This is a genomic window from Streptomyces sp. NPDC001220 (assembly GCF_053597895.1).
The window spans coordinates 172,241-229,911 of record NZ_JBSFJE010000014.1 but is presented as its reverse complement, the minus strand read 5'-3'; the positions used below and the strand labels follow the sequence as shown (position 1 = coordinate 229,911).

Genomic DNA, 57,671 nt, shown 5'->3' with positions numbered 1-57,671 from the left:
CGATCTGGAGGATCTGGTCCGCGGGCTGTGGCGGGAGCGCGGGATCACGATCCTGTTCGTCACCCACGACATCGACGAGGCGGTCTATCTGGGCGAGCGGGTGATCGTCCTGTCTGCCTCCCCGACCGTCGTCCAGGAGCAGCTGAAGGTCGATCTGCCGGAGCGGCGAGACCAGTTGCACACCCGGGTCGCCCCGCGCTTCGCCGAACTGCGCACCCATGTCTACGAGCAGATCCAGGCGGCGAAGCGCGGGGCTCCCGACGCGGCCGGGGTCACGACGTCAGATACGCCTCCACCTCGCTGAACTGCGCGGCCGGCCAGCCGTTGTTGGCGGTGACGGTCAGCCGCAGATAACGCAGGTTGGTGCTGCCGGGCAGGGCGACGGTGACGGTGTTGCCGGTGGCCGGGTCGAACCGGTAGCCGGTGGACCCCACGACGGTCGAGTAGTTCGAGCCGTCGGTGCTGCCCAGCACGGTGACGGTCTGGGTGCGCGCGCCCCAGGCCGAGGACGGCGGCAGCTTCAGCACCAGCCGGCGGGCCGCGTAGGAGGAGCCCAGGTCGACGGTCAGCGACTGCGGGAAGGCGTTGTTGGCGGACTCCCAGTAGCTGTTGGCGTCGCCGTCGACCGCCTTGCCGGGCGTGTACACGTCCTGCGAGCCGGTGGCGGTCGCCGGGCGGCCCTTGGCGAGGTTGCGGCCGGGGTCGGGGTCGGGGTTGCCGGTGCCGGGCTGCGGCCAGCTGGAGCAGTCCGACCAGGTGCTGGACCAGCCGGAGTTGCCCCCGCCGTCGGTCAGCGCGAAGGAGCCGGAGCCCGCCGGGTAGGGGCAGTTGTAGATGCCGGCCGCGCCGACCCCGGTGGCGGTGACGTTGCGGAAGGTGGCGGCGCCCTGCGCCTCGGCCTGGACGACGACCGTCCCGGTGTTGCGCACGGTCGCGCCGGTCACGTTGACGTTCCGGACCGGGTATCCCTGGCCGCCACCGGAGACGAACTCGAAGGCGCTGTACGGGCTGTCGGTGATCGTGGTGTTGGTGATGTCGACCGTGGCGTTGATGGCGCTGTCGTAGGAGTCGACGCGCAGGGCGCCCATCGGGTGGTTCCAGTTGGGGTTGATCGCGCCGGTGCGGACCAGTGTGTTGCCGTCGACGGTGATCGTCCCGGACAGCGGTGAGAACGGATCGGCGAACTTCTGGTTGGAGATCGCGATACCGCTGCCCAGCGCGTTGGTGTCGGAGATCAGGTTGTTCCGTACGGCGATGTCGGTGCCGCCGTAGATGGCGATGCCGTTGGCCAGGTTCGGCTGGGAGATGGTGTTGCCGGTGAAGCTGGAGTTGGTGTCCGGCGAGTACAGCGACCACATGGCCAGGGAGTCGTCGCCCTGGTTGCGCAGGAAGTTGTTGCGCACCTGGACGCCGTGGGCGGTGCCGTTGAGGTTGAGGCCGTCGGCGGTGGTGTCGAGGATGCGGTTGTTCTCGACGACCAGGTTGTCGTTGTTGCCCGTCAGCCAGAAGCCGCACTTGAGGTGCTGGATCCACATACCGGAGACCGAACTGTTCGGCCCCAGCGACCCGTTGACGAAGTTGTCCGGGTTGGAGTCGACGCGTTCGGTGACCTCGCCGAGCACCGCGAAGTTGTTGATGTGGACGTTCCCGGCGGAGCTGGACTGGTCGATGAAGCGCGAGGTGTGCACCACCGAGTACCAGCTGCCGGCGCCCTGGAGGGTGACGTTCTGCACGCCGCTCAGGGAGGACGTGAGCTTGTAGTCGCCCGGCGGGATCCACACCGTCCCGCCCTGGGCGGCGGCGATGGCGTCCCGGAAGGCCTGGGTGGAGTCGCCGTTGCCGCTGGGGTCGGCGCCCTTGGAGGTGACCGAGACCGACCCGGCGGGCTGGGCGGCGGCGCCGGCCACCTGCTCGAAGTCGGCCACGTCGACGGTGACCTGGGTGCCGGTGGACTCGAAGGCGACCTTGTCACCCGCCTGGATGTTCTGGCCGAGCAGCAACCGGGCGTTGTCGAAGAAGTGGTGCTGCTTGGCGCCGGCGATCCAGCCGGTGTCGACGTAGGAGTACTTGGAGGTGACGGTCAGGGTCTTCGCCAGTCTGACCCCGTTGACGTACACGTTCAGGGTGCCGGACTGACCGTCGGGGACGCTGGAGGAGACGTTCACGGCGTTGGACGCCTGGGGTGCGGTGAACTCGATCCGCTGTCCGGAGGTGAGGCGCACGGCCTGGCGTCCCGAGGCCTCGGAGGCGAGGGTGCCCTGGGTGTAGTCCGGGCCGATCCTGGTGCCGGTGGTGGTCGCCGCCTCCGCCTCGACCGAGGTGAACGGCAGGCTCGCGCCGGCCGCCGCGTGGGCGGCGGGCGCGACGGCGACGAGCATGCCGGCGGCGAGCGCGACAGCGGCCGCCACTGTTGGCATGCTCCTGACAGACCGGGCTGTGGTGCTGTGCATCTGCTGATCCCTTCGGGGTGGGGGGAGGGGGATAGCGCGAGTGGTACCGGCGGCTCAGGTCGTCAGCCAGGCCGCCGTGTCCTGCGGCAGACGGCCCGCGCCGTCCAACGGGCCGCTGGTGAGCAGAAGCTGGGTGTGGGCGGGGAGTTCGGCGGGCTCGGGGGCGAGGTTGACCACGCAGACCACTCCCTCGGCGCGGGTGAAGGCGAGGACCCCCTCGGGAGCGGGCAGCCAGGTCAGCGGGCCGGACCCGAAGAGCGGGCGGGCGGCGATGGCGCGGCGGTAGAGGCTGAGCATGGAGTCGCCGTCGTCCTGCTGGCGGTCGGCCGCGTATGCCGCCCAGCCGGCCGGCTGCGGCAGCCACGGCTCCTCGCGCGAACCGAATCCCGCGTACGGCAGGTCGGCGGCCCAGGGCATCGGTACCCGGCAGCCGTCCCGGCCGGGATCGGTGCCGCCCGACCGGAAGTACATCGGATCCTCGATGCGGTCCACCGGGATCTCGGCCTCGGGCAGCCCCAGCTCCTCCCCCTGGTACACGTACACCGCGCCGGGCAGCGCCAGGGACAGCAGCGCGGCCGCGCGGGCCCTGCGGGTGCCCAGCTCCAGGTCCGTGGGGGTGCCGAAGGCCTTGGTCGCGAAGTCGAAGGCGGTGTCCTCGCGGCCGTAGCGGGTGACCGTGCGGGTCACGTCGTGGTTGCACAGCACCCAGGTGGCGGGCGCGCCGACCGGGGCGTGCTCGGCGAGGGTGGTGTCGATCGACGTCCGCAGCCGGCCGGCGTCCCAGGGGCAGGACAGGAAGGAGAAGTTGAAGGCGGTGTGCAGCTCGTCGGGGCGGAGGTAGCGGGCGAAGCGCTCGGCGTCGGGGAGCCAGACCTCGCCGACGAAGACCCCGTCGTAGGCGTCGGCGACGGCGCGCCACGCGCGGTAGACGTCGTGCAGGTCGTCACGGTCGACGAAGGGGTGCGGCTGCGGGTCCGTGGCCAGGTCGGGCAGGTCCGGGTCCTTGGCGAGCAGGGCGGCGGAGTCGATGCGGACGCCGGCGACGCCCCGCTCGAACCAGAACCGCAGGATGTCCTCGTGCTCCTGGCGGACGGCGGGGTGGGCCCAGTTGAGGTCGGGCTGTTCGGGGGTGAACAGGTGCAGGTACCAGTCGCCGTCGGGCAGCCGGGTCCACACCGGTTCGGTGGAGCCGAGGAACTGCGACGGCCAGTCGTTGGGCGGGAGTTCGCCGTGCTCGCCACGGCCCGGGCGGAAGTGGAACAGCTCGCGCTCGGGGCTGCCCGGGCCGGCCGCCAACGCCGCCCGGAACCAGGGGTGCTGGTCGGAGACGTGGTTGGGGACGATGTCCACGATCGTCCGGATGCCCAGCTCGCCCGCCTCCGCGATGAGCTTCTCGGCCTCGGCGAGGGTGCCGAACGCCGGGTCGATGGCCCGGTAGTCGGCGACGTCGTAGCCGCCGTCCTTCAGCGGTGACAGGTACCAGGGGTTGAACCAGAGGGCGTTCACGCCCAGTTCGGCGAGGTACGGCAGCTTGGCGCGGACGCCCGCGAGGTCGCCGGTGCCGTCGCCGTCGCCGTCCGCGAAGCTGCGGACGTACACCTGGTAGATGACGGCGGAACGCCACCAGTCGAGGTCCTTCGGGGCATGGCTGGGCTGTCCCACTGTGCGTGCCTTTCTGTCGGAGGAAGGGCGTCAGCCCTTGGTGCTGCCCGCGCTGATCCCGGCGATGATGTGCCGCTGGAAGACGAGGAACAGCGCGACCATCGGGATGCTGGCGATCACCATCGCGGCGATGAGCACGGTGAGCTGGATGTTCTGCGACAGCTGGACCAGGGCCACACTGATGGGCTGCTTGTCGGTGTCCGAGAAGACCATCAGCGGCCACAGGAAGTCCTGCCACACCGCGACCAGGGCGAAGATCGACACCACCCCGAGCACCGGGCGGGACATGGGCAGCACCACCGACCACAGGATGCGCAGCTTTCCGGCGCCGTCGATCTCGGCGGCCTCCAGCACGTCACGCGGCAGCTGGTCGAAGAACCGCTTGAGGAGGTAGAGGTTGAAGGCGTTGGCGACGGCCGGGAGCCAGATGCCGAGCGGGTCGTTGAGCAGGCTGGTGTGGATGAACGGCAGGTCGGCGGCGGTCAGGTACTTGGGGACGACCAGGGCCTGGGCCGGGACCATCAACGTGGCCAGGATCCCGCCGAGGACCACGTTGCCGAAGGCCGGCTTCAGTTTCGACAGGGCGTAGGCGGCGGCCGTGCAGAACACCAGCTGGAAGGCCCAGGCGCCGGCCGCCTGCACCACCGTGTTCCACAGGTGCTGGGGCAGCTGCATCAGGTCCCAGGCGTCGGTGTACCCGGTCAGGTGCAAGTGCTTGGGGATGAGGGTGGGCGGGGTCCGGGCGACCTCGTCCGGGGACTTCATCGCGCTGGTCACCATCCAGTACACGGGGAAGAGGAAGGCGAGCGCGAAGAGCAGGACGACACCGGTGAAGACGCTCCAGTAGATCGCCTTCCCGCGTGGACGGGCCAGGGTCGCCGGCGAGATCAGGGTTCGGGTGGCGCTGCTCATCCGTCCTCCCCGGAGCGGGTCAGCCGCAGATAGCCGGCGGAGAAGACACCGAGCAGCACCAGGAGCATGACGCTGAGGGCGCAGGCGCCGCCGAAGTCGTTGTAGAGGAAGGCGTACTTGTAGATGAGGTAGAGCACGGTGACCGTGGCGCTCTCCGGGCCGCCGCCCGTGATCACGAACGGCTCGGTGAACACCTGCATGGTGGCGATGATCTGGAGGAGCATCAGCATCAGGATGACGAACCTGGTCTGCGGGATCGTCACGTGGCGGATGCGCTGCAGGAGGTTCGCGCCGTCGAGTTCGGCGGCCTCGTACAGCTCGCCGGGGATGGACTGCAGGGCGGCCAGGTAGATCAGGACGGTGCCGCCCATGTTGGCCCAGGTGGCCACGATGACCAGGGAGACGAGCGCGGTGTCGGCGCCGTTGGACCAGTTCGAGGTGGGCAGGTGCAGGAAGCGCAGCGTCTCGTTGGCGAGGCCGGCCCCGGGGTCGTAGAACCACTTCCACAGCAGGGCGCTGACCACCGGCGGGATCATCACCGGGAGGTAGACCACGACCCGGAAGAACGCCTTCGCGTGCCGCAGCTCGTTGAGGACCAGCGCGAGAACGAACGGGACCGCGAAGCCGACCAGCAGGGCCAGCAGTGTGAAGGTGAGGGTGTTGCGCCAGGCCGCCGAGAACTCGGGGTCGTGCAGGACCCGGGTGAAGTTGGCGGTGCCGACCCATTCCGGGGACGAGCCGGGGGTGTACTTCTGGAAGGCGATCACGACCGCGCGGATCGCCGGGTACCAGGAGAACAGGGCGAAACAGATCAGTCCGCCGAGCAGGAACCCGTAGGCACGGGCCTGGTCGAGGAACCGGCGCCGCCTCCGGTCCCCTGCCGGGGACGGCGCCGGGGCCTGACGGGCGCCGACCGCCGCGGGGGCAGGTCGGCGCTCGGCCGTCTTGGTCATCGCGGTCAGCCCCGGGCCAGGATGCCGGCGATCTTCTCGTTGGCGTCCTTGAGGAGCTGGTCGATGTCGGCGTCCTTCTTGGTGAGGACGGCGGAGACGGCGCCGTCGAGGACGGAGTAGATCTGCTGGGCGTCGGGCGGCTCGATCTTCATCTGGAGGGACTGGTTGCCGTCCAGGAAGGCCTGGTAGTTCTCCACCGGGACGTTGGCGTTGGCCTTCTTGACCTGCTGGTCCTTGGCGTCGGCGGCGCCGGTGAACAGCCGCGGCTCGGGCAGGCCGACGGGTGCGTTGTTCTTCTTGGCGCGGGCGTAGTCGCCGAGGAAGCCGTCACCGGGGGTGAGGAACATGGAGTCGAGCCACTTGAGGCCGGCCTTGATCTGCGCCGGGCTGTCCTTCTTGTTGAACATGTAGCCGTCGCCGCCGATGAGGGTGCCCTGGCCGCCGGGCATCGGGGCGAGGGCGAGGTCCTTGTAGTTGCCGCCCTTCTCCTTGACCAGGATCGGGATGTTGTCCGGGGCGGAGAGGTACATGCCGAGCTTGCCCGAACCCATCATCTGCTGGACGTCGTTGAGGATCAGCAACTGCTTGCTGCCCATGGTGTTGTCGGTCCAGCGCATGTCGTGCAGGTTCTGCAGGACCGCGTGGCCCTGGGGGGTGTCGACGGTCGCCGTCTTGCCGTCGGCGGAGACGACGTCACCGCCCTGGGAGTACAGCTCGGCGGTGAAGTGCCAGCCACCCTGGTTCTGCGCGCTGTAGTCGGCGTATCCGACGGTGCCGTTGCCGAGGGCGGCGATCTTCTTGGCGTCGGCGCGGACCTCTTCCCAGGTCGCCGGCGGCTTGTCGGGGTCGAGACCGGCCTTCTGGAAGAGCGCGCGGTTGTAGATCAGACCCATGCTGTATCCGGTGCGCGGGATGCCGTAGACCTTGCCGTCCACGGTGTAGATGTCCCGCAGCTGCTTCTGGATGGTGTCGTAGCTCTTGAGGTCCTTGAGGTACGGCGTGAGGTCGGCCGCCTGGTTGATGTCCACGACGTGCTTGGCGTCGGTGAAGTACGTGTAGAACACGTCCTCCATCTGGCCGCCGGCGAGCTTGGCGTCGAAGGTCTTCGGGTCCTGGCAGGGGAACGCGTCGTGCATGACGACGTCGATGTCCGGGTTCTTCTTCTCGAAGTCGGCGGTGTCCTGATCGAAGAACGAACGGTCGACCTTGGCGCTCTTCGGCGGCTCGCAGTTGACGGTGATGCGCGTCTTGCCGCTTCCCGCGTCGTCGCCGCCCGACCCGCAGGCCGAGGCCGAGAGCGCAAGGGACGAACAGACACCTATCGCGACGAGAGCACGGCGGAACCCGGTGCTGGACATCGGTGGACCCCCCAGAACAGGAGCAGTGGGCGCCGCACCGGGACCGGTGGGCGCCGCACACTCAAGCACCGGCGACAGGTGTGCGCAAGATGTCGCGCAGAATCTGTAATTATTCGACAGCAGATTGGATCTGCTGACACTCAGACCTTGGGCACTTGCGCTGTCGAGCCGCGGACCACCAGCTCCGGCTCGAACAGCAGCTCCTCCGGCGGTACGGCGGTACCGCCGATCTGCACGTTCAGCAGCTCCACGGCCGCGCGGCCCATGGCCTCGATGGGCTGGCGGACGGTGGTGAGCGGGGGTTCGGTGCAGTTCATGAAGGCCGAGTCGTCGTAGCCGACGACGGAGATGCGGGAGGGCACCTCGTACCCCTTGCGACGGGCCGCGCGGATCGCGCCGAGCGCGAGCGGGTCGCTGGCGCAGATGATGCCGGTGACACCTCGGTCGATCAGCCGGGACGCGGCGGCGTGGCCGCCCTCGATGGAGAAGATCGCGCGGGCCACGTACTCGTCGGGGACCTCACCGATGGCCCGCGCGGCGGCGAGTTTCCGGGCCGAGGGGACATGGTCGCCGGGGCCCAGGACCAGGCCGATGCGTTCGTGGCCGAGGGAGGCGAGGTGGCGCCAGGCCTGCTCCACCGCCACCGCGTCGTCGCAGGACACGGCCGGGAAGCCGAGGTGCTCGATGGCGGCGTTGACCAGCACCACCGGGATGTTGCGGTCGGCGAGCAGCCGGTAGTGGTCGTGGGGCGCGTCGGCCTGGGCGTACAGACCGCCCGCGAACACCACGCCCGAGACCTGCTGTTGCAGCAGCAGCTCGACGTAGTCCGCCTCGGAGACCCCGCCCTTGGTCTGGGTGCACAGCACCGGGGTCAGCCCGAGCTGGGCGAGCGCGCCGCCGATGACCTCGGCGAAGGCCGGGAAGATGGGGTTCTGCAGCTCGGGCAGGACCAGACCGACGAGTCGGGCGCGCTCGCCGCGCAACTGGGTGGGGCGCTCGTAGCCGAGGACGTCCAGGGCCGAGAGCACCGCCTGCCGGGTGGCCTCGGAGACCCCGGGCTTGCCGTTGAGTACCCGGCTGACCGTGGCCTCGCTGACCCCGACCTTCTTGGCCACTTCCGCAAGTCGTCGTGTCATGAGCGCAAGGGTAGCGCAATTTACGCAAGCAGCTTGCGTAGGCTCCGGAGCCGGGGTCAGACGCGGCTGCCGGTCGCCGTGTCCGCCGACAGCCGCTGGGCGAGGTAGATCGGGACCACCGACAGCAGCACGAGCACCGCCGCCACCACGTTCACCACCGGTGCCTGCTGGGGGCGGGTCATGTTGTCGTAGATCCACAGCGGCAGGGTCTGGACGCCCGGTCCCGCGGTGAAGGTGGTGACCACGATCTCGTCGAAGGAGAGCGCGAAGGCGAGCAGTCCGCCCGCGAGCAGCGCCGAGCGCACCAGCGGGAAGGTGACGTCGGCGAAGGTGCGGAAGGTGTCGGCGCCGAGGTCGGCCGCCGCCTCCTCGTAGGTGCCGGAGGTGCGGCGCAGCCGGGCGACCACGTTGTTGAAGACGATCACCACACAGAAGGTGGCGTGTCCGACGACCACGGTGAACAGGCCGAGTCCGACGCCAAGCGGCGCAAGCACCGTGCCGAAGGCCGAGTTGAGGGCGATACCGGTGACGATGCCGGGCAGCGCGATCGGCAGGACGACCACGAAGGAGAGGGCGTCCCGGCCGAAGAAGCGGTACCGGGCGACCGCGAAGGCGATCAGCGTGCCGAGCACCAGGGCGATGGCGGTGGCGCCCAGCCCGGCCTTCACCGAGGTCCACAGGGCCTCGCGGGCACCGGAGCTGTGCCAGGCGGCCGACCACCAGCGGGTGGTCACACCGGGCGGCGGCCAGCTCGCGCTGCGGTCCGGATTCAGGGAGTTGACGAGGACCAGCAGCAACGGGACGTAGATCACCGCGAAGCCGAGGCCGGCGGCGACACGCACCGCGATCCGCGCGGAACGGGAGAGTTGCACGGCGGGCTCCTCTACAGGCTGCTCAGCGCGCCCGTGCGGCGCATCGCGAGCAGGTACAGCACGATGACGACGACCGGGACGGTGGCGAGCGCGGCGGCCATGGGCAGGTTGAGTTCGATGTTGGCGTAGACGAGGTTGCCGATGAGCTGGGTCTTGCCGCCGACGATCTGCACGGTGATGTAGTCGCCGAGGCTGAGCGAGAAGGTGAACACCGACCCGGCGGCGACCGACGGCAGCACCATCGGCAGCACCACGGACCGGAAGGTCCGCCCGGCGCGGGCGCCCAGGTCCGCGGAGGCGTCCAGCAGGTTGTCGGGCAGCTGTTCCAGCGCGGTGTGGATCGGCAGGATCATGTACGGCAGCCACAGATAGGTCAGGGCGAGCACGGTGGCCGGCAACCCGAAGCCGGGCCCGCTCAGCCCGAAGGGCTTCAGCAGCCAGTCGGCGAGCCCGCCCTCGGACAGGATCAGCCGCCAGGCGTACACCTTGACCAGGTAACTCGCCCACAGGGGGGTGAGGATGGCGACCACCAGGAGCGGGCGCAGGCTGGGCCTGGCCACCCGGGCGGTGTAGAAGGCGACCGGGAAGGCGAGCACCGCGCACAGGGCGGTCACCGCGAGGGCGACGCCCACGCTGCGCAGGATCACCTGCCGGAACACCGGGGTGGTGAACAGCTCGTGGAAGTTGTCGGTCGACCAGACCTTCACCACCTCGGAGGTGAAGGAGTCCGTCGTCCAGAACGCGGAGACGAACAGCACCGCCAGGGAGCCCAGGTAGAGCACGGCCAGCCAGAGCAGCGGGGCGGTCAGCAGCAGGGCGAGGCGGAGCCGGGGGCGCCGGTACAGCGCCCCCGCGGTCCGGGTGAGCACGGTCATGGCTCAGCCCTTGATCTCGGTCCAGGCCTGCACCCACTTGGCGTACGGCACGCACTTGACGTCGGTGCGGCCGTCCAGGCACTGCTCGATGGGCGTGTTCCAGAAGGCGATGTTCTTCCAGTAGCTCTCGTCGGCCGCGTGGTAGGTCGCGCAGAAGTTCTTGTCGCTGGTCAGCTCACAGGCCTTGGCGTTGGACGGGGCCTCGCCGAAGTACTCGGCGACCTCGGCGTTGACCTTCGGGGAGACGATCCAGTCGAGCCATTTGTAGGCGCAGTCGGGGTGCTTGGCCTTGGCGGAGACCATCCAGGTGTCGGACCAGCCGGTGGAACCCTCCTTGGGCACGAAGGCCCTGACCTTCGCGCCGTCGTCGGCGGCCAGGTTGGCGATGACCTGCCAACTGGTGCCGATCACGGAGTCGCCGCTCTTGAAGGCGGAGATCTCCTTGAGGTAGTCGCTCCAGTACTCGCCGATGTCCGCGTTCTGCTTCTTCAGCAGGGCCACGGCCGCGTCGAACTGCTTCTGGTCGAGCGCGTAGGGGTCCTTGATCTTCAACTCGGGCTTGGTGGCCTTGAGATACAGGGCCGCGTCGGCGATGTAGATCGGCGAGTCGTAGGCGGTGACATGACCCTGGTACTTCGCCGCGTCGTCGAAGACGGCCGCCCAGGAGGTGGGGGCGGGGCTGACCTTCTGGGTGTTGTACATCAGCAGGTTGGCGCCGCGGCCGTGCGGGATGCCGTACATCTGGCCCTTGACCGAGTTCCAGGCGCCGTTCTTCAGGCCGCTGAAGATGTCCTTGTAGTTCGGTACGAGCTTGGTGTTGACGGGGGCCGCGTCGCCGGAGGCGATCAGGCGCAGGGAGGCGTCGCCGGAGGCGGAGACGGCGTCGTACTCGCCGGTCTTCATCAGTTTGACCATCTCGTCGGAGCTGGCGGCGACCTTGGAGTGGACCTGGCAGCCGGTCTGCTTCTCGAAGTCGGTGACCCAGTCCACCTTGGGGTCGTCGGAGCCGTCCTCGACGTAGCCGGCCCAGGCGATCAGGTTGACCGAGCCCTCGCTCTTGCCGAGCTTGGCCAGGGGCTTGAGGTCGGGCGGGTTGAGTCCGGTGGAGGAACCGGAGCCGGAGGAACCGCAGGCGGTGGCGGCCAGCAGCAGCGCGACGGCGGCGGTCGCGGTGAGAGGTCGGGTGAGGCGCACGACGTACTCCAGAGGTGAGGGACGGCGGATCCGGCCGGGACGGGCGGCGGGTCAGCCGGGGACGTGGACGGTGTGCCGGCGCTGCCAGCGCAGCCGGACGCGGGTGCCGCGGTAGGCGGCGACGTCCTCGGCGGAGGTGTCGAGGTTCTGCTGGAGCGCGGTGAGCCGGCCGCCGCCGTCCAGGTCGACCAGGAAGCGGGTGGCGTCGCCGAGGTAGACCACCTCGGCGACGGTGCCGACGGCGTCGGCGTGGTCGGGTTCGCCGGGGCCCGCGGTCTCCTCGAGGACCCGGATCTTCTCGGGCCGGATGCTGTGGGTGCCGCTCTCGCCGAGCAGCCGCTGGGCGGTGTCCCCGGTGAGCAGGTTGGAGGTGCCGACGAAGGAGGCGACGAAGGCGGTGGCCGGGCGTTCGTAGATCTCCGCCGGGGTACCGACCTGTTCGATGCGGCCCTGGTGGAAGACGGCGACCCGGTCGCTCATCGTCAGGGCCTCCTCCTGGTCGTGGGTGACGAAGACGAAGGTGATGCCCACCTCCCGTTGCAGGGCCTTGAGTTCGAGCTGCATCTGCTCGCGCAGCTTGAGGTCGAGGGCGCCGAGGGGCTCGTCGAGCAGCAGGACGCGGGGCCGCCCGACGAGGGCGCGGGCGAGGGCGACGCGCTGGCGCTGGCCGCCGGAGAGCTGGGCGGGGCGGCGGGCGCCGAAGCCGTCGAGGCGGACCTCGGCGAGGGCCTTGCGGGCGCGGACCAGGCGTTCGGCCCGGGGGACCTTGCGGACCTTGAGGGAGTAGGCGACGTTCTGTTCGACGTTCATGTGCGGGAACAGGGCGTAGTCCTGGAAGACGGTGTGCACGTCCCGCTCGAAGGGGGCGCGGCGGGTGACGTCCTGCCCGGCGAGCTCGACCACGCCCGAGGTGGGACTCTCGAAGCCGGCGATCAGGCGCAGCACGGTGGTCTTGCCGGAGCCGGAGGGGCCGAGCATCGAGAAGAACTCGCCGTCGCGGATCTCCAGGTCGACTCCTGCCACGGCGCTGGTGTCGCCGAACGACTTCCGCAGATCCCGCAACCGGATCGCGCTGGCCTCCATGGGCGGGAACCTTTCTGGCGCTCTCTTGCGTTGCATGTGGTGACCGGAAAGATATGAAGTCATAGTTCAAAGCTCAAGACCCTTCTGAGGTAAAGCTTGGGTCAACGCATAGGGTGGTGGGCCGTGAAGCAGCAGCAGACGGACGGCGGCGCCCGAAAGGCCGTCTTCGCCCCGGTGGACAGCGGGGCCCGGGTGGCCGCCGTCGTACGCCGGATCGGCGACGCCATCGAGCTCGGACTGCTCGCCGACGGGGAGCAACTGCCCGGCGAGACGGAGCTGGCCGGACAGCTCGGGGTGTCCACGGTGACCCTGCGGGAGGCGCTGATGGCCCTGCGCCAGCAGGGCCTGGTCGTCACCCGCCGGGGCCGCGGCGGCGGCAGCTTCGTCTCCCTGCCGGACCCGCCCGGCCGGGAGCGGCTCCTGGAGCGGCTGCGCGGCTGGAGCCCCGAGGAACTGCGCGACCTCGGCGACCACTGGGCGGCCCTGTCCGGCACCGCCGCCCACCTCGCCGCACAGCGCACCGAGGACCACGACCTGGACCAGCTCCGCCGGACCACCGGGGAGCTGCGCAAGGCCCGGGGCACCTCGGCGCGTTGCCGGCTGTACGGCCGCTTCCACGTGGAACTGGCCGCCGCCGCCCAGTCGGCCCGGCTCACCCGGGAACAGGTCGCCCTCCAGACGGAGGTCGGCGCGCTGCTGTGCCTTGTGCTCGGCGACGACGAATATCGTGAAGAGGTGGCGGACCGTCACCGGTCCGTAATCTCGGCCGTGCAGGATGGGGCGGACGCATCGGCCAGGGAGCTGGCCGAGCGGTGCGTGCGGGACTCGACGGCGCGGCTCATCGCCCTGCGGCTGACCCTGTAGCCGCGCCGCGCCCGCTCCCCCGTCCACCGGAGGGCAGCATGAGCCGCGGCACCGTCCCCTCCACATCCGTGACCAGGGCGCCGGCCGCCACCGAGGAGTACGTGGCCGAGCGGGTCGGCCGCGCCCTGGAGGCGGTGTTCGACGCCGTCGCGCAGACCCGCGCCGACACCGCCGCACTGCTGGCCCGGGTGGCCGCCACGGGCCGCCGGCCGGTCACCGCGGACCTGGCCGCGCTGCGCCCCGGACTCCATCTGCGCCTGGCCCGGCAGGAGTTGGTCTCCGGTGTCGGTTTCGTGGCCGCGCCCGGACTGCTCGCCGACGTGCCGGCCTGGCTGGAGTGGTGGCAGACCGACGCCGGCGGGGACGTACGGCCACTGCTCCTCGACCTCGACCCGCGCACCTCGGCCTACTCCGACTACACGCACTGGGACTGGTTCACGCTGCCCCGGGACACCGGGCACCGCGCGGTGGCCGGACCGTACGTCGACTACCTCTGCTCCGACGAGTACAGCCTCACCCTGTCCGCGCCGGTGGAACGGGCGGGCCGCTTCCTGGGCGTGGCCGCCGCCGACGTGTACCTACGGCACTTCGAGGCGGCCGCGCTGCCCCTGCTGCGCGCGCTGCCCGGCCCCGCCCGGCTGGTCAACGCCCGTGGCCGGGTGGCGGCGTCGGCGGACCCGGCGCACCTGGCCGGTTCACTGACCAAGGGGCCGGACTTCGCGGCCGTGCTGGAGAGCGGACGGCCGGGCACGTTCGGCGCGCTGCGCCTGGTGCCCTGCCGGGGCGTACCGCTGGTCCTGGCGGTGGCCGCGACCTGAGCGGGGACCCGCGTGCGGGCACCGCGACATGAGCGGGGCCGGCCCCGCGTGCGGGCACCGCGGCACGAGCGGGGCCCGGGTCCGGACGGGTGGTGGCGAGGAGCGCGGGCACCGCGGCACGAGCGGGGCCCCGGGTCCGGACGGGTGGTGGCGAGGAGTCCGGGCCGGTGCCGGGGTGGGCGTCCGGCCCGGCGCCGTCGGCGACCTGAACGCCGACGGTGCCGGGTCAGGCGTCAGGGGTGGGAACGACGGTCAGATGGGCGCCCAGGCCGCCGGGCCGGCGGGCGCGGCGCGGGGCCGCGGGGCGGGGAGCGGCGCGCAGCACCAGGGTGTAACGCGCGTAGCCCATGTCGTGAAGGGTCCTGGCGGTCTCGCCGACCACCCGGCACTCGGTGGCCCCCAGCAGCGGGTCCGGGTGCAGTACCGGCCGGACGGCACCGTCGAGCCGGGCGCCCTCCTCGCCGACCGCGCGCAGCCAGTGCGGCAGCCCGTGCCGGAACGCCGCCTCCATGATCGGGTCCTGGGCGATCTCCCGGCGGATCGACTGGAGTTCGTGATCGTGGCCGTACCGCTCCAGGGTGGTCTTGAACTGGGCCAGCATCGGCAGGCACCAGCCCGACTCGTGCGCGCCGAGCACCGAGCCGGCGTCCGGGTGGAACAGGACGAACCGGAGGAAGTTGTCCCCGGGCATGGCCGTGGGATGCGGGGCGACCCCCCCGAAAAGTGTCTCGAACGCGCCGTTGGCCAGCACCACGTCCCAGCGGTGGTCCACCACCAGGGACGGAAAGGGAACCGCGTCCAGCAGCAACGCGTAGTCCTGAAGGTATGCCTGGGCCTCAAGACTCTCGGGGACGGGCCGCGGCGCCGGCCGCTGCCCACCTGCCTGATATGCCATCGGGAGGTCACCCCTCTTGCCTATGCGGCCTTCTCGCGGCGATGTGATCCTGCTGCCCCACTCGGATGCATGTCAACTATCGTGGCATTTCATGCCTGTTGACGGCCGAAATTGGCCACAGTTGTGGCGACACCTGGATGTGAGTTCGAACGACCCGCTAATCTCCGGGAAGTTCATGCCGGGCAGTCCACGGCGACCACCTGTGCGAAGCCCCTGATTCCTCTGAGAGACGTAGGAGTTCTGTCGGTGACGGATGGCTACGAGGATCCGGGCGCCACGGCGACCGCCCAGCTGCCGGCCGTCGTCTCCCGCGTCAGCGCGCTCGCCGACCGGCTCGGCGTGGCGTACGCCGAGGTCTACGACATCGGGCGGCTCTCCCATGCCTGCGGTGTCCCCGAGCCCGTGGTCAGGGCCCTGCTCGCCGGCCGGCCCGCGGGCGAACCCGATGTCCAGGAACGCTTCCTGCAACGTCTGGACCTGCTGCGCCGTACCCGCCTCAAGTCCAACGGCCGAAAACACACCCAGCAGGAGATCGCCGACGGCGCGGGCATGTCCCGGCAGCAGGCCGGCGCGCTGCTCAACGGCGACCGGCGGCCGACCATGGAGCACTGCGACGCCCTCCAGCGCTTCTTCCGGGTGCATGCCGGATTCCTCACCGCCGCGGACCCCGAGGCGCTGGCCGGCGCTCTCCAGCGCGTCGAGCAGGAGCTGCTGCAGAAGCTGGCCGACCGGGAGCGGGCGGCGGCCGCGGCCGCGGCGGACCCCCTGGAGCGGCTGCTGCAGGACCACGGGGTGCGCGGGATCGCCTGGCGGGCCGCCCAGCTCCCCACCGACCAGCACCGCGACAAGGTCGCGGAATGGCTGGACATGCTCCTGGAGAGCGTCAAGCGGCCCGAGTCGTGAGCTGAGGGGGAACAGGAGAACATGGCCATCGGCAGGGACATGCGCCGGCTGAGCGGCGAGCTGGTCGGGGAGCTGACCCTGCCCGCGCCCACCCCGCCGCAGGAGCTGTACCGGGCGCTGTGCGACGCGATGAGCCGTCGCCGGGGCCGCCCGGTCCTGTTCCGTACGGCCGTCTTCCCGCCCGGCACGGCCAGCGGGCTGTGGCTCGACCTGACCGACCGCGACCTGGTGGTGGTCGAGGAACGCACCGCGCCCGACCACCAGTTGGTGATCCTCGGTCACGAGCTGTGGCACATGCACGCCGACCACCACGGCCACGACGTCGAGGGGGTCGCGGTCGCGGCACGGCTCGTCGACGAAGGCGCGGGCGGCGGCGCGGTCAGTGACCGGGCCGCGGTCCAGGCTGCCGTCCGGCGGATGGCCGCCCGCACCCGCTTCGACCAGGCCGAGGAACAGGACGCGGAGACCTTCGGGCTGCTGCTGGCCAGCAAGTGCCGGACCTGGCTCGCGGGTTCGGCCCTGCGCGGCCCGGTACGGCGGCACGACGTGGCGGGGCGCATCGAGGCCTCGCTGGGCTACCCGGGGAAGTGAGCCCGCCCCGACCGGGCACCGGGGCAGACCGCGCACCGGGGCCGACCGGGCACCGGGGCAGACCGGATGCCGTTGCGGGCCGGATCCCGTTGCGGACCGGATGCCGTTGCGGGCCGGATGCCGTTGCGGGCCGGATGCCGACGTGGACCGGATGCCGATCGGGCGGATCGTGTTGCGGGGTCGGATGCCGATCGGGCGGATCGTCTTGCGGGCCGGATTTCGTCGCGGCCGGGCGAAGAGACGTTCCCTCAGGAACCGGGCGAAGAGACGTTCCCTCAGGAAGGGGCCCCGGGGCGGTCCGGGGTCGGCTGAGCGGGCGAACCGAGGCGTAGCGGGCAGGCGTTGTCAGTGGCGGACGGCAAGCTGGTGGGTGCGCACCGCACACGCGGTGCGGCCGCGCCGTCCGGGCGCGTGACCGTGACGACCGACGGGGAGAGCCGAGCCATGCCCACCGCCGTACTGACCGACCGTGAGCGCACCGCCGTCCAGGCCTATCTGCGGCTGCTGCACACCGTCCGCGCGGCCTTCGACGGACCTCCGGACGGCGCCCCGCGCCCCTTCCTGGTCCCACCCGCCGTGCTCGCCGAGGCCGAGGAGGCCCTGGCCCGGGCCGGACTCGCCGGCAACGAGGAGGCGTTCTTCCGCCTCCTGCACGACTGGTGCCCACCCATCTGAGCCGACGGAGCACGACCAGGGGCGCTGTCAGGGGTGCGGCACGATCACGGCCGAGGTCAGCATGCCGTGCCCCACGCTCCAGCGGCCCTCGAAGGCCTGCAGCCGCTGCCCGCCGACCTGGGGGCCGGGGACCAGGAGGCGGGCGTACAGGGTGCCGTGCGGCCGCTCGCCGGGCTCCGGGACGAGCTCGATGTCGGCCTCCATGAAGTCCAACCACTTCCCGGTGAGGGGGAACCACGCCTTGTAGACGGATTCCTTGACGCTGAACAGCAGGCGGTCCCAGTGCACACCGGGCCGCTCCGCCACGAGCCGGCGCAGCCGCTCCTGCTCCGAGGGCAGCAGGACGGACTCCGCGACGCCCTGGGGCAGCGGGGCGTGCGGTTCGGCGTCGATGCCCAGGGAGGCCAGGTCGGTGGCGCGGACCAGGGCGGCGGCGCAGTAGCCCTCGCAGTGGGTCATGCTGCCGACCAGCCCGTCCGGCCAGCGCGGTGCGCCGCGCTCGCCGCTCACGACGGGCTGCGGCGGGACCCCGAGCTTCTCCATGGCGCCCCGGGCGCAGGCGCGCACGGCGGAGAACTCGCGGCGGCGCTTGGGCACGGCACGCGCGACGAGCGCCGCCTCCTCGGGGTAGAGGGGGGCTTCGCGGATCGCCTCGTCACCGAGCATCTCCACGGCCACCACCGAGTCCGGGAGCAGCTCCTCGATCACCGGTTCCGACCTCCATCGGCAGAATGCGGCGCAGCTTGCCCGGGGGCTGGGAGCGCTTGCGCCACTCGCGGGGGTATCCCACGGAGACCTCTTCGAAGCGGACCCCGTCGTGCCAGGTGGTCCGGGGGATGTGCAGATGACCGTAGACCATGGTGTCGACGCGGAACCGGCGGTGCCAGTCGGCGGTGCGGGTGGTGCCGCACCACATGGCGAACTCGGGGTACCACAGGACGTCCATGGGGTGCCGGTCCAGCGGATAGTGGGCCGCCAGCACGGTCGGCAGTTCCTCGGGCAGCTCGGCGAGCCGGCGCTCGGTCGCCTCGACCCGAGCCCGGCACCAGTCCTCGCGGGTCGGGTAGGGGTCGGGGTGGAGCAGGTACTCGTCGTTGCACACGATGCCGGTGCCGTGCGCGTACGCGAGGCCCTCTTCCTTGGTGGTACAGCCGGCCGGCAGGAAGGAGTAGTCGTACAGCAGGAAGAGCGGCGCGACCACGACCGGGCCGCCCGGGCCCTCCCAGACCGGATAGGGGTCCTCGGGGCTGACCACGCCGAGTTCCCGGCAGAGGCCGACGAGGTGCTCGTAGCGGGCGACGCCGCGCAGGGTGACCGGATCCTTGGGGTGGGTCCACAGGTCGTGGTTGCCGGGGGCCCACAGCACCTTGCCGAAGCGGCCGGCGAGGGTCTCCAGGACCCAGCGGATGTCGGCGACGGTCTCCGCGACGTCACCGGCCACGATCAGCCAGTCGTCATCCGTCTCGGGGCGCATCTTCTCGACGAGCTCGCGGTTCTCCGGATACGAGATGTGCAGGTCGCTGATGGCCAGCAGCTGCCCGGCACCGGCCGTGGACTCCACCTCGTACCCCTTCCGATCATGTCGTCACCACCCACCTCAACACATGACGGGTCGACGGAACAAGGGGACTTGTCGGCCTGTCGGCGGGCATTCGCCCGGCCGAGCGCCGGCGGTCCGCCGGGCCGGTGCCCGTCGGTCAAGGAAACCGACGTGGACGGTGCAGGAAAACGCGCGTGGACAGTCCCGCGAAATCCGTAACACTGGCGTTGCACGCGGGGCCCCATGAAAGCCGTATGATCCCCCCAACACCACCGCCACGAACTTCCCTTCGTCCAGGGCGGTTTGGTGACCCTCCAACCACCCTGCCCGGGCACGGGCCCGCTGAGCCCTGCCCGAAAACCCCGGAAGGCGGCATTAATGCGCTCTCGCGTACGCGTCTGGCTCAACCGCACGTACGCGGAGAACGTGTTCTTCATGGATCAGCTGCGGAAAAATCCCAGCGACCGGGCGGTCGAGATCCATGCGACGCACGGTGACGCCGACTCCCCCGTGCTGGCCGCCGCCGACACCGCCGAGCTGGAGCCGGAGGGCCTGTCCCCGGCCGGCTACGTCGAGTACGCGCTCGACCAGTGCCAGCGCCGTGGCATCGATGTCTTCGTGCCCCGGCTGCACCAGTCGGCGATCGTCGCCCACCGGGCCGACTTCGAGGCGGTGGGAACGGCGCTGCTGGCGCCGACGCCGGAGGGCACCGCGGTCTTCGAGGACAAGGCGACCGCGTACGAGGCCGTCGCCTCGGTCGGTGTCCCGGTGCCGCCGTGGTGGCGGGTCCGCACGGCGGACGAACTGGTCGCCGCGGTCGAGAAGCTGGAGACCGACGGGCACAAGGCCTGCTTCAAGCCGGCCGCCGGTGCGGGTGGCGTGGGCTTCCGGGTGATCACGCGCGCCCCCTTCTCGCTCTTCCACCTCAACGGGTTCCCGGGGCCGTACGTCCAGCTCGACCTGGTCGTCGACGCGTTGCGGCGGGCCGACCAGCCGGTGGACTGGCTGGTGATGCCGCGGCTGGAGGAGCCGGAGGTGTCCGTGGACTGCCTCACCGGGCCCGACAACCGGGTCCGGCTGGCGGTGGGCCGTACGAAGAAGGGCCGCCGTCGTGGTTTCACGCTGGACGAGCGGTGGCTGGAGCCGGCCCGGCTGATCGCCGGGGGCTTCGGGCTGCACTACCTGTCCAACATCCAGTTCCGGATGTACGGCGACGAGCCGGTGCTGCTCGACGTCAACACGCGTCCCGCCGGGGGGTTGCACCAGCTGTCGCTCTGCGGGGTCAACGCTCCTTGGGCGGCCGTGCAGTTGGCGCTGGGCGAGGACCCCGGGGTGATCGAGCCGCCGTTCCTCGGGCAGGACTACGCGGTGGTGTCGGGGCCGAGGCATGTGTTGCCGTCGCTTCCGGTGCAGCGGGAGGAGGCCGAGGAGATGGTGCTGCCCGCGCCGATGCCTGCGGCGGTGGAGGCCGTGAACGAAGCGGCTGAGGCGTTGCCGCTCTAGGTTGTCGGCCGACTGCGGGTCGCGTGTGGGTGCTCGCGCCCACGCGGCGGAGCCGCATATGAAACACAACCCCGCACCCCTGCGTAAGTCATCTCACCGGTATGGACCAATTCGCGCTCGTCTCCTTGACAGCTCGATTGGTCCATACCATTTTTGTTGCGCACCCCCTTTCGCACCTTCGTGCAACTCCCGAACACCCCCATTCCTCCAGGGAGATCGCGTGCGCAACTCGCTCAGACGTTCCAGACGTCGGATACTCGCACTGCTCGGGTCCGCCGCCCTCGCGCTCGCCGGGGCCATCGCGCTCCCCGGCACCGCACAGGCGGCCAACGTCCTCTCCAACCCCGGCTTCGAGTCGGGGAGTCTCTCGCCCTGGTCCTGCACCGGGAACCTGGGCTCGGTCGTCTCCTCCCCCGTGCACGGCGGGTCCAAGGCCCTCGCCGGGGCCGTGAGTTCCAGTGACACCGCCCAGTGCACGCAGACGGTCGCCGTGCAGCCCAACACCACGTACTCGCTGAGCGGCTGGGTCCGCGGCTCGTACGTCTATCTCGGGGTCACCGGTGGCACCTCCACCTGGACCAGCTCGCCGTCCCAGTACAGCCAGCTGAGCGTCTCCTTCACCACCGGGGCCTCGCAGACCAGCGCCCAGATCTACGTCCACGGCTGGTACGCGCAGGGCACCTACTACGCGGACGACATCAGCCTCGACGGGCCCGGCGGCGGCAGCTCCGACACCCAGGCGCCCACCGCGCCCACGAACCTCACCTCCACCGGGAAGACCTCGTCGAGCGTGTCCCTGTCGTGGTCGGCCTCGACGGACAACGTCGGGGTGACGGGCTACGACGTCTACAGCGGGTCGAGCCAGGTCGCGAGCGTCTCCGGGACCTCCGCCACGGTGAGCGGACTGTCGGCCAGTACGGCGTACACGTTCACCGTGAAGGCGCGGGACGCGGCCGGGAACGTGTCGGCGGCCTCCAACGCCGTGTCCGTGACGACGAGCGCGGGCAGCGGCGGCGGGACCGGCTTCAAGCAGGCCGCGCCCTATCTCTTCGAGGGCTGGGGCGATCCCCCGAGCCCGGCCACGGTGATGAGCGCCACCGGCATCAAGAACTTCACCATGGCCTTCGTGCTGGACTCGGGCGGCTGCACCCCGGCCTGGGACGGCAGCCGGGCGCTGACCGGCGGCGCCGACCAGACCGCGATCAACCAGATCCGGGCGGCCGGCGGTGACATCACCCCGTCGTTCGGCGGCTGGCAGGGCAGCAAGCTCGGCGCCAACTGCTCCTCCGCGAGCGCGCTGGCCGGAGCGATCCAGAAGGTGATCGACGCCTACGGTCTCAAGTCCGTCGACATGGACATCGAGAACACGGACGAGTTCGAGAACGAGGCCGTGCAGGCGAAGATCCTGACCGCCCTGAAGACGGTCAAGGCCAACAACGCCGGCCTGAAGACGATCGTCACCTTCGGCACCTCCACCACCGGGCCGACGTACTACGGCAACCGGCTCATCGAGCAGGCGCAGTCGCTCGGCGCGAACATCGACGTCTTCACGATCATGCCGTTCGACTTCGGCGGCGGTGCCGACATGTACGGCAACACCGTGGCGGCGGCCGAGGGGCTGAAGACCAAGCTGAAGTCCACCTTCGGGTGGGACGACGCGACGGCCTACGCGCACATCGGGATCTCCGGCATGAACGGTCTGTCGGACCAGCAGGAGACCACGACCCCGGCGATCTGGACGCAGATCCGTGACTGGGGGAACTCGCACCACATCGCCCGGCTCGCGTTCTGGGCCGTGAACCGGGACCGCGGCTGCGCGGGCGGTGGCGTGGTGAGCAACTGCTCCGGGATCAGCCAGAGCAACTGGCAGTTCACCTCGATCACGGCCGGCTTCACCGGCTAGCGGCGGCAGCGGTGGCGTGGGGGTGCCTAGACCGGGTACCCCCACGCCTTCGCTATCTCGGCCAGCCGGGGAGGGAGTTCGGCGGAGGGGTCGGCCTGGCGGGCGGCCTGGATACGGCCGGACTTGATCTCGCTGCTCCAGTCGCCGAGCTTCGGCCTGAAGGTGCCGTGGTCCTGCTTGCCGTAGTCGAGCATGCCGCTCTCCCAGGGGACGCCGAGGTACCCGCACAGTTCGCGGGTGACCCGCTCCGGTGCGGCGGTGAGGTCCTCGTACGTGATCACATGGGCGCCGGGGAGCCTCAGACGCGCCTCTTCGAGCTTCTCCGCGTAGCTCAGGACCTCGGCGCGGATCGCCTCGTGGTCGGGATCGGCGCGGCGGCTGGTCAGGGACTGGATGACGGCGCCGGGGTGGCGCAGCAGCAGGACGAACCGGGCGTCGGGCCAACATCGGTGCAGCCGGGGCCAGATGAGGGTGTTCGGCGGGGTCTTGTCGACGATGACGTCCTTGCCGCTGCGGCTGAGCTCCAGGTGCAGCACCCGGTCCCACAGGACGTGCTCCAGCTCCTCGCGGTCGAGGGCGAGCTCCTTCATGGCGTCGGCGGTGAACTCCCGGGACATCTGGACGTGGACCGTGCGCAGATGCATCTCGTGCGGAGCGCGGATGCGGCTGTGGCTGTTCAGCAGGACGCGCAGCAGCGTGGAGCCGGAGCGCACCGAGGAGAGGACGAAGACCGGCGCCGCCACCAGGCGCGGGGCGCGGGGGGCCACGTAGTCGGCGGAGGACTGCGGCCGCACCGGACGCTGCGTCGGGATCGCGTCCAGGGTCCTGCGCGGAGGGCTCACCGCCTGCGCCATGAGCCGTCCCCGGCGCCTGAGCCCCTTGCCGATCGCTGACATTCGCGGGTCTCGCACGGTGATGCCTTTCTCTCGTCCCTGCCGTTCCGCATCCCAGGGGTGGCAGGCGAACTCAAGATGTCCGGGAGACGAACCGAAGGGGTCACAGTGGCCCGAAAAGCCGCCTTGACCAGGCAACTTACCGTTCTCTTAATTCTTCATATGAGAATTCCCGACTTTTGGCGCGGAACCGGACCTAACCGGATCGGAACCGGCTCAGGACCGGATCAGAACTGGATCGGGAGACCGGCTCAGGACCGGCTCAGGACCGGGTCAGAACCGGCCGGATCCCCGGTACAGCTCCAGCTCCCCGTCCAGTTCGACGGCGAGGACCGTGGCGTAGGGGTCGAGGTCGGCTGCGGCCGGCGGGTCGATCCACAGCACGCCGACCGCCTCGTGCAGCCCGCCGACGACACGGTGCGCGAGTTCGGTGCCGGTGCCGAGCACGCTGACCTTCCGGACCGGGGTGACCAGGCCGCGGACGCCGATCTCGGCACGCGGGATGTCGTACAGGGTGAGGTAGAGGGTGCGGCCGTCGGCGGAGAGGGTGCTCGGCCCGTAGTGGTGCCCGGCCGGCAGCCCGCGGACCGTGCCGTACACGGCCTCGGCGTGTCCCCGGATCCACTCCCCCAGGCCTTCGAGGCGCTCGACCTGCGGCTGCGGGATGGTGCCGTCCTCCGTCGGGCCGACGTCCAGGAGGAGATTGCCGCCACCGCCGATGGTCTCGGTGAAGTAGCGGATCAGCTGGCTGAGCGACTTGTGGTGGTGGTCGTGGTGCTGGAAGCCCCACGAGTCGTTGATGGTGAGGCACAGCTCCCAGGGCCCGGCGGGGGGTTCGACGGGTACGCCCTGTTCCGGTGTCGCGTAGTCGCCCTCGCCGAGCATCCGGGCGTTGAAGACGACGTGCGGCGCGTAGGAGCGGACGAGCGCGGCGAGTTCCCTGATCCGCCACTGCTCCTCGCTGCGGTCCCACTCGCCGTCGAACCACATCAGGTCGGGCCGGTAACGGGAGGCCAACTCGCTTATCTGGCCGTCACGGTAGGCGATGAACCGCTCCCAGGCATCGAGGTCCTCGTCCTCGGCCGAGCACTCGGAGTACCGGTTGTCCTCCTGCTCGGGCGGGCGGCCCGGCTTGCGGGTGCTGGCGTAGTCGGGGTGGTTCCAGTCGGAGTGCGAGTAGTAGAGACCGACCTTGAGTCCCTGCTCGCGGAGGGCGTCGGCGTAACCGGTGAGGTAGTCCCTGCCGAGGTTGAGCTCGCCGAACCCGGTGTCCCACAGCGCCACTCCGTCGTGATGACGGCTGGTGAGCACGGCGTACCTGGCGCCGGCACGGGCGAACAGGTCGGCCCAGGCGCGCGGGTCGTACTTCGCGCCGGTGAAGCGGCCGAGCTGGGACATGTACTGGTCGTGCGGCACGATGCCGTCGTAGAACGACCAGGACTCCTGGACGCCGTCGACGGCGTAGATCCCCCAGTGGACGAAGATCCCCAACTTGGCGTCGGTGAACCACGGTTGCATGGGCACGGATGGACTCCCGTCGGTACAGGGTCAGTCGGGGAACGGGGCGGGCCGGGCACGACCGCCGGGCCCGCCCCCGGGGGCTACCGGCCGGTGGCCGCCCGCTGCAGCCGGAGCGTCAGGATCTGGAACGGCCGCAGCGCCACGGCGACGGTGTCCCCTTCGGTGTCCGCCGTCTCCAGCGGGCGTTCCAGGAGGTCGGTCACCTGGGCGCCCGCGAGCGGGAAGCCGGTGCGCAGGACGCCCTGGGCGCGGCCGCCCCGGGACTCGTAGAGCCGGACCACGACATCGCCGGAGGCGTCGTCCGCGAGTTTGACCGCCTCGATCGTCACGCCCTCGCCGGAGACGGAGACCACCGGCTCCGGCGCACCCGCCGCGTCGGCCACCCGGAGCGGGAGGTTGAGGGCGTAGCCCTCGGCGACCGCGTCCCCGATGCTCGCGCCGGGGAGCAGGGAGTAGGTGATGCGGTGCCGGCCCTGGTCGGCGCCCGGGTCCGGGACCCGCGGGGCACGGACCAGGGAGAGGCGGACCGTGGTGGTGGTACCGCCGTCCTCGCGGACCGTACGGGAGACGTCGTGACCGTATGTCGAGTCGTTGATGACGGCGACGCCGTAGCCGGGCTCCGCGAGGTGCACCCAACGGTGGCCGGAGACCTCGAAGCGGGCCGCCTCCCAGGTGGTGTTGGTGTGCGTGGGCCGCTGGACGTGGCCGAACTGGATCTCCGCGGAGGAGTGCGCGGCCCGGATGTCCACCGGGAACCCGGCCTTGAGGAACTTCTCGGCCTCGTGCCAGTCGATGTCCGTCTCGAAGTCGATCCGCGGGCTGCCCGCGCGGACGGTGACCGTCTGCGTGATCGTCGAGCCGTTGCCGAAGGGGCGGGTGACACGGATGGCGCCGAGCAGCGGGTCCGCGTCGACGACGGTGATCTCCGAGGGGTCCAGCAGGTCCGTGTAGCGGTTCTTGTAGTGCTTGTCGACGTCCCAGGCGTCCCAGTAGTTGGGGAGGTCGGTGTGCAGGCGGAGCAGGTTGCCCTGGCCGGCCAGGACCTCACGGTCGGCCCGCAGGTCGCGGACGGACGACAGGGTGCCGTCCTCGGCGATCTCCACCCGGACGAGCCCGTTGTCGATGACCCGGCCGTCGACCGCCACCGGCTGCGGGGCCCCGGCGGCGCCGGTCAGCGGCGCGCTGCCGCTCGCGGGGACCTCGACGTACACCGGGGTGCCCGCGCTGTCGCGGACGACCTCGGCGCGGTCGTAGGGGCTCGTGTTGAAGACCCGGGCGGTGCCGCCGCCGAGCGCGGTGACCGCCTCGGCGGTGAGCGCCTCCAGCTCCTGGGCGACCCTGGCGTACTCGGCCTCGGCCTCGCGGTGCACCCAGGCGATCGAGGAACCGGGCAGGATGTCGTGGAACTGGTGGAGCAGGACCGTCTTCCAGAGCCGGTCGAGCCTCTCGTGCGGGTAGCGGTAGCCGGGCGCGTGCAGCGCGGCCGTCGTCGCCCACAGTTCGGCCTCGCGCAGCTTGTGCTCGCTGCGCCGGTTGCCCTGCTTGGTGCGGGCCTGCGAGGTGTAGGTGGCGCGGTGCAGCTCCAGGTAGAGCTCGCCGACCCAGACCGGAGCGTCCTCGTACTCGGCGCGGGCCTTGGCGAAGAAGGCGTCCGGGTGCTCGACCTCGACGCGCGGGGAGCCCTCCAGGTCCCTGAGGCGGCGCGCCCGTTCCATGATCTCGCGGGTGGGGCCGCCGCCGCCGTCGCCCCAGCCGAAGGGGGCCAGCGAGCGGGTGGCGCCGCCCTTCTCGGCGTAGTTGCGGACCGCGCGGGACATCTCCTCGCCGCTGAAGCGGGCGTTGTAGGTGTCGACGGGCGGGAAGTGGGTGAAGATGCGGGTGCCGTCGATGCCCTCCCACCAGAAGGTGTGGTGGGGGAACTTGTTGGTCTGGTTCCAGGAGATCTTCTGGGTGAGGAACCACTCGTTGCCCGCGAGCTTGGCGATCTGCGGGTAGGCCGCGTTGTAGCCGAAGGAGTCCGGCAGCCACACTCCCTTGGTCTCGACACCGAAGTGCTCCATGAAGAAGCGCTTGCCGTGGACGAACTGGCGGGCCACGGCCTCGCCGCCCGGCAGGTTGCCGTCGGACTCCACCCACATGCCGCCGACCGGCGCCCACTGGCCCTTCTTGACCGACTCCTGGATCCGGGCCCAGACCTGCGGGTAGTTGTCGCGCACCCATTCGTACTGCTGGGCCTGCGAGCAGGCGAAGACGAACTCCTCGTACTCGTCGGCCAGCGAGGTGACGTTGGAGAAGGTCCGGGAGGTCTTGCGCTTGGTCTCGCGGATCGGCCAGAGCCAGGCCGAGTCGATGTGCGCGTGGCCGACGCCGGAGATGCGGTGGGCGCTGGCGTGCGCGGGCTTCGACAGCGCCGGCTTCAGGGCCGCGCGCACGGCGGCGGCCGAGCCGGCGACGTCGTCAAGGTCGAGCAGGTCCATCGCATGGTCGAGGGCGTGCATGATCTCGTGCCGGCGCGGGTCGTGCTCGCCGAGCTCCAGCATCAGCTCGCGCAGCACCTGGACGTCCAGGTCGAGGTGGAAGACCTCCTCGTCCAGGACGGCGATGTCGGCACGCTTGAAGGTGTACAGCGGCTTGTCGCCCGCCGTCAGCACGTCGCCGAGGGGTGTCGGCGCCGCGAAGTCGTTCGCCAGGATGTCGGGGTTGGAGGCGGCCTCGACCAGGTAGTCGACGACCTCGCCGCCGGCCGCCGGGTTGGCGATGGCCACGTACTGGTTGAGCGGGTTGACCGCCTTCAGCGGGGTCCCGTCGGCGAGGTGGACCAGGGCCTCGGCCTGGTTGCCGGGCCAGTCGCCCACGAAGCCGAGGTCGACGACCGCCTCGACGCGGCGGCCCGCGAACTCCGCGGGAACCTGCCCGCGCATCCGGAACCAGGTGGTGCCCCAGGGCGGGCCCCAGGGGGTGTCCATCGCGAACGGCTCGTACGCGGCGGCCGCGGCCTCCTCGAAGGACACCGGCTCCCCCGGGGCCTGCCAGGCGGACACCTCGAAGGGAACGGCGGCCGCGTGGATCGCGGGCTTGATGCGCTGGTTGTGGAGGCGCTCTACGCGCTCCTCGATCCGGCGGCGTTCGTCGTGCATGGAAGTCTCCAGAAGAGGGATGGAAAGCGCTTTCCGAGCGGCTGGTTACTTAAGATACGCGAGGCCGGGGTGGACCTCGGTGTACCCCTCCACCAGCCGGCGGGCCACGTTCACCGAGTCGACCAGCGGGTGCAGGGCGAACGCCTTCACGGCCGTCGTGCGGGAGCCGGACCCGGCGGCGGCGAGCACCTCGCGCTCGACCGCCTTGACCGAGCAGACGAGTCCGGTGGCGTGATCAGGAAGCGGATCGACGGCGACCGGGTGGGCCCCGTTGGCGTCGACCAGGCAGGGCACCTCGATGACGGCCTCGCCGTCGAGCACCGCGAGGGTGCCGCGGTTGCGGACGTTGAGGATCAGGGTGGTGCGCTCGTCGCGGGCGATGGCCCGCATCAGCGCCAGGGCGACCTTCTCGTAGCCGCCGGACAGGTCGTCGGTGTCGCGCTCGCCGGCGCCGGCGGTCTCCCGGTTCTCGGACATGTAGGTGGCCTCGCGCTCGGCGCGGGTGCGGTCCCAGGCCGCCAGGGCCGCGGCACCGGGGTCCCGTACCTCTTCGTAGAAGTGCGCCTGCTGGTCGCGCAGGAAGGCGCCGCGGGTCTTCTCGGCCTGCTGGTAGGCACGGACCGTCTCGCGGTTGAAGTAGTAGTAGTGCAGGTACTCGTTGGGGATCGCGCCGAGGGACTGCAGCCAGTCGACGCCGAAGAGCTTGCCCTCCTCGAAGGAGCCGAGCAGGCCGGGATCGGCGAGCAGGCGAGGGAGTTCGTCGCGGCCGGCGACGCGCAGGCCGCGCACCCAGCCGAGGTGGTTGAGGCCGACGTAGTCGATCCAGGCCTCGCGCGGGTCGGCGCCGAGCACCCGGGCGATACGGCGGCCGAGGCCGACCGGCGAGTCGCAGATGCCGATGACGCGGTCGCCCAGGTGGCGGGACATGGCCTCGGTGACCAGTCCGGCGGGGTTGGTGAAGTTGATGACCCAGGCGTCGGGGGCGAGCCGGGCCACCCTGCGCGCGATGTCGACGGCGACGGGGACGGTCCGCAGCCCGTAGGCGATGCCGCCGGCGCCGACCGTCTCCTGGCCGAGGACGCCCGCGGCGAGGGCCACCCGCTCGTCCTCCGCCCGGCCCGCCAGGCCGCCGACGCGGATCGCGGAGAAGACGAAGTCGGCCCCGCGCAGGGCCTCGTCGAGGTCGGTGGTGGCGGTCACCGTGGGCGCGTCGAGGACGCCGGCCGCCTGTTCGGCCAGGACCCGGGCGACCGCGGAGAGCCGGCCGGCGTCGAGATCGTGCAGCACGACCTCGGTGACCCGGCCCTCGCCGCGGTCCGTCAGCAGCGCCCCGTACACGAGCGGCACCCGGAACCCGCCGCCGCCCAGAATGGTCAGTTTCACGCTTGAGCCTTTCCTGCCAGGACCACGTCGACACCGGCCTCCTCCAGGGCGGACCGGGTCGCCGGGTCGACCGGCGCGTTGGTCACCACCAGGTCCAGGTCCTCGGGACCGCAGACCTTCGCCATGCCCGTACCCGGGAACTTGGCGGCATCGGCGAGCAGCACCACCTTGTCGCTCGCCTTGATCATCGCGCGCTTGACCGGCACCTCCACGACCGTCGTGTCCATCACCTGCCCGCCGGGGCGCACCCCGCTGGTGCCGAGGAAGAGCCAGTCGGCGTGCAGCTGGCGCAGGTTGTCCTCGGTGAGGAAGCCGACCAGGGAGCGGTACTCGCGGCGGACCATGCCGCCGAGCAGCACCAGCTCGATGCCCTCGTCGTCGGCGAGCTCCTCGTAGACCACCAGGTTGCTGGTGATGACGGTGAGCCGGCGGCCGTGCAGCTGGCGGGCCAGCCGGTAGGCGGTGGTGCCGATGTCCAGGAGGACCGACTGGCCGTCCGCGACCAGGGCCGCCGCGCGCGCCGCTATGGCGTCCTTCTCCGCGACCCGCACCTCGGCGACCTCGGCGAAGGGCTGGTCCCCCTCGTCCGCGACGGCACCGCCGTGCACCCGCGTCAGCAGCCCCTCCTCCTCCAGTTTCAGCAGGTCACGCCGGACGGTGGCGGGGCTCACACCCAGCTGCTCGGAGAGATCGGTCACGGCCGCGGGGCCGCCCGAGCGCAGGGCCCGCAGGATGAGTTGGTGTCGTCGTTCTGCCAGCACACGATGAACACTACTCGTCATCTTCAATCATTTCTATGCTCATTTCTGCTCGTGTATTGACCAATCTCGCGTGGCAGCGCACGATTCCGTCATCGAAATTGACGAGTTTTGACGAGAGGGTGGCGTGTGGACGACGACATGCCCGACGTGCTGCTGACCGGGCTGCTCTTCTACGACCTCGTCCTCACGGGTCTCGGGAAGCCGCCGACACCGGGCGAGGAGGTCTGGACGGCCGGCATGGGCTGTGGCCCCGGCGGCATCGCGAACCTCGCGGTGGCGGCGTCCCGCTTCGGCCTGCGCACCTCGCTGGCCACGGTCTTCGGCGACGACTTCTACGGCGCCTACTGCCGGCGGATCCTCGCCGGGCAGGAAGGCGTCGACCTCTCCCTCTCCCGGGTCGCGGACGACTGGCCCACCCCGGTCACCGTCGCCCTCGCCCACGGACAGGACCGGGCCCTGGTCACCCACGGCTCGGAGCCGCCGTACTCGCAGGACGTGCTGATGGGCGACCCGCCCGAGGCCCGCACCGCCCTCGTCCACATCGAGGCCGAACCCCGCGAGTGGATCGCCAAGGCCGCCGCCAACGGCACCCGGATCTACGCCGACGTCGGCTGGGACCCCACCCAGCAGTGGTCCCGCGACCTCCTCGACCAGCTCGCCCTGTGCCACGCCTTCCTCCCCAACGAGACCGAGGCGATGGCCTACACCCGCACCGACAGCGCGGTCGCGGCCCTCGGCACCCTCGCCGAACTGGTCCCGGTTGCCGTGGTGACCCGCGGCGGGGACGGCGCGGTGGCCGTCGACCAGACCACCGGCGAGTTCGCGGAGGTCCCGGCCCTCGCCGTGGACGTCCTCGACGCGACGGGCGCCGGGGACGTCTTCGGGGCGAGCTTCGTCACCGCCTCCCTCGCCGGCTGGCCACTGGACGAACGGCTGCGGTTCGCCGTACTCGCCGCCGGTCTCTCCGTCGGCCACCACGGCGGGGCACTGGCCGCCCCCGGCTGGTACGGCGTCGACCGCTGGTGGCGCTCGCTCACCGACCCCGATCTGCAACGCGCCTACGGCTTCCTCACGGACCGGCTGCCGGCCGACCCCGGCCCGCCGGTCCGCCACGCACCCGTCACACCCCCCGCACGGCAGTACTGAGCCCCCCACGCCCCCCACGCTCCATGTGAAAGTCCCGAACAGATCCGAAAGATCCGAAAGGCGGTGGGAGCTGTGCGGCTCTCACGTAGAGGCCTGCTGCGCGCAGGCCTGGCCGGTACGGCCGCCACGGCGCTCGGCGGCCTGGCATCCGGCTGTGCCGTTCCGACCGGTTCCACCGGCCGGAACATGGTCCTGTGGTACTGGGACGGCGGCCTCGGCGACACGGTCATCAAGAACGCCAAGGCCCGCTACGACGCGAACGTCGATCTGCAGGCCATCAAGATCGGCGGCTACTACCGGTCGAAGCTGCTCACCACGATGACCGGCCGGGCCCGCATCCCGGACATCGCGGGACTCAAGGGCGAGGACATGGCGTCCTACCTGCCCAACGCGAACCAGTTCGTGGACCTGCGCACGCTGGGCGCGGACAAGTACAGGAGCCGGTTCCTGTCCTGGAAGTGGGACCAGGGCATCGCCGACGACGGCACCATGGTCGGGTTCCCGATCGACTGCGGCCCGGTCGCGCACTTCTACCAGTACCAGGTCTTCCGGAAGGCCGGACTGCCCTACGAACCCGACGACGTCTCCGCCGAACTGAACACCTGGGAGAAGTTCTTCGCCGCCGGCGAGCAGCTGAAGAAGCGGATCCCGGGGACCTGTCTGCTCTCCGACGTCAACGCGGTCTTCGAGAACGTGGTGCAGCAGGGCAGCCGGCGGTACGTCGACAAGGACCGGCACTTCATCGGCGACCAGGACCACGTCCGCCGCGCCTGGGCGCTGGCCGTGGAGGCGAAGCGGCGGGGGATCGTCTCGGACCTGGTCAGCGGCACGCCCGACCAGCTCTCCGCACTCCAGGACGGCAAGCTGCCCAGCCAGCTCAACGCCTCCTGGGCCACCAACGACATCAAGACCGGCGTCCCGAGGACCAAGGGCCGCTGGCGGGTGGCCCAGATGCCGGTACGGCCGTCCAACAACGGCGGTTCCTTCCTGTCGATCACCAAGGAGTGCCGCGAGCCCGAGCAGGCGTTCCGGATCATCGCCTGGATGCTGAACGCCGCCAACCAGGCGCAGGGCTTCGTGGACGCGGGACTCTTCCCCTCGACCCCGGCGTCGTACGACCTCAAGACCCTGCGCGCGCCCGACCCGTTCTTCGGCGGCCAGGTCACGATGGACGTCTTCGGGCCCGCCGCGCAGAAGATCGCGGTCGCCTACAACAGCCCGTTCGACGTGGCGCTCTCGCAGCCCCTCAAGGACGAGATCAAGAACGTCGGCGTCCTCGGCAAGAACCCCGAGCAGGCCTGGAAGGACGCCATGAGCAAGTGCCGGCGCATCGCCAAGCACCTGGGGGTGAGCTACTGATGGCCACCGCACTGGAGAAGCCCCCGGTGACCGTGGAACGGACCACCACGGCCGGTCCCCGTACCGGATTCCGCAAGTACTGGCACCTCTACGCCGCGATCTCCCCCTTCTACCTCCTCTTCCTCTGCTTCGGCCTGATCCCGGTCGGCTTCTCGCTCTACGTCTCCCTGCACCGCTGGGACGGCCTCGGCTCGATGGAGTGGGCGGGCCTGTCGCAGTACCGGTACCTGGTGAGCGACACCGACTTCTGGACCGCGGTCGGGAACACGATCATCATCTGGGCGCTCGCCACCTTCCCCATGATCTTCCTGGCGATGGTGACGGCCGTGATGCTCAACTCTGCGGTCCGCTTCAAGAACGTCTACCGCTTCGCCTACTTCCTGCCCAACGTCACCTCGGTGGTCGCGATCGCGATCATCTTCGGTTCGGTGTTCTCCACCAACTTCGGCCTGGTGAACGCCTTCCTTGAGGCGGTGGGACTCGACCAGGTCGCCTGGCTGAACACTCCGTGGGGCATCAAGGTCGCCATCGCCACGCTGATGACCTGGCAGTGGACCGGCTACAACGCGATCATCTTCCTCGCCGGACTGCAGACCATCCCGGGCGAACTGTACGAAGCGGCCCGCATGGACGGCGCCGGGCCGATGCAGACCTTCTTCCGGATCACGCTGCCGATGATGCGGCCGGTGCTGCTGTTCGTGCTCGTCGTGTCGACCGTCACCGGCCTGCAGAGCTTCTCGGAACCACAGGTCCTGCTCCAGAGCACCGCCAACGACTCGACGTTCGCGGGCGGTCCGGGCCACGCCGGCCAGACCATGGTCCTCTACTTCTTCCAGCAGACCTTCGACAACAACGACTTCGGTTACGGCGCCGCCGTGGCCTGGGGCATCTTCCTCGTCGTCATCATCTTCTCGATCATCAACTGGCGCCTGGTGCAGCGCCGGGGCGAAGACTAGGGAGGCCGCACACCATGGCATCCATACGCACAACCCGCCCCAGGGCCATCAAGGGCACCCGCGGCCGCGGTGTCGCCCTGCACGCCGTCCTGATCGTCGGTCTGCTGCTCTCGGCCTTCCCGTTCTACTGGGCCGTGATCATGTCGACGCACACCTCGTCGGAGATCTTCTCCTACCCGCCGAAGCTGCTGCCCGGCTCGCACTTCCTGGAGAACGCCCGCAGCCTCTTCGACAACATCGACTTCTTCGGGTCGATGTGGAACTCACTGCTGGTCGCGGGCTCGGTGACCTTCCTGGTCCTGTTCTTCGACTCGCTGGCCGCCTTCGTCTTCGCCAAGTTCGCCTTCCCGGGCAAGAACGTGCTGTTCGCCCTGCTGATGGTCATCTTCATGGTGCCGGCCCAGCTGTCCGCCATCCCGCAGTTCGTGATCATGGCGAAGCTGGGCTGGATCGGCTCGATGACCTCGCTGATCGTGCCGGCGGCGGCCAACGCGTTCGGCATCTTCTGGATGCGCCAGTACATGAAGGGCGCCATCCACGACGAACTCCTCGACGCCTCCCGCATCGACGGGGCCAACTTCCTCCGCCAGTACTGGCACGTGGCCCTCCCGGTGGTCCGGCCGGGCCTCGCCTTCCTCGGCATCTTCACCTTCATGGGCCAGTGGAACGACTACGCCTGGCCGCTGATCGCCCTCACCAACCCGGACAACGTCACCCTCCAGGTCGCGCTGTCCCAGCTCAACGGCACCCACGGCACCACCGACTACGGAATGGTCATGACCGGCGCGCTGCTCGCCCTCGTCCCGCTGCTGATCGTGTTCGCGGTCGGCGCCCGTCAGATCATCGGCGACCTGGCCAAGGGAGCCATCAAGTGACGGACCCGCTGGTGGCCGTCCGCCCCTGGGAGGCACCCGAGGTGACCTCCTGGGGGCGGTTGCCCATGAACGCCGTCGACCGGCGCTCCGGAGCACTCCCCCTGGACGGCGACTGGCGCTTCCGGTTGCTGCCCGCTCCGGACGCGCCGGTCGGCGGTGCGTGGACGACGGCACACGTCCCCGGCCCCTGGACCACGCAGGACACGGACGACCTGCCGCAGTACACGAACGTGCGGATGCCGTTCCCCGAATTCCCGCCGCACTCCCCCGCCGCCAACCCGACGGGGGTCTACGAGCGGGAACTGGACGTCCCCGCCGAGTGGGCCGGGCGCCGCGTCGTGCTCCAGGTCGGCGCGGCGGAGAGCGTGCTCCTCGTGCACGTGGACGGGCGGCCCGTGGGCATCTCCAAGGACTCCCACCTGGCCGCCGAGTTCGACCTCACCGAGGCCGTGCGTCCCGGCGGGCGGTCGGTCCTGCGGCTCACCGTCGTCAAGTGGTCGGACGCCTCGCACATCGAGGACCAGGACCACTGGTGGCACGGCGGGATCACCCGCTCCGTGCTGCTGTACGCGACCGACCCGCTGTATCTCGCGGACGTGACCGTGCGAGCGCGGCGGGACGGCCGGCTGCGGGTGGACTGCGCCGTACGGGATTACGGCGGCGCGCTGCCGGACGGGTGGTACGTCACCGGCGACCTGGACGGTGAAGTCCTCGCGCAGGACGCCGAGTTCGACCGGCTCAACGCCGAGGACGACCGGGTCTCCGACTTCCTGGGCGAGGCCCGCATCCACGCCACCGTGCTACAGGTGCGCACCTGGAACGCGGAGCAGCCCGAGCTGTACGGGCTGACCGTCCGGCTGCACCGCGCGGACGGCACGGTCGCCGACACGTCGTACCACCGCATCGGCTTCCGGGACGTCGAGATCGTCGGCCGGGACCTGCTGGTCAACGGCGAGCGGATCTTCGTTCGCGGCGTCAACCGGCACGACTTCCACCCCCTCACCGGGCGGACGGTGTCCTACGACGACGTGCGCGCGGACCTGGTGGTGCTGAAGCGGTTCGGCTTCAACGCGATCCGCACCTCGCACTACCCGAACGACCCCGCGCTCTACGACCTCGCCGACGAGCTGGGCTTCTACGTCGTCGACGAGGCCGACATCGAGTCCCACGACCACGCGCACGAGATCGCCGACGACCCGCGCTATCTGAACGCCTTCGTGGACCGGGTCTCCCGCATGGTGCTGCGGGACAAGAACCATCCGTCGGTCATCATCTGGTCGCTGGGCAACGAGTCCGACTACGGGGCCAACCACGACGCGGCGGCGGGCTGGGTACGGCGGCACGACCCGACCCGGCCGGTCCAGTACGAGGGGGCGGCCAAGCGCGGCTGGGCGGACCCGGACGTGGCCTCCGACATCGCCTGCCCGATGTACGCGCCGCTGGAGGACTGTGTGGCGCACGCGCTGTCCGGGGAGCAGACGAAACCGCTGATCCAGTGCGAGTACTCGCACGCCATGGGCAACAGCAACGGCACGCTGGCCGACCACTGGGCTGCCATCGAGTCCACTCCGGGTCTTCAGGGCGGGTTCATCTGGGAGTTCTGGGACCACGGAATCCTCCAGCGGGTGAGCGACGGCAGACCGGTCGGGCGCGCGGGCGCCGGACTGTACGACAACGGTGTCGCCGCGCCCGGCCACCGCTGGGCGTACGGCGGCGACTTCGGCGAGGCCCCGCACGACGGGGCGTTCGTCGCGGACGGCATGGTCTTCCCGGACCGGACCCCCAAGCCCGCGATGTACGAGCACCGGGAGATCGCGGCGCCGGTCCGCATCCGGTGCTTCCGGCACGAGGGCATCGTGCTCGCCAACCACCAGCACTTCCGGGGCTTCGACTGGCTGACCGGCACCTGGGAGCTGGCGCTGGCCGACGGCCGTACCCTGACCGGTCCGGCCGAGCTGCCCGAGCTGTGCCCCGGCGAGACCGCGGCCGTACCGCTGCCCTTCGAGGTGCCGGCGGACGGCGGCGAGGCGTGGCTGACGCTGCGCGTGACCACGGCCGAGGACCAGGCCTGGGCGCCGGCCGGTACCGAGGTGTGCGCGCCGCAGATCCGGCTGCGGGCTCCCGACCCGGTGCGGGCGGCCGTCCCGGGCGGGGCGCGGGTCGAGGTGGACGGCGAGGGCCTGCTGCTGCACCCGCTGCTGACGGCCGCACCGACGCTGTCCCTGTGGCGGGCGCCCACCGACAACGACGAGCTGGGCGGGATCGCGCCGCGCTGGCGGGCCTGGGGTCTGGACGGCCTGGTGCGCAAGGCGGTCTCGGTACGGCAGGAGCACGAGCGAAGCGAGATGGGGGTCCCCCCGGCCGAAGGCTGGGGGAGGGTCACCGTGCTGGCCGAGTACGCCGGTACGACGGGAGTCGTGCGGCACCGACAGGAGTTCACCGCCGTGGAGGGCGGCATCCGGGTCGAGGAGTCGGCCGAGCTGCCCGCGGAGTTCGACGACGTGGCCCGGGTCGGCTCGGTCTTCGAGACGGTGGCCGGGCTGGATCTGCTGGAGTGGTTCGGTCAGGGTCCCTGGGAGTCGTACCCGGACCGTGCCGCCGGCGCCCCGGTCGGCCATCACTCGCTCCCGGTGGACGAGCTGTTCACCCCGTATCTGCGGCCCCAGGAGAGCGGTGGCCGCCATGGCGTACGGCGGTTCACGCTGTCGGCGCCGGACGCCACCGGACTCGCGGTCGAGCTGGACGAGCCCCGCCAGGTTTCCGTCAGCCGCTACCGCGCCGAGGACCTCACCGCCGTCACCCACCACGACCAGCTCGTGCCCCGGGCCGGCTGCGTGGTCCACATCGACGCCGCACACCGGGGCCTCGGTACGGCCTCGTGCGGTCCCGACACCTTCCCCTCCTACCTCGTCGCACCGGGCGTCCACCGCTGGAGCTGGACCCTGCGCGTCCTCTGAGATCCCCCCACGCCCTTCGCCGTCACTTCTCCTTATCCACGGAGCACACGTGTGTACGTCGCATGACCACGCCCAGGGCGAGGCCGCACAGGCCGGAGCCGGCAGACGCAACTTCCTCAGGGCCACCGCGCTGCTCGGCGCCGCCGCCACCGCCGGGGTCGCGCTGCCGGCCGTCGCCGAGGCGTCCGCCGGCTCCGGCCGGCGGCCCGACCCGGAGAGCCGTCGCTTCACCCTCGCGGTGATGCCCGACACCCAGTACCTCTTCGACGGGCCGAGCATCAACCCGGCGCCGATCGAGGCGTCCCTGCGGTATCTCCTGGAGCAGGGCGGTGCGGCCGACGAGAACATCGTCTTCCTGAGCCACCTGGGCGACCTCACCCAGAACGGGGCCGCGGAGGAGTTCGCGGCGATCAGCAAGGCCTTCGGGATCCTGGACCGGCGCGGGATCGGCTACAGCGTGCTGGCCGGCAACCACGACATCAGGTCGTCCACGGACGACCAGCGCGGGGACACGCCGTACCTGGACGCCTTCGGGCCGCAGCGCTTCAAGGACAGGCCGACGTTCGGCGGGGCCTCCTCGGACGGCTACAACACCTACCACCTGTTCCGGGCGGCCGGGCGCGAGTGGCTGGTGCTGGCGCTGGACTGGCGGCTGTCGGCGAAGGGGTACGCCTGGGCGAAGGACGTCATCGCCCGGCACCCGAAGGCGCCGGTCATCCTCACCACCCACGAACTGGTCGTGGACGACGACACGTTGTCGGACTACGGGCAGCAGCTGTGGGACCAGCTGATCGACGAGCACGACCAGATCTTCCTCACCCTGAACGGCCACTTCTGGCCGGCCCGCCGCGCCACCCGCGAGAACGCGGCCGGCAACGACGTGCACCTGCACCTGACGAACTACCAGAACCGCTACTTCGGCGGCGCGGCGATGATCCGCCTCTACCACTTCGACCTGGACCGGAACGTCATCGACGTGGAGACGGTCTCGCCGTGGATCCTCGGCCGGGCCAAGAAGGGCCTCAACGAGCTGGAGCGGCAGGAGATGGAGCTGAGCGGCGACGGCGACCGCTTCTCCGTCGGCATCGACTTCGAGGACCGCTTCGCCGGCTTCGCCCCGGTGCCGGTCCGTCCGGCGCGGCCCGCCTCGCAGTTGCTGGTCCGGGGCACGGCCGCCTACTGGCGGTTCGACTCGGCGGTCTCCGGTACGGTCCGTGACCTGTCCGGTCACGGCAACGACCTCACCGTGGTCTCGGTGGGCGGCGGCACCCTCGGCTGGTCGGCGGACCACCACCCGGACCAGCCGGGCCACGGCAGCCTGGAGTTCACCGGCTACAAGTCGCCGCTGCGGGGCGCGTATCTGCGGACGATCGACGGCGCCCCGCTCAACTCAGCGACGTTCGCGGACGGTTACACCATCGAGGCGTTCTACCGGCTGCCCGCCGACTGGGACGCCTCGCACAACGCCTGGTCGGGCCTGGTCAGCCGGACCGGCCGCAACGGCTCGGTCGGCACGGTCACCGACGACCCGGACGAGCCGCTCGCCACCCTGTCCCTCTCCGACGGGCCGGGTCCGCAGTGGGCGATGCACCCGCTCAACCAGCGGCAGCTGGTCACCAACTGGGGCGACGAGACCGCCCGTGAGACCTGGTGGCACCTCGCCGTCGTCAACGACGGACGGCACACCACGATGTACGTCCAGGGCTGCCCGGTGGCCCGCAACCCGCACGCCACCGCGACCGGCATCGCCTCGGCCGGGAAGCCCTGGCTGCTCGGCGGCTACGAGTACGCGGACCGGATCGACCAGATCCTGCACGGCCGCCTCGGCGACGTCCGGATCGTCTCCCGGGCACTGCCCGTCTCCTCCTTCATGACCCACTGACCCCCGTCACGAGGATCACCATCATGACCGAGCAGCAGCTGCCCAGCTGGGCCGATCCTGCCGTCTCCCCCGCCGACCTGGACGCCCAGGGCGTGTCCCGACGCGGACTCCTGCGCCGTGCGGGCCTGTTCGGTGCCGCGTTCGCCCTCGGCCCGGCGGCCACCCCCGCGTCGGCCGCCACCGGACGGGGCCTCGGCGGCGCCGACCCCCGCCTCGCCTATCTGGTCGGCGACCACCACGTCCACTCCGTGTACAGCCACGACGCGAAGTACACGTTCTCCCAGCAGGCCCAGGCCGCCGCCCGGTTCGGCCTGGACTGGATGGTGTTCAACGAGCACTCCAACTTCGGGCACGCCTACCACGGCGCGAAGCTGGAGCACGCGGAGATCCTCGAGGCCCGCCGGAAGAACCCGCGTCAGCTGATCTTCCAGGGCCTGGAGTGGTACATCCCGGCCGCCGAGCACGCCACCGTGTTCGCCGCGCCGGGCCGCCACGAGACCGACCTGCTCACGCGGTTCGAGCTGGCCTACGACGGCAAGCTGCTCGGCTACGACAAGGGCGGCGCGGCCGACGCGGACGCCGCGCGCAACGAGGCGCACGCCGTCAAGGCCATCAGGTGGCTGGCCGAGCAGCGCCGTACGGGCTATGTCGACGACGTCCTCGTCCTCGCCAACCACCCGCTGCGGCTGGGCATCGACTCGCCGGGCGAGATGCGCGACTGGCGGGACGCGGCCCCCGAGATCATGATCGGCATGGAGGGCGCGCCCGGCGCGCAGGGCGCCGCGATCCCCGGCCGGCGCGGTGCCACCTCGATCCGCGGCGAGTACGAGAACAAGCCCTCCGCGCAGTCCTGGGCGGGTTACCCGGCGGACGCGTACCTGACGTACGGCGGTTTCGACTGGGCTACGGCGACGGTGGGCGGCCTGTGGGACGCGATGCTGTCGGAGGGTCGTCTGTTCACCATCACCACCAACTCCGACAATCACCGCACGGTCTTCGACACCTGGAAGAACGGCGACTGGCCGCCGGGGCAGAACTTCGACAACACCGGCCGGCTGCCGGACCCGGTGAACACCGACACGCCGCAGCCCGGCAGCGACTTCTGGCCCGGCGAGTTCAGCCGCACCCACGTCGGCGTCACCCGGTACGGCTACCGTGCGGTGATGGCGGGGCTGCGGGCGGGCCGGGTCTGGCTGGACCACGGGCATCTGCTGGACGGCCTGGACGTCCGCCTGAAGCGGGACTGCGACCACGGCGACGGCGTCACCCTGGGCGGCCGGCTGCGGGTCCGCAGGGGCGAGCGGATCACCCTGAACGTGACGGTGACCACGGCGTCCCGGGTCAACGCCCGGGGAATCCTGCCGGGGTTGGCGCACGTGGACGTGATCCGGGGCGCGGTGCGCGGTCCGGTCGCCGACCGCGACACCTGGCAGGCACCCGACACCAGGGTCGTCCGGACGAAGGACGTGTCCGGCCGCACGGGCACGTACACCCTGCGCATCCCGCTCACCGCGGGCGACGAGTCCTTCTACGTCCGGCTGCGGGGCAGCGACGGCAACCGGAACGGCACCGGCTACCTGGGCGCGTCCGTCGACCCGCACGGCCCGATCACCCACGAGCCGGGCAACGGCGACCCGTGGGCGGACACGTGGTTCTATGCCAACCCCATCTTCGTGGACGTGGTGGGTTCCTGACGCTGCGCAGGCCCACCTGATCAGGCGCAGAACCGCGACAGACTCCGCAGCACGGCGGCCGGCTTGGTGCCGCCCTCGATCTCGATGGTCCCCTCCACGGTGATCTGCACCCCGCCCGGCACCTCCTCGGCCTCCACCAGCCGGGCGGCCAGCCGGATCCGGGAGCCGGCCTTCACCGGTGACGGGAAACGCACCTTGTTCAGGCCGTAGTTGACCTTCGTGGTGACGTCCCGGACGTCCAGCAGCTCGGTGAAGAGGGGGATGAACAACGACAACGTGAGGTAGCCGTGGGCGATCGGGGCGCCGAAGGGGCCCTCGGCGGCGCGCTCGGGGTCGACGTGGATCCACTGGTGGTCGCCGGTCGCGTCGGCGAAGGTGTCGATGCGGTCCTGGGTGACCTCGATCCACTCGCTTTCCCCCAGGTCGCTGCCAGCGAGCTTCTTCAGTTCCTCGAGGCCGTTGACGGTGATGTTCATGTCGCTTTCCTTGGCTATGAGTTGGCGGAGCCGTAGCGCTTGCGCACCCGGGACTTGAGGAGCTTTCCGGAGGCGGTGCGCGGGAGTTCGTCCGCGAGCACCACCGACTTCGGGAGCTTGTACTTGGCGAGCCGGCCGGACAGGGAGGCCAGCACCTCGTCGGGGTCGAGGGCGGCGCCCTCGCGGGGGACGACCACCGCACGCGGCACCTCGCCCCACTTGTCGTCCGGCACGCCGATCACCGCGCACTCCACGATGTCGGGGTGGGTGAGGAGCAGTTCCTCGATCTCGGCGGGGTAGATGTTCTCGCCACCGGAGATGATCACGTCCTTGAGGCGGTCGACGATGTAGACGTAACCGTCCTCGTCGACGCGGGCCGCGTCCCCGCTGCGGAACCAGCCGTCCGCGAAGGCGGCCGCCGTCTCCTCCGGCAGTCCCCAGTAGCCCGGCATCACATGCGGGCCGCGGACCATGACCTCGCCGGGTTCGTCGATGTCGGCCGGGGTCAGGTCGGGCCGTACCACCCGCACGTCGCTGAAGAAGTGCGGCACGCCCGCCGAGCCCGCCTTGCCGATCGCGTGCTCGGCGTCGAGGAAGAGGGTGCCGGGGGAGGCCTCGGTCATGCCGTAGCCCTGGAGGAAGGTCAGCCCGCGTTCCTGGTAGGCCGCGATCAGCGGGGTCGGGACCGGGGAGCCGCCGCAGGTGAGGATGCGCAGGGAGGAGAGATCGGTGGTCTGCCAGCGCGGGTGGCGGGCCACCTGGTCGAACATCGTCGGCACCCCGAACATGAAGGTGATCCGGTGTTCCTCGATCAGGCCGAGGGTCGCCTCCGGGTCGAAGGCCGCCACCAGGACACAGGTACCGCCCTTCAGGAGGACCGGCAGGGTGAGCATGTTGAGGCCCGCCGTGTGGAACAACGGGGCCGAGACCAGGGCGCGTTCGTCGGCGATCAGGTCGGTGTCGACCAGGACGTTGACCGCGTTCCAGGTCAGGTTGGCGTGCGTGAGCATGGCGCCCTTGGGGCGGCCGGTCGTCCCCGAGGTGTACATGATGACGCAGGTGTCGTCGGGGGTGACGGGTTCGTCGATCGGGTCGTCCACCGCCGACGCGAGCGACTCCTCGTACTCAGGGCCGACTTCGACGTACGTCCGGACGTCGGTGGTGCCGGGCAGGCCCGCGACGAGACCGGCGTGCGAGGGGCCGTACAGGAGGGCCTTGGCGCCGGAGTCGGCGAGCTGGTAGGCGATCTCCGGGCCGGCCAGCCGGGTGTTGAGCGGGACGAAGACCGCGCCGAGGGTACCGGCCGCGAAGAGGGTCTCCAGGTAGGCGGGGTGGTTGGGGCCGAGGTAGGCGACGCGGTCGCCGCGGCGGACGCCCCGGGCGCGCAGGGCGTGCGCGAGACGGGTGGTGCGCGTGTACAACGTGCCGTAGTCGGTGGTCTGTTCACCGTGTACCAGCGCCGTGCGGTGCGGGGTCTTGCGGGCCCGGCGTGCGGGCCACGACCCCAGTCCCTCGTTGCGCATCTCGGCCCCCTACGGCTTGGTCAGTCCGAGCAGACGGGCGGCGTTCTCCTTGAGGATCTTCGGCCGGACCTCGTCCTTGATCGCCAGCTTCGCGAAGTCGGCGAGCCACCGGTCGGGGGTGAGGACGGGGAAGTCGGAGCCGAACAGCACCTTGTCCTTGAGCAGCGTGTTGGCGTACTGGACCAGTTGCGGCGGGAAGTACTTCGGCGACCAGCCGGACAGGTCGATGTGCACGCCCGGCTTGTGGGTGGCGACCGCCAGGGCCTCGTCCTGCCAGGGGAAGGACGGATGCGCCAGGATGATCTTCAGGTGCGGGAAGTCGGCCGCCACGTCGTCCACGTGCAGCGGGTTGGAGTACTTCAGCCTGATCCCGCCGCCGCCCGGCACGCCGGCGCCGATGCCGGTCTGTCCGGTGTGGAAGAGGGCGATGGTGCCGGTCTCCTCGATCACCTCGTAGAGGCCGTACGCCACCGCCCGGTCGTCGGGGAAGAAGCCCTGGACGCTGGGGTGGAACTTGAAGCCCTTGACGCCGTACTCCTCGACCAGGCGCCGGGCCTGCCGGACTCCCGCCCTGCCCCGGAAGGGGTCGACGGAGGCGAAGGGGATCAGGACGTCCGCGTTGGCGGCGGCGGCCTCGGCGACCTCCTCGTTGGGGACGGGCGCGGTGCCGGTCGCGGACTCGGCGTCCACCGTGAAGATCACGGCGGCCATGTTCCGCTCACGGTAGTAGGCCGCGGTCTCCTCGATGGTCGGCTTCCGCTTGCCCTCGACCTTGAAGTAGGCGGAGGAGGCGTCGTGCAGGTCGTCGTCGAGGGAGGAGTGCCCCGTGGCGGAGACCTCGGCGTGGGTGTGGACGTCGATCGCCGTGAGTGCCCCGATGTCCATCACGCCTCCGGGAGCCCGGGCGCCGGGATGCCGACCGTCTGGAGCTCGGCACCGATCGTCGTGGGGAAGGCGTCGGCCAGGGTGTCGGGGGTCCAGCCGCCGTCGGCCCAGGCCGCCCGGATCTCCTGCGGGTGCGACCAGAGTGCCACCTTGTCGCCGCCGATGCCGATGGCCTGGTCGGTGACGGAACGGGCGGCCTGGCCGGTGAGATCGATGCTGGGCACGGGCGATGTCCCTTCGGGTACGACGGGTGCGGCTCGCGGGTACGACGGATGCGGCTTCTCGGACGAGACGGGCGGGGCTTCTCGGACGAGACGGGCGGGGCTTCGAGATCGAAGCTAAGAGCAATAATTGTTGTCGTCAATAGTTGTTGCCCATCCACGGGTGCGCCATGCTGGACCCCGCGCCACAGACCGCCCCCGCCGCCGGGGCCCGGACCAGGGAGACGGCCATCACCCGCCAGCACACCGAGAACCCGACCTCGATCGACGCGGACGAACCGTGGATGCGCGGGCTGCACGCGGACACGGGCTACCTGCTGTACCGCCTGGGCCTGCGCTCGGGGCAGCTCTTCAACACGTTCCTGCAGGAGTCGGGGGTACGGCTGCGCCACTACGCGGTGCTGCGTTTCCTCGCCACCTCGGAGGGGGCGCTCCAGCGGGAGCTGAGCACCCGGCTCGGCTACGACCCGAGCGCGATCGTCGGCCTGGTCGACGACCTGGAGCAGCTGGGCTTCGCCGAGCGGCGCCCCTCCCCCGACGACCGCCGCAGCCGGATCGTCGTCCTCACCGAGGCCGGCGGTGCCTTCCTGCGGGACACCGACGAGGCGGGCCGGCGGGTCACCGACGATCTGCTGGGCCCGCTCGACCCCGCCGAGCGCCGGGCGCTCCACGCTCTGCTGCTGCGCGTCGCCGACCGGCCATGACCGCCGCCGCCCGCTCCGCACCCGAGCGGCTGCTGTCGGTGCTGGCCGCGTTCGACCACGGGCATCCGGCGCTCAGCCTGAGCGGCATCAGCCGCCGGGCCGGGCTCTCCCTGACCACCGCGCACCGCCTGGTCGGCGCGCTCACCACGTGGGGCGCGCTGGAGCGGGACGCCGACGGTTTCTACCACGTGGGGCTGCGGCTCTGGGAGCTGGCCGCGCTGGCGCCCCGGGGGCTGGCGCTCCGCCAGGTCGCGCTGCCGTATCTGGAGGACCTGTACGAGGCGACCCATGAGAACGTGCAGTTGGCGGTGCGGGACGGATCCGAGGTCGTCTACATCGAGTGGCTGTCCGGGCGTTCGGCGGTGGGCGTGCACATCCGGGTGGGCGCCCGCTGGCCGCTGCACGCGACGGGGGTGGGCCTGGCCCTGCTCGCGCACGAGAGCCGCGCGTTCCAACTGGATTACTGCGCAGGCCAGCTGGACGCCTTCACCCCCTACACCATCACGGATCCGGGCCGGTTGCGGCGCTCGCTCGCCGAGGTGCGGCGCACCGGGGTCGCGGTGAGCAGCCGTCAGGTGACCGACGACGCGCTGTCGGTGGCGGCTCCGGTGCGCGGGGCGACGGGGCAGGTGGTCTCGGCCGTCTCCGTGGTGGTGCCCCAGGCCGACGCCCAGGTACCGGCGCTGGTCCCGGCGGTACGGCTGGCGGCCCGTGGCATCTCCCGGGCCCTGGGCTGGCAGCCGGAACGCCCGGAACAGGCCGGGTAGCGCCGCCCGTTCCCGGCCGGTCGCGGTGGATGCGGAGAAAGGCCGAGCGCGTGTCGGGAGATCAGGTCGGGGCGTGGACCTGCTGGGCACCGCCCCTGCCGCCCGGGATCGCCTCGCGGATGCCGCCCGCCGCCGGTGCTCGGGGAAGCAGTCGCAGGCCTGGGTGAAGCCGGCGGCTGGGGTGTCCGGGTGCGCGTCCCCGCCGGTGGTCCGGCGGGGACGCGGAACCGTGCCGTCGGCTCAGGCGGGCAGTGCCGCGCGCAACCGCCGGTCGCGGGGCGCCGGTGTGCGGTCGAGCCGGGCGTCCAGCAGACGCCGGGCGGCGTCGCAGCGGCCGCCCGCGACCAGCGCGTACAGCAACGTCTCCGCCACGACCTCCCGTTGGGCCGCGCTGCCGCCGACCCTGCGCAGCACCGGCAGCAGGGCGTCGAGCCCCCGGGCCGCCTCGTGGAAGCGCTCCTCGACGAGATCGGCGAAGGCCTCGCACAGGGGCGCGATCACCTCCCGCTGCACCGGGTCGGCGGCGGCCGCGTGGTCGCGCAGCCTGCGCAGCGCGGGCAGGTCGCCGGCGGCGGTGAGGGCGACGGCCACGTGCAGCGCGGTGAACGCGGTCGCGGGCCGCTCCAGCACCTCCCGGGCCACCGAGTCCAGGACGTCCGCCGCCGGCAGGTCCCCGTCCCAGCTGTCGCTGAGCCGGGCCCGCCAGAGCAGCGAACCGGAGTCCACCAGGGCCCGCACCCCGCGCACCCGGCCCGGCGCGAGCTGGGCGAACCAGCGGCGGCGGACCGCGGCCGGGTCGTCGAGGGCGAGTTCGTGCAGGGCGATGTGCCAGGAGAAGTGCGCCCGGTGCACCGCGCCCCGTCCGCGCCCGGACACCCAGCCGTCGAGCCAGTCCCGGCCCGCCTCGTGCGCCCCGGACTCGTAGTGGACGTGGGCCAGGGCGTGCACCGCGTGCCCGGAGGCGGGCTCGGCGGCCAGCGCGCGGTGGGCCAGCTCGCCCGCCTCGTGCAGCCGGCCCTGCTCCTGGCGCAGGAAGGCCAGCAGCGAGGTGTGGAACCAGTGCCCGTCGTAGGCCGGCGAGGTCAGGTCGAGCAGGCGCAGGGCGTCGTCGTCCTGGAGATCGCTCACCCCGGAGAACGCGATGGTGGGCACGGCGGCCGCGAGCGCCAGCGCGTCTCCCGGGTGCTCCCGCAGATGCCGTACGAGCGCCTGGTCCCCGTCGTCGCCGGTCACCCGGCGGGTGACCACGTCCACGAAGGACCGTTCGCGTTCGTCGGCGTGCTCGCGGGCCGAGCGCTGGGCGTCGGCGAGGGCGCGGGGCACGTCGACGGCGGCGGCGCACTCGTGGCCCAGCAGGGCGAGGGCCGCGTGGCCGAGGGCGAAGCCGGGGTCGAGGGCGACCGCGCGGGCGAGGGCGTCCTCGGCGCCGGAGCGCACCTTGAGGACCCGGTCGAGACCGCTGCGGTAGGCGGCGGCCGCCTCGGCGTGGGTGGAGAGCGGCAGACCGTGGCCGTCGAGGGGACGCCGGGAGGCCCGACCGCGCCCGGGCAGCGGCAGCAGCCGCTGGGCCAGCTCGGCGGCCTGGACGCGGATCTCGGGGATCGCCGTGGTCTCCCACAGCTCGCCGCGGCGCGGGGCGCCGAGCGTGAACAGGGGCCTCGCGGCGCGGCCTTGGGCATCGAGGAGCCGTCCGTCGCGGGTGGCCGCGCCCATGCCCAGCGGTCCGGGGACGGCGAGCCCGGCGGTGAACAGGGCCTGCCACAACGGCGCGTCCAGACGGCGGCCGGGTCCGGTGCAGTCCACCACCCAGCCGACGTGCACCACATGGCCGTTGGACAGCTCGACGGCGAGAGGGCCGGACTGGCCGGCCGTCACGCGGGCCACGGTGCCGGTGTGGACGTGCAGGCGGCGTGCGGTGCGGGCGCGGGAGACGTGTTCCGCGGTGACGGGGGCCATCCGGTGGCGGTGGGTGTTCCACAGGGCGCCCTCGCGGGCCAGGAACTCCTCGCGCTCCTCGGGGGTGAGGCTGCGCCACAGCCGTGCGGTGTGCGGGCGGAGGCTGTCCAGGCCCGGGCGCCAGTCGCCGTGGGTGCGTACCGAGCGGCTCACCTGGCGGTAGACCGCGCGGCGCAGCCGGCCCAGCGAGGTGTCGTCGAGGCCCTCCGGGGCGGGCATCGCGCCGGCCGGTCCGAGGGCGTGCGGCTGGGGCAGCAGCCCGCTGCGGGACAGAGCGTGCACGGCACGGCCGGGGCGGTCGAGGGTGAGGGCGAGGTCGACGGCGGTCAGACCGGTGCCGACCAGCAGGACGTCCTCGGGGCTGTCCAGTACGGGGTCCAGGGCACCCGGCGCCCACGGGGTGCCGACGAACCGGTCCGAGGCGCGCAGGGCGGGCGGGGCCCAGCCGCCGGTGGCCCCGGCGGGACCGGTGGCCAGCACGGCGCTGTCCGCGAGCACGGGTCCCCCGGCGGCGAGGTGGAGTACCACCCGGCCGTCGGGGGCGCCGGTACAGGACTCCGCGCGGGTGCGCAGCCGGCGGACCGCGACCGTGCCGTGGGCGCGCACGAGGGCCTGACCGAGGGTGTCCGCGAGGTAGGCGCCGTAGCGGTAGCGGGTGGCGAAGTCGGCCCCGGTGACGGTGGGTTCGCCGTGCCGGCACAGCCAGCGCAGGAAGTGCCCGGGGTCGTCCGGGTAGGCGCTCATGTTGCCGGCGGGCACGTTGAGGCGGTGCCGGGGGTCGCGAGTGGCGTAGGCGGTGCCCCGGCCCGCCTCCGGGGCCGGGTCGATCAGGACGAGGTCGAGCGGGGTCCGGCGGCGGTGCGCCGTCTCGCAGAGCTGGACGGCGGTGAGGGTGCCCGCCGCTCCTGCTCCCACGATGGCCACGCTCTGCCGCTTGCGGACGTCGGTCACGGAATACCTCCGGCGGGGATCGTCGTACTGCTTCTTCACTATTCCGATCGGATAGGTGGGGAAGCCCTTCCGGGAGGGGGATCTCACCGGAAACTCAGGCCGCCGGTCGGGCGTTCATACTCTGTTCACGAACGGAGGCGGGGACAACCGGGGTTCCGGTCGACTCGTCCGGCTCCGCGCGGCGACGCCCCGTGCTCCTCATCCGAATCTCAGGGATCACCCCCGCGATTCAAAGGAGTCACCCATACAACCGGCGCAGGATGCCCTGACACAGGTGGACAAGTCAGGAAGGCGTGTCGTGGGCGTCCAGCACATATCGAACGGGTCCGGCCGGCAGTCGCGGAGGTGGTCCCGGCGCGGACTCCTCGCCGCTCTCGGCGCGGTGCCCGCGGGGGCCGCGCTGGCCGGATGCGGTTCCTCGGCGGAATCCTCGGCCGCCACCGACGGCAAGGGCGCGACGGCCCCGGCCAAGTCCGCGACCAAGAAGGCCACGATCACGGTCACCCCCGTCTCCGGCGCCAGGAAGGCCGACTTCACCAGCCCGGTGGAGGTCACGGTGACCGACGGCACGCTGGCCTCCGTGACGGTCGTGGGCAACGACGGCTCGACGCTGTCGGGCACCTTCGACGCCGCGAAGACGACATGGACGTCGGCGAAGAACCCGTACTCCGGCACGAAGTACACGGTGACGGCGAAGGCGCGGGGCGCGAGCGACGAGACGGTGGCCACCTTCACCACGAAGTCCCCGGGTGAGACCTTCCTCGGCTACTTCACGCCGGAGGCGGACTCCACGTCCGGTGTCGGCATGCCGGTGTCGATCAACTTCACGCACGCGGTCGCGGACCGGGCGGCGGTCCAGAAGGCGATCACGGTGACGGCCGAGCCGCAGGTCGAGATCGTCGGGCACTGGTTCAGCGACACCCGCCTCGACTTCCGCCCGGAGACGTACTGGGCGGCCGGCACGAAGATCACCCTCGGTCTGCGGCTGAAGGACGTCGAGGGCACCGACGGTGTCTACGGCACCCAGTCGAAGGACGTCACCTTCCACATCGGCCGGGAGCAGATCTCCACGGCCGACCTGTCCACCAAGCAGATGGTGGTCGAGCGGGACGGCGCCACGTACGCCAGTTACCCGGTCTCCGGCGGCGACTCCGACCACACCACCTGGTCCGGGATCATGGTGATCAGCGAGCGGTTCAAGCAGACCCGGATGGAGTCCTCCACGGTCGGCCTCGGCGACGAGTACGACATCTCCGACGTCCCGCACGCCCAGCGCCTGACCACCTCCGGCACCTTCGTGCACGGCAACTATTGGGCGTCCACCTCGGTGTTCGGCAGCCAGAACACCAGCCACGGCTGTGTCGGCCTGCACGACGCCAAGGGCGCGAGCGACTCCTCGGTGGCCGGCTACAAGTTCTACGAGAGCTCGATGCTCGGTGACGTGGTGATCGTGAGGAACTCCGGTGAGAAGACCGTCGAGGCCTCCAACGGCCTCAACGGCTGGAACCTGTCCTGGTCGGACTGGAAGGCAGGCAGCGCGGTCTGACCCGCAGCCGCCTTCACCGCCTGAACTCCCATGGGAATCAAGGAGATTCTTTGTTTTAACTCTTGACGACCGCAGGCACGGAGAGCACATTGGGCCCACTTTGAGAGCGCTCTCAGCAACGTCTCCCGGCGCTCTCGGAGGCATCCCGCGCACCCCCACTCCGTACCCGAGAGGCACCCCATGAGTGAAACCTCCGGTATACCCCCCGCGGTTCACAGACGGCGGCGCTCCCTCCGCCGTGCCCTCGTCGCCGTACTCGCCACGATCGGTCTGGCGGCCGCGGCCGCCACCACCGCCACCCTGCCCGCCAGCGCCTCCGCGCCCGGTGCGCCGTCCGGCTGGAGCCAGGTCTTCCTCGACGACTTCAACGGCACCGCCGGCACCGGCGTCAACACCTCCAACTGGCAGTACGACACCGGGATCTCGTACCCCGGAGGCGCGTCCAACTGGGGCACCGGCGAGGTCGAGACGATGACCTCGTCCACCAACAACGTCGCGCTCGACGGCAACGGCAACCTGACGATCACCCCGCGCCGCGACGCGTCGGGCAACTGGACGTCGGGCCGTATCGAGACCACCCGCACCGACTTCCAGCCCCCGGCCGGCGGCAAACTGCGCGTCGAGGCGCGGTTGCAGATGCCCAATGTCACCGGCACGGCGGCGCAAGGGTACTGGCCCGCGTTCTGGATGCTCGGGTCGCCGTTCCGCGGCAACTACCAGAACTGGCCGTCCGTCGGCGAGCTGGACATCATGGAGAACGTGCAAGGCCTGAACACCACGTGGGCCACCATGCACTGCGGCACGAACCCGGGCGGCCCGTGCAACGAGACCACCGGTCTCGGCAACTCCACCTCCTGCCCCAACACCACCTGCCAGTCCGGTTTCCACACCTACACGATGGAGTGGGACCGCTCGGTGAGTCCCGAGGCGATCCGCTTCTACGTCGACGGCGTCAACTACCAGACGGTGACGGCCAACCAGGTCGATGCCACGACCTGGTCCAACGCCACCAACCACGGCTTCTTCGTCATCCTGAACGTGGCGATGGGCGGCGGCTTCCCCGGCGCGTTCGGCGGTGGCCCCTACAGCACCACCGAGCCGGGCCACCCGATGGTCGTCGACTACGTGCAGGTGCTCCAGTCCAGCGGCAGCGGTGGCGGCACCACGCCCCCGCCGTCCGGCAACCGTGACGCCTACAGCGCCATCCAGGCGGAGTCGCACGACAGCCAGTCCGGCGTGACCGCCGAGACGACGACCGACACGGGCGGCGGCCAGGACATCGGTTACGTCGCCAACGGCGACTGGGCGCTGTACAAGGGCGTCAACTTCGGCTCTTCGGCGGCCACTCAGTTCAAGGCGCGAGTCGCGAGCGGTGCGGCGAGCGGTGTCAGCGGGCTGGTGGAGGTCCGCCTCGACAGCCGCAGCAACGCGCCCATCGGCAGCTTCGCCGTGGGCAACACCGGCGGCTGGCAGACCTGGACGACGGTCCCGGCCAACATCAGCGCGGTGACCGGCACCCACGACGTCTACCTGACCTTCAGCAGCGGCCAGCCGGCGGACTTCGTGAACGTGAACTGGTTCGACTTCGGTCACTGACGCGGGGGTCGGGCACGCGGCGCCGGGGTTGCCTCCGGCGCCGTCGCCGTGTCAGCGCAGTTCCGCGCGGAACGCCACCGGCGTCTGCCCCGTGTGCAGGTGGAAGAACTTGGAGAAGTTCGCCGCGTCCGGGAAGCCGATCGCCGCGCCCACCCGGCCGATCGGAAGGTCCGTGTGGGCCAGCAGGCGTTTGGCCTCCAGGACGACCCGCTTGTCGATGAAGCCCTTCGGGGTCTCCCCGGTGGCGGCGCGGACCGCGCGGACCAGGGTGCGGCGGGAGTAACCGAGGGCGTCGGCGTAGGCGCTGACACTGTGGTTGGTGGCGAAGTCCTCCTCCACCGCGTCCCTGAAAAGGGTGAAAGTCGTATCGGCCTGGCGGCGGGCCGCCTCCGCCGAGCTGGCCGCGAGATGCGCGAGCCGCAGCAGGAGCGCCGTGAGCGAGTGCCGCAGGACCGAGGTGTGCAGACTCAGCGGGAGGGTCTCGTTGTCCTCGTACTCGCGTTGCAGGTGGGCGAGCGACGCCCGCAACGCGGTGAGCTGCGGTGCGTCGGGGCGGAGCAGGGGCGGCAGGTCGTACCGGTAGAGGCCGGTCGCCTCCACGATCGCCCTCGGCAGGAAACCGGGCTGCATGGTCAGGACACTTCCGCGGTACTCGCAGGTCCGCGAGAAGCGGTGCACCTGTCCGGGCCGGATCCACAGCAGGTCACCGGCTTGTGCCTGGTACTCGGCGAAGTCGATCATGTGACGGACCGGGCCCTCGGTGAAGAGCATGACCACGTGGAAGTCGATGCGGTGGACGCGCTCCAGGGGGGCGTCGGCGTGCCACATGCGCTCGGTCCCCATCGGGCCGACCTGTATGCCGACACCGCCGACGCTCAGATCCACCGGGAAGGGGAAGGTTCTGATTCCGTCACCGTCGCCTGCCCCTTCGGGCGTTCTGTCCGCCATGTCCTTCTCGTGCCGTCCCTGTCGAAGATCCGTGTCCCACTTTCACCACAGGCTGACACACTCCGACCTTCCTTCCCAAAAGTCAGACTTTTAGTTTTGAACGCGTCAGGCCAGCCAGAACGCTTCTAACGAGGACTTCTTGAAGATGAGCACGCAGACATCGGACGGCTTCGAGTGGACCGACCTGGACCGGCGTGCCGTGGACACCGCGCGCCTGCTCGCGGCCGACGCCGTGCAGCAGGTCGGCAACGGGCACCCCGGCACGGCGATGAGCCTGGCCCCGGCCGCGTACACGATCTTTCAGAAGGTGATGCGGCACGACCCGGCCGACCCGGAGTGGACCGGCCGGGACCGTTTCGTGCTCTCCCCCGGGCACACCTCGCTGACCCTCTACACCCAGCTGTTCCTCGCCGGGTACGAGCTGGATCTCGACGACCTCAAGGCCTTCCGGACGCACGGCTCGAAGACGCCGGGTCACCCGGAGTACGGCCACACGGCCGGTGTCGAGACCACCACGGGACCGCTCGGCCAGGGCGTCGCCAACGCGGTCGGCATGGCGATGGCCGCCCGCTACGAGCGCGGCCTCTTCGACCCTCAGGCCCCCGAGGGCACCTCTCCCTTCGACCACACGGTCTGGGCGATCGTCTCCGACGGGGACCTGGAGGAGGGCGTCTCCGCCGAGGCCTCCTCGATGGCCGGCCACCAGAGGCTCGGCAACCTGGTCTTCCTCTACGACGACAACCACATCTCCATCGAGGGCGACACCGCGACCGCGTTCTCGGAGGACGTGCTGGGCCGGTACGAGGCCTACGGCTGGCACACCCAGCGCATCGAGCCCACCGCCGAGGGTGACGTCGATGTTCACGCCCTGTACGCGGCCCTGAAGGCGGCCCGGGCGGAGACCGGGCGGCCGTCGATCATCGCGATGCGCACGATCATCGCCTGGCCCGCGCCGAACGCGCGGAACACCGAGGCCTCCCACGGCTCCGCGCTCGGCGCGGACGAGGTCGCCGCCACCAAGCGCGTCCTCGGCTTCGACCCGGAGCGGAGCTTCGAGGTCGCCGGCGAGGTGCTGGACCACACCCGCCGGGCGCTCGACCGGGGCGCCGAGGAGCACGCCGCCTGGGACAAGCGGATCGCCGAGTGGCGCACCGCCCGGCCGGAGCAGGCGCTCCTCTTCGACCGGGTCGTCGCCGGCCAGCTCCCCGAGGGCTGGGAGACCGAGATCCCCGTCTTCGAGGAGGGCGAGTCCGTCGCCACCCGGGCCGCCTCCGGCAAGGTCCTCCAGGCGCTCGGCGCGGTACTGCCCGAGCTGTGGGGCGGCTCCGCCGACCTCGCGGGCTCCAACAACACCACCATCGACAAGACGTCCTCCTTCCTGCCGAAGGGCAACCCGCTGCCCGAGGCCGACCCGTACGGCCGTACCGTCCACTTCGGGATCCGCGAGTTCTCGATGGCGGCCGAGATGAACGGCATCGCGCTGCACGGCAACACCCGGATCTACGGCGGCACCTTCCTGGTGTTCTCCGACTACATGCGCAACGCCGTCCGCATGGCCGCGCTCATGCAGCTCCCGGTGACCTACGTCTGGACCCATGACTCCATCGGCCTCGGCGAGGACGGACCCACCCACCAGCCGGTCGAGCACCTCGCCTCGCTGCGCGCCATCCCCGGCCTGAACGTCGTCCGCCCGGCCGACGCCAACGAGACCGCGACGGCCTGGGCCGAGATCCTGAAGAGGCACGCCACGCACCCCGCCCCGCACGGGCTCGCGCTGACCCGCCAGGGCGTGCCGACGTACGCGCCGAACCCGGACGCGGCCAAGGGCGGCTACGTGCTGCGCGAGTCGTCCACCGAGACCCCGGAGGTGATCGTCGTCGCCACCGGTTCCGAGGTGCACCTGGCCGTCGAGGCGCGGGACCTCCTGGAGGCCGAGGGGATCGGCACCCGGGTGGTGTCGATGCCGTCCGTGGAGTGGTTCGAGGAGCAGCCCCGCGAGTACCGCGAGAGCGTCCTGCCGCCGGCCGTGAAGGCGCGGGTCGCCGTCGAGGCCGGGATCGGCCTGACCTGGTACCGGTTCGTCGGCGACGCCGGACGGATCGTCTCCCTGGAGCACTTCGGTGCCTCCGCCGACGCGGGGACCCTGTTCGCCGAGTTCGGCTTCACCGCCGAGCACGTGGCCGCCGCGGCCCGCGAGTCGCGCGCCGCCGCCCGTACCGCCTGATCCGCCCGACTGAAGCACCGACAGCAGTACCAGAAGAGCCAGAAGAGTTCCGGTAGAGGAAGATGATCACTGTGACCGAAGCAACCGCCACCGCGGGAGCACTGAAGAACCTGTCCGACGAGGGCGTCTCGATCTGGCTGGACGACCTGTCGCGCAAGCGGATCAGCACCGGCAACCTGGCCGAGCTCGTCGCCACGAGGAACGTCGTCGGCGTCACCACCAACCCCTCGATCTTCCAGGCCGCCATCGGCTCGGGCGAGGGGTACGAGGAGCAGCTGGCCGACCTCGCCGTGCGGGGCGTCACGGTCGACGAGGCCGTCCGCATGATGACCACGCAGGACGTGCGTGCCGCCGCGGACGTGCTGCGCCCCGTGTACGACGCGACGGACGGCCGGGACGGCCGGGTCTCCATCGAGGTCGACCCCCGGCTGGCCCACGACACCACGGCCACGGTCGCCGAGGCCAAGCAGCTCGCCTGGCTGGTCGACCGCCCCAACGTCATGATCAAGATCCCGGCGACGAAGGCCGGCCTCCCGGCGATCACCGAGGTCATCGGCCTCGGCATCAGCGTCAACGTCACGCTGATCTTCTCGCTGGACCGCTACCGCGAGGTCATGGCCGCGTACTCGGCCGGCCTGGAGCGGGCCGCCGCCAAGGGCCTGGACCTCTCCACGATCCACTCGGTGGCCTCCTTCTTCGTCTCCCGCGTCGACGCCGAGATCGACAAGCGGCTGACCGTCCTCGGCACCGACGAGGCACTCGCCCTCAAGGGCCGGGCCGCGCTGGCCAACGCGCGGCTCGCCTACGAGGCCTACGAGCAGGCCTTCGCCGGTGACCGCTGGGCCGCCCTGGAGTCCGCCGGCGCGAACCGGCAGCGCCCGCTGTGGGCCTCCACCGGCGTGAAGGACCCGTCGTACAAGGACACCCTCTACGTCGACGAGCTGGTCGCGCCCGGCACGGTCAACACCATGCCGGAGGCGACGCTGAACGCCACCGCCGACCACGGCGACGTCCGCGGTGACACGGTGACCGGCGGCTACGACCGGGCCCGCGCCGACCTGGCGGCCGTCGAGCGGCTCGGCGTCTCCTACGACGAGGTCGTGGGCAAGCTGGAGGACGAGGGTGTCGCCAAGTTCGAGGTGGCCTGGCAGGAGCTGCTGGACGCCGTCACGAAGTCCTTGAACAGCAAGGGAGTTGACGCGTAATGAGCGAGACCGCCAAGGAGGTGCGGGTGCCCGTGGCGCCCGCCGCCGACTGGGACAACCCGTTGCGGGACGCCCGCGACCGGCGGCTGCCGATGGTCGCCGGGCCGTCCGGCCTGGTCATCTTCGGGGTGACCGGTGACCTGTCCCGCAAGAAGCTGATGCCGGCCGTCTACGACCTGGCCAACCGTGGTCTGCTGCCGCCGGGCTTCTCGCTCGTCGGCTTCGCCCGCCGGGACTGGGAGGACCAGGACTTCGCCCAGGTCGTCCACGACGCGGTGCGCGAGCACGCCCGGACCCCGTTCCGCGAGGAGGTCTGGCAGCAGCTCGCCGAGGGCATGCGCTTCATCCCCGGCGACTTCGACGACGACACGGCCTTCAAGCAGCTGAAGGCCGCCGTCGACGAGCTGGACGGCTCCCGGGGCACCGGCGGCAACTTCGCCTTCTACCTCTCCGTGCCGCCGAAGTTCTTCCCGAAGGTCGTGCAGCAGCTGAAGAAGGTCGGCCTGGCCACCCCGCCGGCCGGGTCCTGGCGGCGCGCGGTCATCGAGAAGCCGTTCGGCCACGACCTGGCGTCGGCGCAGGACCTCAACCGGGTCGTGCACGACGTGTTCGACCCGGAGCAGGTGTTCCGGATCGACCACTACCTGGGCAAGGAGACCGTCCAGAACATCCTGGCGCTGCGCTTCGCCAACCAGATGTACGAGCCGATCTGGAACCGCAGTTACGTCGACCACGTGCAGATCACCATGGCCGAGGACATCGGCATCGGCGGCCGGGCGGGGTACTACGACGGCATCGGGTCGGCCCGTGACGTCATCCAGAACCACCTGCTCCAGCTGATGGCGCTGACCGCCATGGAGGAGCCGATCGCGTTCGACGCGGACGCGCTGCTCACCGAGAAGCTGAAGGTCCTGAAGTCGGTGCGGCTGCCGGAGGATCTGGGCAAGCACACCGTGCGCGGTCAGTACGCCGAGGGCTGGCAGGGCGGCGAGAAGGTGATCGGCTACCTCCAGGAGGACGGTATCGACCGCAGGTCGAAGACCGACACCTACGCCGCGGTCAAGGTCGAGATCGACAACCGCCGCTGGGCGGGCGTCCCCTTCTACCTGCGCACCGGCAAGCGGCTCGGCCGCCGCGTCACCGAGATCGCCGTGGTCTTCCAGCGGGCCCCGCACTCCCCCTTCGACTCGACGGCCACCGAGGAACTCGGCGCGAACGCGATCGTCATCCGCGTCCAGCCCGACGAGGGCATGACCGTCCGGTTCGGCTCCAAGGTGCCGGGCACCTCGATGGAGATCCGGGACGTGACGATGGACTTCGCCTACGGCGAGTCGTTCACGGAGTCCAGCCCCGAGGCGTACGAGCGGCTCATCCTGGATGTGCTGCTCGGTGACGCCAATTTGTTCCCCCGTCACCAGGAAGTGGAAGAGTCCTGGAAGATCCTCGACCCGATCGAGACGTACTGGGCGAAGCATGGCAAGCCCGCGCAGTACGAGTCGGGCAGCTGGGGACCGAAGGAAGCCGACGAGATGCTCGCACGAGACGGACGGAGCTGGCGCAGGCCATGAAGATCGACCTGACCGACACCACGGCAAGCAAGATCAACAAGGCGCTGGTGCAGGGTCGCCGCGCCATCGGAACCCCTGCGGTGGGCATGGTCCTGACGATGGTGATCGTCACGGACGAGGAGAACGCCTACGACTCGATCAAGGCGGCCGAGGAGGCCTCGCACGAGCACCCCTCGCGCACCCTGGTCGTCATCAAGCGGCATGTGCGCACCCTGCGCGACCGCACCGCCTCCCGCCTGGACGCGGAGGTCCGGGTCGGCTCCGAGGCCGGCACCGGCGAGACGGTCGTGCTGCGGACGTACGGCGACGTCTCCGACCACGCCGACTCGGTGGTGCTGCCACTGCTGCTG

The 57,671-nt window shown here is 71.0% G+C and carries 46 protein-coding genes and 1 pseudogene (2 of these 47 running past the window's edge); 23 read left to right on the top strand and 24 right to left on the bottom strand.

Annotated features, from left to right (window positions below):
* Positions 1-304 carry the 3' end of an ABC transporter ATP-binding protein gene (locus tag ACWDGI_RS31205; protein WP_450764689.1) on the top strand. It extends 512 nt beyond the left edge of the window, so 304 of the gene's 816 nt are visible here — the last part of the coding sequence; its start codon lies off the left edge, out of view; the stop codon is at positions 302-304.
* On the opposite strand, the gene ACWDGI_RS31200 is transcribed toward ACWDGI_RS31205, so the two are convergent.
* The 10 genes from ACWDGI_RS31200 to ACWDGI_RS31155 all read right to left on the bottom strand — a co-directional run bounded on the left by ACWDGI_RS31200 (position 273) and on the right by ACWDGI_RS31155 (position 12,495).
* Positions 273-2,450, bottom strand: coding sequence for a discoidin domain-containing protein (locus tag ACWDGI_RS31200; RefSeq protein WP_450764687.1), 2,178 nt, complete (start codon positions 2,448-2,450; stop codon positions 273-275). The two genes, ACWDGI_RS31205 and ACWDGI_RS31200, sit on opposite strands and share 32 nt — an antisense overlap.
* Positions 2,451-2,504: 54 nt before the next feature.
* Positions 2,505-4,112 carry a glycoside hydrolase family 13 protein gene (locus ACWDGI_RS31195; protein WP_450764685.1) on the bottom strand — a complete coding sequence of 536 codons (1,608 nt, stop codon included), beginning with the start codon at positions 4,110-4,112 and terminating at the stop codon, positions 2,505-2,507.
* A gap of 30 nt (positions 4,113-4,142) precedes the next feature.
* Positions 4,143-5,024 carry a carbohydrate ABC transporter permease gene (locus ACWDGI_RS31190; RefSeq protein WP_450764683.1) on the bottom strand — a complete coding sequence of 294 codons (882 nt, stop codon included), beginning with the start codon at positions 5,022-5,024 and terminating at the stop codon, positions 4,143-4,145.
* Positions 5,021-5,977 carry a carbohydrate ABC transporter permease gene (locus ACWDGI_RS31185; protein ID WP_450764681.1) on the bottom strand — a complete coding sequence of 319 codons (957 nt, stop codon included), beginning with the start codon at positions 5,975-5,977 and terminating at the stop codon, positions 5,021-5,023. Before ACWDGI_RS31185 ends, ACWDGI_RS31190 begins: the two co-directional genes overlap by 4 nt.
* 5 nt (positions 5,978-5,982) lie before the next feature.
* Positions 5,983-7,335, bottom strand: a complete 1,353-nt coding sequence (locus tag ACWDGI_RS31180) for an ABC transporter substrate-binding protein (RefSeq protein WP_450764679.1) — start codon at positions 7,333-7,335, stop codon at positions 5,983-5,985.
* Between the two features lie 140 nt (positions 7,336-7,475).
* Complete coding sequence (locus ACWDGI_RS31175; protein ID WP_450764677.1) at positions 7,476-8,471, bottom strand: LacI family DNA-binding transcriptional regulator; 996 nt, start codon at positions 8,469-8,471, stop codon at positions 7,476-7,478.
* Positions 8,472-8,527: 56 nt separating this feature from the next.
* On the bottom strand, positions 8,528-9,343 hold the full coding sequence (locus ACWDGI_RS31170; protein WP_450764676.1) for an ABC transporter permease: 816 nt from the start codon (positions 9,341-9,343) through the stop codon (positions 8,528-8,530).
* 11 nt (positions 9,344-9,354) lie between these two features.
* Positions 9,355-10,218: an ABC transporter permease gene (locus ACWDGI_RS31165; RefSeq protein WP_450764674.1), complete on the bottom strand. Its 864-nt coding sequence runs from the start codon at positions 10,216-10,218 to the stop codon at positions 9,355-9,357.
* A gap of 3 nt (positions 10,219-10,221) precedes the next feature.
* Positions 10,222-11,412: an ABC transporter substrate-binding protein gene (locus ACWDGI_RS31160; RefSeq protein WP_450764672.1), complete on the bottom strand. Its 1,191-nt coding sequence runs from the start codon at positions 11,410-11,412 to the stop codon at positions 10,222-10,224.
* 51 nt (positions 11,413-11,463) lie between these two features.
* Complete coding sequence (locus tag ACWDGI_RS31155; RefSeq protein WP_450764670.1) at positions 11,464-12,495, bottom strand: ABC transporter ATP-binding protein; 1,032 nt, start codon at positions 12,493-12,495, stop codon at positions 11,464-11,466.
* Between the two features lie 123 nt (positions 12,496-12,618).
* Here ACWDGI_RS31155 and ACWDGI_RS31150 point away from each other — a divergent pair, with 123 nt between their 5' ends.
* A complete protein-coding gene (locus tag ACWDGI_RS31150) occupies positions 12,619-13,359 on the top strand; it encodes a FadR/GntR family transcriptional regulator (RefSeq protein WP_450764668.1) in 741 nt (246 codons plus the stop codon).
* 38 nt (positions 13,360-13,397) lie between these two features.
* On the top strand, positions 13,398-14,177 hold the full coding sequence (locus ACWDGI_RS31145) for a cache domain-containing protein (RefSeq protein WP_450764666.1): 780 nt from the start codon (positions 13,398-13,400) through the stop codon (positions 14,175-14,177).
* Positions 14,178-14,403: 226 nt separating this feature from the next.
* Here ACWDGI_RS31145 and ACWDGI_RS31140 read toward each other — a convergent pair whose 3' ends face one another.
* Positions 14,404-15,072, bottom strand: a complete 669-nt coding sequence (locus ACWDGI_RS31140; protein ID WP_450764664.1) for an MmyB family transcriptional regulator — start codon at positions 15,070-15,072, stop codon at positions 14,404-14,406.
* A 246-nt stretch (positions 15,073-15,318) separates the two neighbouring features.
* On the opposite strand from ACWDGI_RS31140, the gene ACWDGI_RS31135 reads away from it, so the two are divergent.
* The 3 genes from ACWDGI_RS31135 (at position 15,319) to ACWDGI_RS31125 (ending at position 17,241) form a co-directional block, all read left to right on the top strand.
* The gene (locus tag ACWDGI_RS31135; protein ID WP_450764662.1) at positions 15,319-15,975 is read left to right on the top strand and encodes a helix-turn-helix domain-containing protein; all 657 of its coding nucleotides are present in this window, start codon (positions 15,319-15,321) and stop codon (positions 15,973-15,975) included.
* 39 nt (positions 15,976-16,014) lie between these two features.
* The gene (locus ACWDGI_RS31130; protein ID WP_450764846.1) at positions 16,015-16,566 is read left to right on the top strand and encodes a toxin-antitoxin system, toxin component; all 552 of its coding nucleotides are present in this window, start codon (positions 16,015-16,017) and stop codon (positions 16,564-16,566) included.
* A gap of 444 nt (positions 16,567-17,010) precedes the next feature.
* Complete coding sequence (locus ACWDGI_RS31125; protein ID WP_450764660.1) at positions 17,011-17,241, top strand: hypothetical protein; 231 nt, start codon at positions 17,011-17,013, stop codon at positions 17,239-17,241.
* 27 nt (positions 17,242-17,268) lie between these two features.
* On the opposite strand, the gene ACWDGI_RS31120 is transcribed toward ACWDGI_RS31125, so the two are convergent.
* Both ACWDGI_RS31120 and ACWDGI_RS31115 read right to left on the bottom strand, forming a co-directional pair.
* On the bottom strand, positions 17,269-17,949 hold the full coding sequence (locus ACWDGI_RS31120) for a 4'-phosphopantetheinyl transferase family protein (RefSeq protein ID WP_450764659.1): 681 nt from the start codon (positions 17,947-17,949) through the stop codon (positions 17,269-17,271).
* A complete protein-coding gene (locus ACWDGI_RS31115) occupies positions 17,897-18,802 on the bottom strand; it encodes a metallophosphoesterase family protein (protein WP_450764657.1) in 906 nt (301 codons plus the stop codon). Before ACWDGI_RS31115 ends, ACWDGI_RS31120 begins: the two co-directional genes overlap by 53 nt.
* A 357-nt stretch (positions 18,803-19,159) precedes the next feature.
* Between ACWDGI_RS31115 and ACWDGI_RS31110 the strand changes: the two genes are divergently transcribed.
* Positions 19,160-20,284, top strand: a complete 1,125-nt coding sequence (locus tag ACWDGI_RS31110; protein ID WP_450764655.1) for an ATP-grasp domain-containing protein — start codon at positions 19,160-19,162, stop codon at positions 20,282-20,284.
* 220 nt (positions 20,285-20,504) lie between these two features.
* Positions 20,505-22,187, top strand: coding sequence for a carbohydrate binding domain-containing protein (locus tag ACWDGI_RS31105; RefSeq protein ID WP_450764654.1), 1,683 nt, complete (start codon positions 20,505-20,507; stop codon positions 22,185-22,187).
* A gap of 26 nt (positions 22,188-22,213) precedes the next feature.
* Here the strand turns inward: ACWDGI_RS31105 and ACWDGI_RS31100 are convergent, their stop codons facing one another.
* The 5 genes from ACWDGI_RS31100 to ACWDGI_RS31080 form a co-directional block, all read right to left on the bottom strand.
* Complete coding sequence (locus tag ACWDGI_RS31100) at positions 22,214-23,041, bottom strand: sulfotransferase family protein (RefSeq protein WP_450764652.1); 828 nt, start codon at positions 23,039-23,041, stop codon at positions 22,214-22,216.
* Positions 23,042-23,353: 312 nt separating this feature from the next.
* The gene (locus ACWDGI_RS31095; RefSeq protein WP_450764650.1) at positions 23,354-24,604 is read right to left on the bottom strand and encodes an alpha-L-fucosidase; all 1,251 of its coding nucleotides are present in this window, start codon (positions 24,602-24,604) and stop codon (positions 23,354-23,356) included.
* Between the two features lie 77 nt (positions 24,605-24,681).
* A complete protein-coding gene (locus tag ACWDGI_RS31090; RefSeq protein WP_450764648.1) occupies positions 24,682-27,738 on the bottom strand; it encodes an alpha-mannosidase in 3,057 nt (1,018 codons plus the stop codon).
* Positions 27,739-27,783: 45 nt separating this feature from the next.
* Positions 27,784-29,121, bottom strand: a complete 1,338-nt coding sequence (locus ACWDGI_RS31085; protein ID WP_450764646.1) for a 6-phospho-beta-glucosidase — start codon at positions 29,119-29,121, stop codon at positions 27,784-27,786.
* Positions 29,118-29,882 (bottom strand): DeoR/GlpR family DNA-binding transcription regulator, encoded by a 765-nt coding sequence (locus tag ACWDGI_RS31080; protein ID WP_450764644.1) that lies wholly within the window; start codon positions 29,880-29,882, stop codon positions 29,118-29,120. Before ACWDGI_RS31080 ends, ACWDGI_RS31085 begins: the two co-directional genes overlap by 4 nt.
* Before the next feature lie 126 nt (positions 29,883-30,008).
* Between ACWDGI_RS31080 and ACWDGI_RS31075 the strand changes: the two genes are divergently transcribed.
* The 7 genes from ACWDGI_RS31075 (at position 30,009) to ACWDGI_RS31045 (ending at position 40,751) form a co-directional block, all read left to right on the top strand.
* Complete coding sequence (locus ACWDGI_RS31075) at positions 30,009-31,028, top strand: carbohydrate kinase family protein (protein ID WP_450764642.1); 1,020 nt, start codon at positions 30,009-30,011, stop codon at positions 31,026-31,028.
* Positions 31,029-31,100: 72 nt separating this feature from the next.
* Positions 31,101-32,387 (top strand): ABC transporter substrate-binding protein, encoded by a 1,287-nt coding sequence (locus ACWDGI_RS31070; RefSeq protein ID WP_450764640.1) that lies wholly within the window; start codon positions 31,101-31,103, stop codon positions 32,385-32,387.
* Positions 32,387-33,343, top strand: coding sequence for a carbohydrate ABC transporter permease (locus ACWDGI_RS31065; protein WP_450764638.1), 957 nt, complete (start codon positions 32,387-32,389; stop codon positions 33,341-33,343). Before ACWDGI_RS31070 ends, ACWDGI_RS31065 begins: the two co-directional genes overlap by 1 nt.
* 14 nt (positions 33,344-33,357) lie before the next feature.
* Positions 33,358-34,218 (top strand): carbohydrate ABC transporter permease, encoded by an 861-nt coding sequence (locus ACWDGI_RS31060; RefSeq protein ID WP_450764636.1) that lies wholly within the window; start codon positions 33,358-33,360, stop codon positions 34,216-34,218.
* Positions 34,215-37,175, top strand: coding sequence for a glycoside hydrolase family 2 TIM barrel-domain containing protein (locus ACWDGI_RS31055; RefSeq protein WP_450764634.1), 2,961 nt, complete (start codon positions 34,215-34,217; stop codon positions 37,173-37,175). Before ACWDGI_RS31060 ends, ACWDGI_RS31055 begins: the two co-directional genes overlap by 4 nt.
* Before the next feature lie 49 nt (positions 37,176-37,224).
* Positions 37,225-39,057: a LamG-like jellyroll fold domain-containing protein gene (locus ACWDGI_RS31050; RefSeq protein WP_450764632.1), complete on the top strand. Its 1,833-nt coding sequence runs from the start codon at positions 37,225-37,227 to the stop codon at positions 39,055-39,057.
* A gap of 23 nt (positions 39,058-39,080) precedes the next feature.
* The gene (locus ACWDGI_RS31045) at positions 39,081-40,751 is read left to right on the top strand and encodes a histidinol-phosphatase (protein WP_450764630.1); all 1,671 of its coding nucleotides are present in this window, start codon (positions 39,081-39,083) and stop codon (positions 40,749-40,751) included.
* Between the two features lie 20 nt (positions 40,752-40,771).
* Here the strand turns inward: ACWDGI_RS31045 and ACWDGI_RS31040 are convergent, their stop codons facing one another.
* The 4 genes and pseudogenes from ACWDGI_RS31040 to ACWDGI_RS31025 form a co-directional block, all read right to left on the bottom strand.
* Positions 40,772-41,227, bottom strand: coding sequence for a MaoC family dehydratase (locus tag ACWDGI_RS31040; RefSeq protein WP_450764629.1), 456 nt, complete (start codon positions 41,225-41,227; stop codon positions 40,772-40,774).
* Between the two features lie 14 nt (positions 41,228-41,241).
* A complete protein-coding gene (locus ACWDGI_RS31035) occupies positions 41,242-42,750 on the bottom strand; it encodes an acyl-CoA synthetase (RefSeq protein ID WP_450764627.1) in 1,509 nt (502 codons plus the stop codon).
* A 9-nt stretch (positions 42,751-42,759) separates the two neighbouring features.
* Complete coding sequence (locus ACWDGI_RS31030) at positions 42,760-43,635, bottom strand: amidohydrolase family protein (protein WP_450764625.1); 876 nt, start codon at positions 43,633-43,635, stop codon at positions 42,760-42,762.
* Positions 43,635-43,844 (bottom strand): annotated as a pseudogene (locus tag ACWDGI_RS31025) (3-oxoacyl-ACP reductase); the annotation flags it as partial. The gene ACWDGI_RS31030 and the pseudogene ACWDGI_RS31025, both read right to left, overlap by 1 nt.
* 296 nt (positions 43,845-44,140) lie before the next feature.
* On the opposite strand from ACWDGI_RS31025, the gene ACWDGI_RS31020 reads away from it, so the two are divergent.
* Positions 44,141-44,560 (top strand): MarR family winged helix-turn-helix transcriptional regulator, encoded by a 420-nt coding sequence (locus tag ACWDGI_RS31020; protein ID WP_450764844.1) that lies wholly within the window; start codon positions 44,141-44,143, stop codon positions 44,558-44,560.
* Positions 44,557-45,327 (top strand): IclR family transcriptional regulator, encoded by a 771-nt coding sequence (locus ACWDGI_RS31015; RefSeq protein ID WP_450764623.1) that lies wholly within the window; start codon positions 44,557-44,559, stop codon positions 45,325-45,327. The genes ACWDGI_RS31020 and ACWDGI_RS31015 overlap by 4 nt, the downstream gene beginning before the upstream one ends.
* 240 nt (positions 45,328-45,567) lie before the next feature.
* On the opposite strand, the gene ACWDGI_RS31010 is transcribed toward ACWDGI_RS31015, so the two are convergent.
* Positions 45,568-48,234 carry an FAD/NAD(P)-binding protein gene (locus tag ACWDGI_RS31010; RefSeq protein ID WP_450764621.1) on the bottom strand — a complete coding sequence of 889 codons (2,667 nt, stop codon included), beginning with the start codon at positions 48,232-48,234 and terminating at the stop codon, positions 45,568-45,570.
* A 298-nt stretch (positions 48,235-48,532) separates the two neighbouring features.
* Between ACWDGI_RS31010 and ACWDGI_RS31005 the strand changes: the two genes are divergently transcribed.
* Together ACWDGI_RS31005 and ACWDGI_RS31000 are read left to right on the top strand one after the other, a co-directional pair.
* Positions 48,533-49,780, top strand: a complete 1,248-nt coding sequence (locus ACWDGI_RS31005) for a L,D-transpeptidase (RefSeq protein ID WP_450764842.1) — start codon at positions 48,533-48,535, stop codon at positions 49,778-49,780.
* A 180-nt stretch (positions 49,781-49,960) separates the two neighbouring features.
* Complete coding sequence (locus ACWDGI_RS31000; RefSeq protein WP_450764619.1) at positions 49,961-51,376, top strand: glycoside hydrolase family 16 protein; 1,416 nt, start codon at positions 49,961-49,963, stop codon at positions 51,374-51,376.
* Positions 51,377-51,427: 51 nt separating this feature from the next.
* Here the strand turns inward: ACWDGI_RS31000 and ACWDGI_RS30995 are convergent, their stop codons facing one another.
* On the bottom strand, positions 51,428-52,324 hold the full coding sequence (locus ACWDGI_RS30995) for a helix-turn-helix domain-containing protein (RefSeq protein ID WP_450764617.1): 897 nt from the start codon (positions 52,322-52,324) through the stop codon (positions 51,428-51,430).
* A 145-nt stretch (positions 52,325-52,469) separates the two neighbouring features.
* Between ACWDGI_RS30995 and tkt the strand changes: the two genes are divergently transcribed.
* The 4 genes from tkt to opcA all read left to right on the top strand — a co-directional run.
* Positions 52,470-54,548, top strand: coding sequence for a transketolase (gene tkt / locus ACWDGI_RS30990; protein ID WP_450764615.1), 2,079 nt, complete (start codon positions 52,470-52,472; stop codon positions 54,546-54,548).
* A gap of 62 nt (positions 54,549-54,610) precedes the next feature.
* The gene (tal, locus tag ACWDGI_RS30985) at positions 54,611-55,753 is read left to right on the top strand and encodes a transaldolase (protein WP_450764613.1); all 1,143 of its coding nucleotides are present in this window, start codon (positions 54,611-54,613) and stop codon (positions 55,751-55,753) included.
* Positions 55,753-57,321 (top strand): glucose-6-phosphate dehydrogenase, encoded by a 1,569-nt coding sequence (zwf, locus tag ACWDGI_RS30980; RefSeq protein ID WP_450764611.1) that lies wholly within the window; start codon positions 55,753-55,755, stop codon positions 57,319-57,321. The genes tal and zwf overlap by 1 nt, the downstream gene beginning before the upstream one ends.
* Positions 57,318-57,671 carry the beginning of a glucose-6-phosphate dehydrogenase assembly protein OpcA gene (opcA, locus tag ACWDGI_RS30975; protein ID WP_450764609.1) on the top strand. Its footprint extends 582 nt past the window's final position, so 354 of the gene's 936 nt are visible here — the first part of the coding sequence; the start codon lies at positions 57,318-57,320; its stop codon lies off the right edge, out of view. Before zwf ends, opcA begins: the two co-directional genes overlap by 4 nt.

Excerpts from the sequence above, each read along its gene's own strand:
- ACWDGI_RS31200 (WP_450764687.1), bottom strand. The coding sequence starts at position 2,450 with ATGCACAGCACCACAGCCCGGTCTGTCAGGAGCATGCCAACAGTGGCG.
- ACWDGI_RS31190 (WP_450764683.1), bottom strand. The coding sequence starts at position 5,024 with ATGAGCAGCGCCACCCGAACCCTGATCTCGCCGGCGACCCTGGCCCGT.
- ACWDGI_RS31185 (WP_450764681.1), bottom strand. The coding sequence starts at position 5,977 with ATGACCAAGACGGCCGAGCGCCGACCTGCCCCCGCGGCGGTCGGCGCC.
- ACWDGI_RS31180 (WP_450764679.1), bottom strand. The coding sequence starts at position 7,335 with ATGTCCAGCACCGGGTTCCGCCGTGCTCTCGTCGCGATAGGTGTCTGT.
- ACWDGI_RS31175 (WP_450764677.1), bottom strand. The coding sequence starts at position 8,471 with ATGACACGACGACTTGCGGAAGTGGCCAAGAAGGTCGGGGTCAGCGAG.
- ACWDGI_RS31165 (WP_450764674.1), bottom strand. The coding sequence starts at position 10,218 with ATGACCGTGCTCACCCGGACCGCGGGGGCGCTGTACCGGCGCCCCCGG.
- ACWDGI_RS31155 (WP_450764670.1), bottom strand. The coding sequence starts at position 12,495 with ATGGAGGCCAGCGCGATCCGGTTGCGGGATCTGCGGAAGTCGTTCGGC.
- ACWDGI_RS31145 (WP_450764666.1), top strand. The coding sequence starts at position 13,398 with ATGAGCCGCGGCACCGTCCCCTCCACATCCGTGACCAGGGCGCCGGCC.
- ACWDGI_RS31140 (WP_450764664.1), bottom strand. The coding sequence starts at position 15,072 with ATGGCATATCAGGCAGGTGGGCAGCGGCCGGCGCCGCGGCCCGTCCCC.
- ACWDGI_RS31130 (WP_450764846.1), top strand. The coding sequence starts at position 16,015 with ATGCGCCGGCTGAGCGGCGAGCTGGTCGGGGAGCTGACCCTGCCCGCG.
- ACWDGI_RS31125 (WP_450764660.1), top strand. The coding sequence starts at position 17,011 with ATGCCCACCGCCGTACTGACCGACCGTGAGCGCACCGCCGTCCAGGCC.
- ACWDGI_RS31110 (WP_450764655.1), top strand. The coding sequence starts at position 19,160 with ATGCGCTCTCGCGTACGCGTCTGGCTCAACCGCACGTACGCGGAGAAC.
- ACWDGI_RS31100 (WP_450764652.1), bottom strand. The coding sequence starts at position 23,041 with ATGGCGCAGGCGGTGAGCCCTCCGCGCAGGACCCTGGACGCGATCCCG.
- ACWDGI_RS31090 (WP_450764648.1), bottom strand. The coding sequence starts at position 27,738 with ATGCACGACGAACGCCGCCGGATCGAGGAGCGCGTAGAGCGCCTCCAC.
- ACWDGI_RS31065 (WP_450764638.1), top strand. The coding sequence starts at position 32,387 with ATGGCCACCGCACTGGAGAAGCCCCCGGTGACCGTGGAACGGACCACC.
- ACWDGI_RS31060 (WP_450764636.1), top strand. The coding sequence starts at position 33,358 with ATGGCATCCATACGCACAACCCGCCCCAGGGCCATCAAGGGCACCCGC.
- ACWDGI_RS31045 (WP_450764630.1), top strand. The coding sequence starts at position 39,081 with ATGACCGAGCAGCAGCTGCCCAGCTGGGCCGATCCTGCCGTCTCCCCC.
- ACWDGI_RS31040 (WP_450764629.1), bottom strand. The coding sequence starts at position 41,227 with ATGAACATCACCGTCAACGGCCTCGAGGAACTGAAGAAGCTCGCTGGC.
- ACWDGI_RS31035 (WP_450764627.1), bottom strand. The coding sequence starts at position 42,750 with ATGCGCAACGAGGGACTGGGGTCGTGGCCCGCACGCCGGGCCCGCAAG.
- ACWDGI_RS31030 (WP_450764625.1), bottom strand. The coding sequence starts at position 43,635 with ATGGACATCGGGGCACTCACGGCGATCGACGTCCACACCCACGCCGAG.
- ACWDGI_RS31020 (WP_450764844.1), top strand. The coding sequence starts at position 44,141 with ATGCGCGGGCTGCACGCGGACACGGGCTACCTGCTGTACCGCCTGGGC.
- ACWDGI_RS31015 (WP_450764623.1), top strand. The coding sequence starts at position 44,557 with ATGACCGCCGCCGCCCGCTCCGCACCCGAGCGGCTGCTGTCGGTGCTG.
- ACWDGI_RS31000 (WP_450764619.1), top strand. The coding sequence starts at position 49,961 with ATGAGTGAAACCTCCGGTATACCCCCCGCGGTTCACAGACGGCGGCGC.
- ACWDGI_RS30995 (WP_450764617.1), bottom strand. The coding sequence starts at position 52,324 with ATGGCGGACAGAACGCCCGAAGGGGCAGGCGACGGTGACGGAATCAGA.
- tkt (WP_450764615.1), top strand. The coding sequence starts at position 52,470 with ATGAGCACGCAGACATCGGACGGCTTCGAGTGGACCGACCTGGACCGG.
- tal (WP_450764613.1), top strand. The coding sequence starts at position 54,611 with ATGATCACTGTGACCGAAGCAACCGCCACCGCGGGAGCACTGAAGAAC.
- zwf (WP_450764611.1), top strand. The coding sequence starts at position 55,753 with ATGAGCGAGACCGCCAAGGAGGTGCGGGTGCCCGTGGCGCCCGCCGCC.